This is a genomic window from Pedobacter sp. SYSU D00535, from assembly GCF_017355855.1.
In the GTDB taxonomy this organism is placed as follows: domain Bacteria; phylum Bacteroidota; class Bacteroidia; order Sphingobacteriales; family Sphingobacteriaceae; genus Desertivirga.
On the sequence record NZ_JAFEWD010000016.1, the window covers coordinates 1 to 57,007 of the forward strand.

A 57,007-nucleotide genomic window follows, 5' to 3' on the forward strand; every position below is an offset into this window, starting at 1 on the left:
TAGTTCAAGGGATCCTGAAACCAGTTCAGGATGACGATGAAAGGAGAGGTAGGCGAAGATGAGCAACTTCAGCTTACGGTCTTGGGTGAAAACAGTTGAAAAAGCACCAGGAGCTCTTCGGAATTTGTAATTCCGAAGTTCCTATCGTAGGTTCTAAGAACTGGTAGGAAGTTGCAACGTAGCTGGATTGTAAATCCAGAGATACGGCTTCGAGATTGCAAATCTAGAAGAGCGTGTGTGAAAATGATGACTAGGTGCAAACAGTTGAAAAAGCACTAGCGCTACTTCAGATCGTCATGCTGAATTTAGTTTAGCATCTCTTGAGTAATAAAAAAACGGGATCACGCAGGGCAAAGGTCAATGGAAAATTTTCGTCCCGGGTTCTCTCTCCCCCAACTATATCCCCGAAAAAAAAAATAGCCGGATGAATTGCTTCACCCGGCTATTTCTCTTACCAGTATAAATTACAGTTCTACGCCTTCGGCAAGGACCATGATTTTATTGTCCAGTACTTCTACCACTCCACCCTTGATCAGAAAGCTTTCGGTTTCTTTTCCGTTACGGATGATCACTTGTCCATCTTCTAATGTAGAAATGATAGGAGCGTGGTTGTTCAAAACTTCGAAAGAACCCTGTACACCAGGAACGGTTACAGAAGTAACTTCTCCTTCGTATACTTTTTTATCTGGTGTTAAAATTTCTAAAGTCATATTATGCGTTTGCTTCAGCTAGTAATTTCTTACCTTTTTCAATAGCATCCTCAATAGTACCTACAAGGTTGAATGCAGCTTCAGGATATTCATCCACTTCTCCATCCATGATCATGTTGAAACCTTTGATGGTATCTTTGATGTCAACAAGTACACCTTTTAATCCGGTGAACTGTTCAGCTACGTGGAAAGGCTGCGATAAGAAACGTTGAACACGACGAGCGCGTGAAACGGTTAATTTATCTTCTTCAGAAAGCTCATCCATACCTAAGATAGCGATGATATCCTGAAGCTCTTTGTAGCGCTGAAGAATTTCTTTTACACGTTGAGCTGTATCGTAATGCTCGTTACCTAAAACCATTGGGCTAAGGATACGTGAAGTAGAATCCAATGGATCCACCGCAGGGTAAATACCTAACTCAGCGATTTTACGTGAAAGTACAGTTGTTGCATCTAAGTGAGCGAAGGTAGTAGCCGGAGCAGGGTCAGTCAAGTCATCCGCAGGTACATATACCGCCTGTACAGATGTGATGGAACCACGTTTAGTTGAAGTGATACGCTCTTGCATCAAACCCATCTCTGTTGCAAGTGTTGGTTGGTAACCTACCGCTGATGGCATACGTCCTAAAAGTGCTGATACCTCTGAACCTGCCTGAGTAAAACGGAAGATATTGTCGATGAAGAAAAGGATATCACGTCCTTGTCCCTGACCATCACCATCACGGAAGTACTCAGCGATTGTAAGACCTGATAATGCTACACGTGCACGGGCACCTGGAGGCTCATTCATCTGACCAAATACGAAGGTCGCTTTTGAATCTTTCAGATCTTCAGCGTTGATCTTATCCAGGTTCCATTCACCTTTCTCCATTCCGTGCATAAACTCCTCACCATATTTAATGATGCCTGATTCAAGCATCTCACGAAGAAGGTCATTACCTTCACGGGTACGCTCACCCACGCCGGCAAATACTGAAAGTCCTGAATACGCTTTCGCGATATTGTTGATCAGCTCCTGAATAAGTACTGTTTTACCTACACCCGCACCACCGAACAATCCAATTTTACCACCTTTTGCATAAGGCTCTAAAAGATCGATTACTTTGATACCAGTGAAAAGTACTTCAGTTTCTGTTGATAAATCTTCAAATCTTGGTGGCTGGGCGTGGATAGGACGACCGTTCGCTTTGTCAAGGTCAGCGATACCGTCGATAGCATCTCCAACAACGTTGAATACACGTCCTTTGATACCTTCGCCAATAGGCATTTTAATAGGTGCACCTGTATCTACAACAGGCATACCACGTACTAGACCGTCAGTTGAGTCCATCGCGATGGCACGAACACGGTCTTCTCCAAGGTGCTGCTGCACCTCAAGGACGATCTTTTGTCCGCCAGCCTTAGTGATCTCTAATGCGTCAAAAATCTGAGGCAGCTTAGCATCGTCTGCGAAGCTTACGTCAACTACGGGTCCGATGATCTGCGCTATTTTTCCAATGTTTGGCATATGAATTTTGGTGAAGAATTGTAATTCAATTAAATAAGCATATTTATTTATGCTATTTTTTTGGTTCGCAAAAATACGTTTTATCCAATAAATTCAAATGCCTGTTAAAAAAGATTTTAATTAATTTTTGAAAGCCTGCTCTTTTGCGAAAAACTGGCCCAGAAATGGCTTATATATCCCAGTAATAATCTCAATACTTATGAAAACTTCAATTAATAAAATAGTACAATTTGGAGCGAAGATGACAGTGATCCTGATGCTCCTGTCTATATCCCTTGTTTCGTATGGGCAGAACGAATTTCCTGAGCGAACCACTCATGCCGAGCAGGCCAATACTTATTTGCACAACTGGGAAGTAGACCCTAACGGAGTGCCTAATACCAGTGCCTGGTATGTGCAGCCCTGGATCTGGTCTATCGTAGCCGCGGTGTTAATCCTCGTGGTGGCATTCTTCGCTCGTGGCGGAGGTCGTCAGGATCAGCCCTTCGGATCGGAACGCGGAGTGCGTCAATCTTCTTAGTGGCACACATATTGCATTTAAGTTAACACACTTAGTATCAACTAAAATTTTTAACCATGAAAAACAGTATTAAAAAATTAGCAAAGGTGGATGTATGGGTTTCTGCCTTTGTAATCACCTTAAGCATTCTTTTCGGTTCAACTGCTTTCGCACAATCCTCCGTTCCTGAGCAAGTGGACGTAAATATAAACGCCGACACTGGTGGAGGTGGCGGCTGGTACGCTCAACCATGGGTTTGGGTAGTAGGGGTGGCATTGTTTATCATTATCATTATTGCCATCACCAGAAATGGAAGCAGCCGGGAGGTCTAGTCCGGGCAACCGAAAATAGAAAAGGGCGAACCAGGTGTTCGCCCTTTTTGCTTTGCCGCCCTTTGTTCATATTTGAAATATGAAACGCATCCTGGTAACCGGCAGTAATGGTCTGCTCGGACAAAAGCTAACCGATCTTCTCTTAACCCGATCAGAAATCTCCCTGATCGCCTCCTCTAAAGGTCCGAATCGTCATCCTGTAGCAAGGGGATATATCTATGTTGATCTGGATCTCTCAGACAAAAGCAGGCTCGAAACTGCCATCACTACCCATCGACCTGATGTCATTATCAATACCGCCGCCATCACCAATGTAGATAGCTGTCATAAAGAGCGGGATTTATGCTGGAAAATTAATGTCGAGTCGGTGAGTCATCTTGCCGCACTTTGCCGAGAATACGCTATTCATTTGATTCATCTCTCTACGGATTTCGTTTTTGATGGTGAGGAGGGGCCTTATAGGGAAGAGGACCAGCCCAACCCATTGAGCTTTTACGGAGAAAGCAAACTGGCCGCCGAGCGCTTGGTGCAGGACTCGGGCTGTCGTTATACTATTGTGCGCACTATCCTGGTTTATGGCATCACCGCGCAGATGAGCCGCTCTAATATTGTTCTCTGGGTGAAACAGTCGTTGGAAGCGGGAAAACAAATACAAGTAGTAGATGACCAGTTCCGGATGCCCACCCTGGCCGAGGATCTGGCAGCGGCTTGTTTGGCAATCGCCGAGCAGGAAGCAACTGGCATCTATCATATATCCGGAAAGGATATGTTATCCGTTTTAGAGATCGCCCTTCAGGTGGCCGATTTCTGGAAGCTCGACAAGTCGCTTATTACGTCTGTCTCCTCCGGAACATTGAATCAGGAAGCTAAAAGACCGCTTAAAACAGGATTTGTACTCAATAAAGCTATTCGTGATATCCATTATCAACCTCATTCGTTTCAGGAGGGGCTCGCCCTGTTGGATCAGCAGTTGAAGGAGGGAGGATACTTGTAGAATATTTTGGATTAGAATTTAATTAGTTGATATTTGAGAAGATAGGGAACGGATTGCTGTTCTTTACCTTAATCATTTAGATTCTAATTAAACAACCTAAAAATGGACAATGGCGTTTCTTTATTGCTTACAGTAGTTGGGGCAATAGTAGCTTTATTTCTTTTTCTGTATATCCTACCGATTAACCTTTGGTTTACGGCCCAGCTTTCCGGAGTGCGGATTAGTCTGTTGAACCTGTTCCTGATGCGGCTGCGGAAAGTGCCGCCTTCTTTAGTGGCCAATGCAATGATCACCTCCACCAAGGCGGGACTTAATCTTACCTCGAATGATATCGAAACCCATTACCTGGCAGGAGGTAACGTGAATAACGTGATCAAAGCGCTTATCTCGGCAGACAAAGCCAATATCCCGCTCGATTTTAGACTAGCTACCGCGATTGACCTGGCGGGTCGTGATGTATTTGACGCTGTTCAATTATCCGTAAATCCAAGGGTCATCAATACCCCTCCGGTGGCAGCAGTAGCAAAGGATGGTATCCAGCTGATCGCGAAAGCCCGGGTAACAGTAAGAGCAAACATCAATCAACTAGTGGGTGGTGCCGGAGAAGAAACGATTCTGGCCCGGGTAGGTGAGGGGATTGTAACCACCATTGGTTCAGCAATCAACCATAAAGAAGTATTGGAAAATCCCGACCGGATATCCAAAGTGGTATTGGAAAAAGGATTAGACAGTGGAACGGCGTTTGAGATCCTCTCCATTGATATTGCGGATATCGATATCGGTGATAATATTGGTGCCAAATTGCAAACAGATCAGGCAGAGGCCGATTTGAAGGTGGCAAACGCCAGAGCCGAAGAACGCCGCGCTATGGCAGTAGCCTCAGAGCAGGAAATGCGCTCCAAGGCCCAGGAAGCACGTGCAAAAGTAATCGAAGCAGAAGCGCAAGTACCACTTGCCATGGCTGAAGCATTCCGTTCCGGGAATTTGGGTGTGATGGATTACTACCGCATGCAAAACCTGAAGTCCGACACCGAAATGCGCGACGCAATAGCGAAGCCAAATCCGGGTAAGGGTAAGCAGTCGTAAGTGATCGGACGACTCCAAGTCATCCGACCACTAAAAGAGAGCAAGACCGGGGGAGTTCCCTCATAGCCGGGCAGGCCTAGTGCTGCTGCTATTTTCTTCCAACTTTTTCTTGACAAAAAGTTGGGCAAAACTTAGCGAAGCGATCTCTTTCAGGCCATTAAAAATAAAATTAACCCTGAAAAACTCAAGGACTTCCCAAGGTGCCTTTTGGCTCAAATCATCCGCACAGTTCTGTCAGCAGCGCTCAGGGCTGCGCCTGCTTCGCCCTCTAGCTCATATCCATCGCTTCGCAACCAGCCAATGCCCTTTTCCATCACACAAGGCTTGCTGCTGCCAGAACTTTATCCGGCACTGAGGGAAGTCCGGCCCTCCGGATCAACGTTACTACTAAAATCATGTCGCTTTAACCCTAGTACCTTTTATCAAGTGCACTACCGGTTAGCTTGGTTGAAAACTTGTAGTTCCGTTGTTCAGGGGACCGCCGTCCCGTAAGTTCCGGAAAAATTTGCGCATCGGCTGGCCTGTGTATGGGGATGGGGCCTTGGCTGGTTGTCTGAAGCCAAGGCATGAGCGACTTCAGGGGACAAGCAGACGCAGCCCCGAGCTGATGCGCAAATTTGTGCGGCTGACCTGTGCGGCAAAGGAACATTCGGGAAGGCTTGGGTTTTTTTTCTTTTTGTGTCAAGACAAAAAGAAAAGAAACATTTTTTAGCGAAGCGGTCTCTAAAGGACTTCTCAAAGTACCCAAAAATGCTTCCTAGTTTCTTCTCCAACTTTTTCTTGACAAAAAGTTGGGCAAAAGTCAAGGACTTCCCAAGGTGCCTTTTGGCTCAAATCATCCGCACAATTCTGCCAGCAGCGCTCAGGGCTGGGCTGCTTTGCCCTCTAGCTCATATCCATCGCTTCGCAACCAGCCAATGCCCTTTTTCATCACACAAGGCTTGCTGCTGCCAGAACTTTATCCGGCACTGAGGGAAGTCCGGCCCTCCGGATCAACGTTACTACTAAAATCATGTCGCTTTAACCCTAGTACCTTTTATCAAGGGCACTACCGGTTAGCTTGGTTGAAAACTTGTAGTTCCGTTGTTCAGGGGACCGCCGTCCCGTAAGTTCCGGAAAAATTTGCGCATCGGCTGGCCTGTGTATGGGGATGGGCCCTGGCTGGTTGTCTGAAGCCAAGGCATGAGCGACTTCAGGGGACAAGCAGACGCAGCCCCTAGCTGATGCGCAAATTTGTGCGGTTGACTCGTGCGGCAAAGGAACATTCGGGAAGGATTGAGTTTATTCACAGGTTTATTTGTTTTTTAATGGTGTTCATGGTCTCGCTTCGCTCGGCATTGTTTCTTTTTGTGTCAAGACAAAAGGACTAGGCCCTTCCGCGGCCATGAGCGGAAATACAACGATCCTCGCTCTTCGGAATTTGCAATTCCGAAGTTCCTACCGCAGGATTTGTAATCCGAAACCTGCTGTTTTATTGTTTGCACGGTCGCAGGAACCACTAACGACGAGTTTTTCTTGTCATCCTGGCGGTAGGAGGGAACTGAAGTTTTTTTTGCCCTCATAGCCGGGCAGGCCTAGTCCTTTTCTCTTGAAAGAAAAGGACCCAAAGTTCAAGGACTTCCCAAGGTGCCTTTTCGCTCAAGACAACCGCACAGTTCCTGCATCAGCGCACGAGGGCTGCGCCTGCTTGGCCCCAGTCACACAAGTTCAACGCTTCAGCCAACCAGCCAATGCCCTCTTCCCTGGCTCAAGCCCTGCTGATCCGGGAACTTTATCCGGCACTGAGGGAAGTCCGGCGCTCCGATCCACGCTACTACTAATACCATTGTCCCTTTCACCCTGGTGCATTTTATCAAGGGTAGTACCGGTTAGCTTGGTTGAAAACTTGCAGTTCCGTTGATCAATGGAATCGCCTGCCCGTAAGTTCCGGGAAAAATTTGCGCATCAGCTGGCTAGTGTATTGGGATGGGGCCTTGGCCGGTTGTCTGAGGCCAAGGCATGAGCGACTTCAGGGACAAGCAGACGCAGCCCGGAGCTGATGCGCAAATTTGTGCGGCTGACCTGTGCAGCAAAGGAACATTGGGGGAGGCTTGAGTTTTATTCACAAGTTGATTTGATTGTTATTGGTGTTCATGGTCTCGCTTCGCTCGGCATTGTTTCTTTTTTGTGTCAAGACAAAAAGAAAAGAAATAAAAATTAGCGAAGCGCTATTAAAGTTAGCAGGAACGACTTGCGAACGGTGTTTTTTGTCATCCCAATGATAGGAGGGAACTTAAATTTCTTTGCCCTCATAGCCGGGCAGCCTAGGTACTTTTTTCTTGATAAAAAAGTACCCAAAACTTAGCGAAGCGATCTCTTTCAGGCCATTAAAAATCAAATTAAATCCTGAAAAAATCAAGGACTTCCCAAGGTGCCTTTTGGCTCAAATCAACCGCACAGTTCTGCCAGCCGCCGCTCAGGGCTGCGTCTGCTTTGCCCCCATGCTCATTCCCCTCCCTCCGCAAACCAGCTAATGCCCTTCCATCACACAAGGCCTGCTGCTGCCAGAACTTGTTCCGGCACTGAGGGAAGTCCGGGCCTCCGATCCACGCTACTACTAATACCATTGTCCCTTTCACCCTAGTGCACTTTATCAAGGGTAGTACGGTTAGCTTGGCTGAAAACTTGCGGTTCCGTTGTTCAATGGAACCGCCGTCCCGTAAGTTCCGGGAAAAATTTGCGCATCAGCTGGCTAGTGTATGGGGATGGGGCCTTGGCTGGTTGTCTGAAGCCAAGGCATGAGCGACTTCAGGGGACAAGCAGACGCAGCCCCGAGCTGATGCGCAAATTTGTGCGGCTGGCCTGTGCGGCAAAGGAACATTCGGGAAGGCTTGACTTTTTGGTCCTTTTGTGTCAAGACAAAAGGACTAGGCTCTTCCGCGGCCATGAGCGGAAAAACAACAACTTTTGCTCTTCGGAATTTGTAATTCCGGAGTCTTGCAGTTCATCGATTTACGTCTGCTTTGCCCCCATGCTCATTCCCCTCCCTCCGCAAACCAGCCAATGCCCTTCGCCATTGCACAAGGCCTGCTGCTGTCTGAACTTTTTCCGGCTCTGAGGGAGGTCCGGCCCTCCGGATCAATGTTACTACTAAATACCAGTGTTGCTTCTAAAATCGGAACTGCTGCATGAGCGAGGCAGCTTGCATTATTAAATGATTTGACTAATCCAATTTTATCCTCCTCAAAACCAGCACCCAAACCATTTTTTTCAAAAAAATATTTTATCCTTTAAAAACGATTTCTATCTTTGCAGTCCGTTAACACAGGGACTTGTAGCTTAATTGGATAGAGCATCTGACTACGGATCAGAAGGTTAGGGGTTCGACTCCCTTCAAGTCCACAAACCAAATAGAAAGCCTTTTCGTCCAAATCGGAAAGGCTTTCAAATTTAAAAACAATCTTAATGCTCAATCTAGTTTTGTTTGGCCCTCCGGGAGCCGGTAAGGGAACTCAATCCCAAAAGCTTATTGAAAAGTATCAGCTTGTTCACCTCTCCACCGGAGATATTCTCCGAAATGAAATCGCAAACGGCACTGAACTTGGCCTTGAAGCAAAAAAGCTGATGGATCAGGGTGTGCTTGTTCCGGATGAAGTAGTGATCGGTATGATCAGCAATAAGCTGGATGCCAACAAGGATGCAAGAGGTTTCATTTTTGATGGTTTTCCGAGAACTGTTGCGCAGGCAGAGGCCCTCGACATTCTTTTAGCTTCTAAGCAAACTGCTATTTCCGGGATGATCGCTTTAAACGTGAACGATGCGGAGTTAGAGAAGCGTTTGCTGCTAAGAGGGAAAGATTCAGGCCGTCCTGATGACGCCGATCCGGCAATCATCAGAAGAAGGATTGAAGAGTATAACAATAAAACTGCTCCGGTTGCCAATTACTACAAGTCGCAGGGCAAATACGTAGGTATTAATGGTATTGGTAGCATCGACGAGATCTTTACCGAGATCTGCAACGTAGTAGATAAGTTCTAGTAACATTTCATATAGTATAGAGCGGATACGAAGTGAACCTTCTATCCGCTATTTTTGTATTAAAGGGGGAGTAAGGAAGCACGGAGGTTCTCGTAGCATCTCCCTTTATTTTAATAACAGATCAATTTTCAGCACTATGTCTCAGGGATCCAACTTCGTTGATTATGTCAAAATCTGCTGCCGCTCCGGTCATGGAGGTGCAGGTTCTGCCCATTTACATCGCGATAAGCACACCGCGAAAGGGGGACCTGACGGCGGCGATGGCGGGCGGGGAGGTCATATCATATTAAAGGGAAGTACCCATATCTGGACCTTGCTGCACTTGAAATATCGTAAGCACGTAATTGCCGAAAATGGCGAAAGCGGAGGAAGCGCTCTCCGGACGGGACGGAACGGAACCGACGAAATTTTGGAAGTGCCCCTCGGCACGATTGCGAAAGATGCAGAGACAGGGGAGGTGCTGTTTGAGATTACTAAAGATGGTGAAACCAGGGTGCTAACTGCCGGCGGCAGGGGCGGGCTGGGTAACTGGCACTTCAAATCGCCCACCCAGCAGACACCCCGGTTTGCACAGCCCGGCGAGCCAGGTAAGGAAGAGTGGATGATCCTGGAGTTAAAGGTGCTGGCGGATGTCGGTTTGGTCGGATTCCCGAATGCCGGGAAATCAACACTGCTATCCGTAGTATCGGCGGCCAAGCCGGAAATCGCAGATTACCCGTTCACTACGCTGGTACCTAACCTGGGTATTGTTTCCTATCGGGATAACCGCTCCTTTGTAATGGCTGATATTCCGGGAATTATCGAGGGCGCCTCCAAAGGAAAAGGACTGGGTATCCGCTTTCTGCGACATATCGAGCGGAACTCTGTCTTACTCTTTCTAGTACCTGCCGATACCAGTCGAAGTATAAAAGAAGAATATCAGATTTTACTGAATGAGCTGGAAGACTACAATCCCGAGCTGATGCACAAGCCACGTATCCTGGCCGTAAGCAAATCAGATCTTTTGGATGAAGAGTTGAAAGAAGAGATGAAACAGGACCTTCCTGCTATTCCTTATGTTTTTATCTCCTCCGTGGCGCAGCAGGGAATTCAGGAGCTCAAAGACCAACTTTGGAAGGTGATTAACCAGGGTCAGTGATCGGACGACTCCAGTCATCCGACTATTAAGGTAGAACCAAATCTTCGCCTGCCTTAAGCTTTTTGGGAATAAAAGAGTCGAAAAACAAGAATTTCAGCGTCGTTCGTCAGTTCGTTAGGTCCTAATAACCCTTTGGACGAATTTTAAGCTAGAGAAACTCTAAACGGATCGCTCGTTTTATTAGGAAAATAAAAAGCGAGTCCAAGGCTTCCTTGCACATTTTTGAAAAATTTGCACATTAATAACTTCACAATTTCTTTTTACGTTATTAGTAATAAATAAACGCTCAGGATATATGCTCTTAGAAATTGTGATTATCTTAATTGTACTGGCCTACCTCTGGATCGCTTACGAGCTAACACATCCTTATGTCCCTCATGAAGAGGATTAAGGGTGTATGAGCCGGTGTAGTCGCAACTTGCTCTTTTAGCTTAGCAGGGTGACGAACGCGTAAGCAGCTGAAGCGAGAAGGATCCCTCCCAGAATGAGTTCGCTGTAAATATTGTTTCGTTGTAGTGTGTCTTTGTCTTTCATGTGTTTTTGATAGGATTGAGATATTTGTAGTAAACGTTGACAAATTTAGAAAAAAAACTAATGTTTTCTGGATTTTGTTTGTGTTTTATCTATAAAGCGCTGTTTTTTATTTATTTATCTTTTTTGAGCCCATTGCGTTGAAAAACCTTTAAAATTCGTAGGGACAAGGGCCGTCTTTTTTAATCCTTGCTCTTCGGAATTTGCAATTCCGAAGCTCCTATCGTAGGTTCTGTGAACCGGCAATGAAAACGCCGCTATTGATCCTTCCGACCCGTAATCGGAGAGGGGGGGCGACTGGATTACAAATCCAGGGATATGGCTTCGAGATTGCAAATCTCGAAGAGCAGCGAAATCTGGAAGAGCAGCATTCTACTAAACCTAAAAATAAGGAAACCTAGTGTTGCGCAGCAAGCATTGCCCGCTTTTTGCCGCCCAGGTTTACCCAGATCACTATCAAAAAGAACAGGCAAAGATAGATCACGAAGTTAAAGGCATCGTGGTGGTTGGTAAAGCCGAGAAAGGAGTCTTCTTGGGACAGACACAGGTAAATAAAGCGACCCATATTCAGCAGTTGAATAAAGGCAATTCCAAAGAAAAAAAACAGGATCTTCTCTTTTAATGGCTTCGGATAGGCCACTACAAAGGCCGTAAAGAAGTTCATCACCCCAAAACCAAGGCAGGGATATGCTACTATCACCCCACCCTGACCAGGAATCCTTAGCCAGTCACCATAGACAAAACTTGGATAGCCGATCAGGCTGATCACCATTTTTGTAGCTCCCAGGAGGATATGGGTGAAGCCTCTTAAATAGTTGAAATGATCGTCGATAAAAGGACTGTAATAATTTCTGGGGGTAACGATACCTTCGAAGGCCCAATGCCAGTAATCGAGCACGAAAAAGAGGCCTAAAAATACAAGGAGAAAACGGTAAAGTGGCTGACGCCATACCTGTTCTTTAAACCTTCTCCCAAATTTTCTATACATAGACCTACTTTTTACGAAAGGCGGGCTCAAGGGTTACCGAAAAGACGATCCTAAAAAAAGGCATTAAATTTTTTTCAAAAATTCAAACGATCTGTTTTTCTTTTTGTTAAGAAATGAAAGAAAACGTGATAATATTGTAATTTGAATTAACCTTTACACATGAAAAAAGCACTTTTGACCGGCATTACAGGGCAAGACGGCGCCTACCTGGCCGAATTTTTATTAAAAAAAGGATACGAAGTTCACGGTATCAAACGCAGAAGCTCCCTGTTTAATACCGACCGTATCGATCATCTCTATCAGGATCCTCATGAAGAAGACGTGCGTTTTATCATGCATTACGGTGATTTAACTGACTCCACCAATCTGATTCGCATCATTCAGGATGTGCAACCTGATGAGATTTACAACCTGGGTGCTATGTCTCATGTAAAGGTAAGCTTTGATACACCGGAATACACAGCAAATGCCGACGGCATCGGAACCCTTCGGATTTTAGAAGCGGTTCGCATTTTAGGATTAACACAAAAAACAAAAATATATCAAGCTTCCACTTCTGAACTGTATGGTTTGGTGCAAGCGGTGCCTCAATCGGAAACTACTCCCTTTTATCCCCGTTCTCCCTACGCTGTAGCCAAACTGTATGGATACTGGATCACGGTGAACTACCGCGAGGCCTATGGCATGTATGCCTGCAACGGTATCTTGTTCAATCACGAGAGTCCGCTTCGCGGAGAGACGTTTGTAACGCGTAAGATCACCCGTGCAGCAGCGAAGATCGCCTTAAACCTGCAGCAAAAATTGTATCTGGGAAATCTGGACGCACGCCGCGACTGGGGCCACGCCAAAGATTACGTAGAGGCGATGTACCTCATCCTGCAACAAGAAAAGCCAGAGGATTATGTCATTGCTACCGGTATTACCACTACGGTACGCGACTTTGTGAAAATGTCCTTCGCTGAATTGGGTATTGAACTGGCATTTATAGGAGAGGGTGTGGATGAAAAAGGTATTGTAGTAGCTTGTGCTGACCCGGATTATCAGGTAGAGATCGGTTCGACGGTAGTCGAAGTAGATCCTCGCTACTTCCGTCCGACAGAGGTGGAGCTCCTGATCGGTGATCCGACCAAGGCCATGACCCAATTGAACTGGAAACCGAAATACGATCTTCCCGCCCTCGTAAAAGACATGGTGCAGGCGGATGTGGAGAGCTTCCGCAGAGAAAAGATCTTGCTGGACGCCGGTTATCGCGTCTTGAATCAGTTTGAATAATACGAAACGTAAAGCCGGTTATCCCAGGATCTCCGGCTTTTTTGTACGTTTGTATTGGTTTATTTAAGAAATCTTATCCCTCAGATGATCAACGTAATACTCTCCGGAGGTGTGGGAAGCCGCTTGTGGCCGCTCTCCAGAAAGTCCCGTCCCAAGCAATATATCCCGTTATTTAATCAAAAGTCGCTGTTTCAGCTTTGTGCTGAACGAAACAGCGGGCTAGCTTCGAAAGTGACGGTAGTAGGGAACGTGGAAAATTATTTGCTTTCACAAGCCTGTCTGGATGCTGCAGGCATTCAATCGTATACAGAAATTGTGGAAGCGGCACCCAGGAATACCGCTGCGGCGATCGCTTTTGCTGCTTTTGCTGCCCAGCCGGAAGAGCTCATGCTGGTATGTCCATCAGATCACGTCATAGCCGATCCGGATGGATACCGGAAAGCGGTAGAAGCTGCTGCGGACCTTGCTTCTCAGGGCTACCTCGTTACTTTTGGCGTGGTGCCTACGAAAGCAGAGACAGGCTATGGCTATATCGAGTTCGAAGGAAATAATGTAAAGAGCTTCCGCGAGAAACCTTCCTTCAAGGATGCCCAGGAGTATGTGTCCAGCGGAGCTTTCCTTTGGAATAGCGGGATGTTCTGCTTTCAGGCGGGCGTGTATCTGGAAGAACTGAAGAAATACGAGCCGGCCCTGTACGAAGCAGCGGTACGCGCCTGGGAGAAACGAAACGGAGCCGAACTTCCTGCGGAAGAAACGATGCAAATTCCTTCACAGAGTATAGACTATGCGGTGATGGAGCGCTCCGATAAGATCAAGGTGGTTCCCGCCTCTTTTGGTTGGTCTGACCTCGGTTCTTTCGAGTCGATCTGGGAGTATTTTGAGAAGGAAAACGAGAAAGGAAATTTCTTTAATAATAACATGGTGCTCGGGATGGATAAGCACGTCGAGTTCCTCGGTGTGGAGAACCTTATCCTGGTAAACACAGAAGATGCGCTGCTGGTATTGCCGAAAAGCGTATCTCAGGATGTGAAGAAAATCTACGAACGCCTGGAGCAGGAAAAACCGGGACTGCTAGCCTAGTGCTCAGTCCTGCGATCGGACGACTTTAAGACCGAAGAATCGATCCTTGCAAGGCTTTTCTTTCTTGTCATCCCGACAAAGAAGGGATTTAATGCAAGTCGTTACTTTCTTGTCATCACGACCCTGGGAAGGGTCTCAAGCAGTCAATATCTAAAACAAACAAAGGGCAAAACCCTTAAAAATATTCAATAACCGTCATGGAAAAAAACGCTAAAATATACATTGCTGGTCACCGGGGCATGGTAGGCTCAGCGATCTATAGAAAATTGGAGCGGGAAGGGTACAGCAATATCATTACCCGCGGCTCCAAAGAACTGGACCTGCGTGATCAGGTAGCAGTAGCCAGCTTCTTTGCCGAAGAAAAGCCGGATTATGTATTTCTGGCTGCGGCAAAAGTAGGAGGTATTGTTGCTAACAATACGTATCGTGCGGAGTTTCTTTACGATAACCTGATGATCCAGAGCAACATCATCCACAACGCTTATCTTAATGGAGTGAAGAAACTGATGTTCCTGGGTTCCAGCTGTATTTATCCCAAAATGGCACCTCAACCTTTGAAGGAAGAATACTTGCTGACAGGCACCCTAGAGTCGACCAATGAGCCGTACGCTATCGCTAAAATAGCCGGAATCAAGATGTGTGATGCTTACCGGGATCAGTACGGTTGTAACTATATCTCGGTAATGCCGACCAACCTTTACGGTTACAACGATAACTACCACCCGGAGAACTCTCACGTGTTACCGGCGCTGATCCGGAAATTCCACGAGGCCAAGGTGCAGGGAAAGGATAAAGTGGTGATCTGGGGAACAGGCAGTCCGAAGCGGGAATTTTTGTTTGCAGATGATCTGGCAGAAGCCTGTTATTACCTGATGGAGAACTATAACGAAGCCGGACTGGTGAACGTCGGAACAGGTGAGGACATCAGCATCAAAGACCTCGCACTGCTGGTGAAAAAGATCATCGGCTTTGAAGGAGAACTTGATTTTGATACGACCAAACCAGACGGTACACCCCGCAAGCTAATGGACGTAAGCAAACTCCACGCGACCGGCTGGAAACACACCATCGAACTCGAAGAAGGAATCAACCTCGCTTATCAGGACTTCCTAAAGAAAGAACAAGCCGCGGAAGCGGAAATGGCATAAACAAGAAAGGCGGCTTCGGTCGCCTTTCTTGTTTTAAGACTTTCAAGGGAGTTTTATCAAAGCACCACCTCCTAATCCAGCTCGCCATTTGCAGGATAGGATTCTTGCGTCACTCTACTGCCTCCTGTACTCCCTTTAAAGTGGAAAGCGACGAAACTGTCCTCCGCTGGCGACCCTGTCCCGAATGTAAATTTCGGGAAGGTGCCGCAGGTGGAAGTGGTTTTCAATCCCGCCGATATACGGTTCATCAAGGTTCCTCAAATCTAATCAAGAGCGTCATCCCGACCTTAGGAGGGATCTCCCGGAACAGTGGTAGTACGCTTGCATTCTACTTTCACCCCCGGGGATGGTTACCTAACGTCGGCACGAGCCCCACCCTTCGTTCCTCACCATGACGTCGGTGGGAGAGTGGCTGCTACTCTCAATGAGCCGGTACATCAGCCATCCGTCGTTCTAGTTAACGCCGCAGCCAAGATTCCGCCCGATTTCCGTACATCCCCTCTTTCTTCGTCATCCTGAACTTGTTTCAGGATCTCTTGAGTTTTCACATCCACGTTACCTTCGCTGGTAGGAAGGCCCGGAACAGTGGTAGTACGCTTGCATTCTACTTTCACCCCCGGGGATGGTCACGTCACCCCACCCGCAGTCCCTAAGCTTCGTTCCTCACCATGACGGCGTGGGAGAGTAGCTGCTACTTTCAATGAGCCGGTACATCAGCGATCTGTCGTTCTTATCCAGAGCGTCATCCCGACCGTAGGAGGGATCCTCCAGAACAGCGGTAGTACTTACATTCAGCTTTTCATTTTTTTTTGTCACTGCCTCCGGATTAATTGTATTTTTAACAAAGCATCTCCTAATACCGTCTTTCCTCTATTTTTCCCAAAAGTTTACACTGACCTTATAGCGACCTTACAGCGACTTTATAGCGACCTTATAGCGATGTTTCTCCAGTATTCGCTCAGGATTGGTTCAGCTCTCCTTCAGTAAAAGCACCCGCTAGCTGGAAGATAACTGAGCAAGGTATCTTGCAGAAGAGGCCTCTACCAATTAAGGAATTATAAAAATGAAGAAGCACTTGTATAGCTTAACTACAATTAGCACATTGCCCTGTATAGCTCAATTACTATTAATCCCCTAACCTGTATAGCTTATTTAGGACGAGACATAGGACGAGACAGGACGAGACAAACCGGGGGCTAGTCCGCACCTTCTCCGCACCAGCTCCGCAGAAAAGTATATTTCGGCGGAGGAAGTGCGGGGAAGATCAGCTGCTACTCCGGTTCCGGCGACTACTTTTATAAAAATTCTTTATTATCTTTACGTTAACTTAATTACTTATCACAATGGCACGTTATTCGAAAGGAGTTTATGGGCCTATTACAGGTAAAATAGGCAACGTTATCGGGAGCAGCTGGCGGGGAATACCTTATTTCAGGAGCCGGCCGAGGAAATCCACGAAACCAGTTACGGAAAAGCAACAAGGAACCCGCACCTCTTTTACTTTCATGCAGAACTGGTTGAGTCCACTGCATAAATTGTTGATGATCGGCTTCGAATCGTATGCACCTCCGGCCACCGGCAGGCAATCCGCCCATTCTTATAATGCAAAGAACGCCCTGATCCAAACCGAAGGCGGCTATGAGATCGATTTTAGCAAATTTCTCCTCAGCTGGGGCGACTTACCCGGAACTGGCCAACTGGATATATCGATGAAGGATTCTACGACGCTGCTGATCACCTGGGACACCAGCATTCAGGGGGAGGCCGAGGGTGGAGACGCAGTGCTTTACATGGTCCATTTCCCCGACCCCGGTCTCTTTATGACAGGTATTGGTTTGCAATGCAGGCAGGACGGTAGGGCGGAGGTTAGCCTGGCGGAGGCGCTGGTTAATAGGCCGGGCTTCAGAATAGAAGCATTTGTTGCGTTTAAATCGCTAAAAACCAATAAAGTTTCTACCAGCCAGTATGCAGGAGGACTAACACTTAACGAAATGCAGGCAGAATTACCTGGCACAGCCGGGGCGGAAGGTCCAGCCTATTGTGAGCCTCAAAGCGTACCTTCAGGCCTTTTCAGCAAGTTCGTGCTTGCACCAGTTCTTCCTTCGTCCTCCTGAAATTTGCGCTGAACTTGTTTCAAGGTTTAATTTCAGGATCTCTTAAGCTTCAATTGTCCGCTAATCCTAACGCGGGAGTTGTTGGATGCCCCCGCTTCCTTCGTCATCCTGAATTTATTTCAGGATCTCTTGAGTTTCCACGCCTTTGTGCCGCAGGGTAGGAGGCCTCTATCAAATGATGCATCCTTACTGCAATTACCCTCGTTCAATCCCCCTTTCTCCACTTCCTTGTCCTCCCGACGCAGGCCGGTTCCGGAGTTCCAACTTGCCTTGCCGTCATGACTCCGGGGAATCTATCCGCTACCACATGACTTCTCAAACCACTATCCACCGTAACATTTTCCCATCATCCCTCGTATTTAGGAAGCCGGCAGAACGAACGCTACGATTAATTTTATGAAAATTTTAAGTAAAGCGATCGGTCATTTGCGTTTTCTGTTGTGTAATTGTTTTTTTTTTATGATTTTTAGCAAATAAATATAAAAGAGATAATTATTTTCTCTTCTGTATTTCAAAATCACATTTCTCGATGAAAAAGACTTTACTACTAGTACTTCTGTCTATAACCTCTACGCTGGGATTTGCTCAGTATAACTTTTATAAGTTCAGCGCGACGGCAGGAGTGGGGGGCACAAGCTTTTATGGGGATATGGCCACCAAACCGAGCTACGCCGGCAATGTAAATCTCGATTTTAACATCACGCCTTTTTCTACCCTTGGAGTAGAAGTGGTAAAAGGGCAGTTCGATAGTAATCCGGACGTGCACCTCCGCCAGTTTACCAATTCCTTCCTGGCTTATAACATCAATGGGAAGTTGACCCTCGGACAAGTGGTGGATTTTGAATCAAGTAATTTTTTGTATGCGATCAGAAATCTGTACCTGGGTGTAGGTGTCGGCATGATTAAGAATAAGCATACATCTATCGTACGTACCAAGACTAATCCCGATGGAAATCCGTACACGTTTCCTGGGGAATCAGACGGATCGAGCATGTATGTGCCAGTCAACCTGGGTTATAAATTCATGATCCAGGATCGCTTTGGCTTCAATAGATACCAGGTGCAACTGAATTATCAATTCAACACTGCTATGAAAGATAATCTGGATGGTTATCAGGATCCCCTTTACTTAGGAAATAAGTTCAAGGATTTCTATTCGGTATTTACGCTTGGACTTGGAATTTCTTTCGGACCGGAGGGTTTGTATTAGTTGTTTTCGTCCTTACCTTAAGAGTTTTCGCTCTTCAACCTGGACGAAATCTTCTAGTTATTTAGCAGCTATTAATGATTACCTATACATTAAAAGTAGTTGAGATCAGGAGAGAAACCTCGGATACGATTACGATTTCTTTCAAGCAGCCGGGATTAAAGAAAGTCAAATATAAGGCAGGACAATATCTATCTCTGATATTTAGGATAAACGGAAGAAAGCACGTCAGACCCTATTCTTTCTCCTCTGCACCCGGTGTTGATTCTTTGCTGGAAGTGACTGTTAAATTAATACCAGGGGGAATCGTCTCTACCTACTTGCATACCTCAGTAGTGGTGGGCGATGTAATTGAAGTAATCGAGCCGCTAGGTGATTTTGTAGTTCCCCAAAACTTGAATATAAAGCACCTAATGTTGTGGGGCGCCGGAAGTGGGATTACGCCACTCTATTCTATTTTGAAATCCGTTCTTCATTCTCATCCTCTCATTCATGTCACTTTGGCTTACTGTAATAAAACAAAGGCGGATACGATTTTCTATACGTCCTTAAATAGCCTCGAAAAAGAATATTCAGAGCGTTTCACCTGGTATCAGTTCCTGACAAGGGAGACACTCGGCGATTGCTCTCATAGGATACAGAATTGCCGAATATCTGGTGAAAGTGTGAAGGGGATAGTGCAACGTATAAAGCACCTCGAAAGCAGTATTCACTATATATGCGGACCGGTTGAGTTAAAGCAGACGGTAAAAAGCGGGCTGGTAGAATCGGGGGTGGCTCCACATCAAATACATTCTGAGGATTTTGAGCACGTTGTTAATGAAGAGGAGCTCGGGGATATTACAGACCGGTTGGTTAGAGTAAACTTGGCTCAGGAAGAAAAGGAGTTTAAGGTTCAGCGGGGGAAAAGCATACTCGAGGCAGCTCTGGATGCAGACTTAGAGATACCCTATTCCTGTCAGACCGGGTCTTGCGGCCAATGTAAAGGAATTTTAAAAACCGGCTCAATAAGAACAATAGGTCAAGAGCACCCAGCCGACAGGCTCGCCGAGGGAGAACACCTATTATGTTGTTCCTATCCACTCAGTGATGATATAGAAATTTTAGTTTAAATATCAGAAAATGAAAGTAGTACTATTAGCCGGGGGATTGGGGACCAGGCTGTCAGAAGAAACCTCTTTACGTCCGAAGCCAATGGTTGAAATCGGCGGCATGCCTATGTTATGGCATATCATGAAGATTTATTCGGCCCACGGATTCAATGATTTTATTATTTGTCTCGGCTATAAGGGCTATTATATCAAAGAGTATTTTTCCAACTACTTCCTCCATAAATCCGATGTAACTATAGATCTTAAGTCGAACTCGGTAAAGGTGCATGATTCCCAAGCTGAGCCCTGGACGATCACGCTCGTCGATACGGGAAATGAAACGATGACGGGCGGCCGGATCAAAAGAATAAAGCCGCATATAGGCAACGAGCCATTCCTGCTTACCTATGGAGATGGTGTTAGCAATGTCGATATAAAAGGCCTGGTAGAATACCACAAATCACAGGGGAAGTACTGTACGGTGACCGCTGTCCAACCTTCAGGGCGTTTTGGTGCGCTCAATCTTTCTGAAGAAAATCAGGTAGACTCCTTCCTAGAGAAGCCGAAAGGAGACGGCGCCTGGATTAATGGAGGATTTTTTGTGTGCGAGCCTGCAGTTTTTAACTTCATTGACGGGGATAGTACCATTTGGGAAAGAGACCCGATGGAGCGAATAGCTGCGGAGAAGCAAATGACTGCCTTCAAACATACAGGTTTCTGGAAGCCTATGGATACCTTGAGGGATAAACATGAGCTGGAAGAGGATTGGTCTAAAGGGAAGGCACAATGGAAGATTTGGTAATTTTTAGAACAAGACAATAGATGCAGTTCTGGGACATTTATAAAGGAAAGAAAGTACTATTAACCGGCCATACCGGATTCAAAGGGTCCTGGATGGCTATTTGGTTGAAGATGTTAGGCGCCGAAGTGTATGGCTATGCGCTCGCACCTTCTGGTCCGGAGGACAATTTTGTCACCTGTGGACTTGCTTCCGAGATCAATCATCTTGAGGGCGATGTAAGGGACGGCAACAAATTGAGAGCCTATTTCCAGGAGCTGCAACCAGATATTGCATTTCACCTGGCTGCTCAACCACTCGTACTTCTTTCCTATGACGATCCCGTTGGTACCTTTGAATCGAACCTGATGGGTGTTGTCAACTTTTTTGAAGCGGTTCGCGCAACACCTTCGGTAAAGGCAGCGATAAATGTAACAAGCGACAAATGCTACGACAATAAAGAGTGGGTATGGGGCTACAGAGAAAATGACCCTATGGGGGGAAAAGATCCTTATAGTGCCAGTAAAGGCTGTGCCGAACTTATTACCTCCTCGTACCTTCATTCCTATTTTAGTGCGGAGGGGACAGCTGCAATTGCATCCGCCAGAGCTGGTAATGTGATAGGAGGGGGCGACTGGGCCAAGGACAGAATTATTGCAGATTACTTTCGTGCTTATCGAAAGGATGAGAAGCTGCTGGTTCGAAATCCTTATGCAACCAGGCCCTGGCAACATGTGTTGGAGCCACTGAGTGGCTACTTGAATCTGGGTGCGAAGCTTTTGCAGGAGGGGAAGAAATATAGTGGCGGTTGGAACTTTGGTCCCGAGGATACGGCTAATTATTCGGTAAAGGATCTTATTGAAAAACTGCTTGTATTAGATAAAAGAGGCGGCTATACGACTCCTAATAATCTAAATAAACCTCACGAAGCCACTTTTCTAAAGCTGGATATTTCAAAAGCTGTCAATTTCCTTCAATGGCGGCCTGTATTAAATTTCGATGAGACGGTACAGTTTACGTATACGGGATACAAAGACGAATTGAGTACCAGAGATGTTTTGAAACACCGGAGGATACAAATTGGTGAATATGTGGCTAAAGCCCATGAAAAAGGTATAGCATGGAGCCATTAAGGAAGATATTGGTTACGGGAGCCTCCGGGTTTGTCGGGAAACATCTGGTGAGGGGCTTATGTGAAGCAGGCTACCAGGTGGTGGGGCTAGTCAGAGAAAATTCAGACACAAGGGCGTTACCGCAACTGCCAGATTGCCATCTTTATTATCTTGAGGGCGGGCTCGAAAAGCTATTTTTTGATTTTGAAATTCAGGGCATAATACATACTGCAACCTCCTATGGTAAATCAGGGTTACTGTCAGAAGTGTTAGAGACCAACCTCGTGTTACCGGTGAAATTGATCGAAGCAGGGATATCAAGGGGACTTCAATTTTTCATAAACACAGACACCTTTTTTACCAAATCTTCCGGAACTTATCAGTACCTGAACCAGTATACGCAGTCGAAGCAATTCTTCATGAAAGCATTGGAGGGGTATAGGGGAAAGATAAAGTGTATCAACTTTAAGTTGGAGCATGTATACGGCGAAGGTGATGGAGATTCGAAATTTGTGACGCAGATACTGAGACGTCTTCTTGCAAACGAACCGGCTATCGATTTAACCGATGGTTTACAAAGGAGAGATTTTATTTATGTAAAGGACGTGGTATCGGCCTATAGAACTATACTTGAGAAGCTACCTGTATTAGATGATTATACGGAGTTGGAAGTAGGAACAGGTGAGTCGGTAAGTATCCGGCAGTTCACCGAAACTGCGAAGAAGCTGACAACATCAACCTCCGTTCTTAATTTTGGTGCCCTGGCTACTCGTCCGGGCGAATTTAGCGAGTCAAAAGCCGATAACGAAAGGCTGAGGATTTTGGGCTGGAGGCCCACTTTTAACCTAACTCAGGGCTTAACAAAGATTATTACACACGAAAAATCGATAAGAAATGATACAAATTAATGGAAGAGAAATTTCATTAAAAACTTCAAATCCGGTAATTGCGGGAGAGTCATATATTCCGGTAACCGGTAAAATAATTGAGGAAGATGACCTGCTGTTGGCATTAGAAGCAGTGGCCGATGGATGGCTAACAGCCGGCCGCTTCGCCAACGAGTTTGAAAGCTCCTTTGCTTCTTATTTTGGTGCTGCTAAATCTTTATTGGTTAATTCAGGATCATCAGCGAATCTGGTGGCGTTTTATGCCCTAACCTCCCCGAAGCTGGGAGACAGAGCGATCAAGCCGGGCGATGAGGTGATTACCGTTGCAGCCGGTTTTCCAACAACAGTAAACCCGATCATTCAGTTTGGAGCAATTCCAGTATTCATTGATGTGGACATTGCAACACACAATGTAAAACCGGAAATGATAGAGGCTGCTGTATCTCCGAAAACAAAAGCGATCATGATTGCGCATTCCCTGGGAAATCCCTTTGATTTGGATGAAGTGATGCGGGTGGCAAAAAAGTATAATCTTTGGGTGGTGGAAGATGACTGCGATTCCTTGGGGGCTACTTATAACGGTAAAAAAACCGGTACTTTCGGAGATATTTCAACCTTCTCATTCTATCCTGCTCATCATATTACGATGGGAGAAGGTGGAGCTGTTTTAATTAACAATCCTGAATTGGCAAAGGTCGCAGAAAGCTTCCGCGATTGGGGTAGAGATTGTTACTGTGAACCCGGGAAGGACAATACCTGCGGGTGCAGATTCGGGCAACAACTGGGCTCCCTTCCTTATGGATATGATCATAAGTACACCTACTCACACATTGGCTTCAACCTGAAAGTGACTGATATGCAGGCGGCGCTCGGAGTATCTCAACTAAAAAAAGTAGATCGTTTCGTTGAAAAGAGAAGACAGAATTACCGGGCCCTGTACGAGCGAATGAAGGAGTTTGAGGAAATATTCATTCTTCCGGAACCAACTCCCAATTCTGATCCATCCTGGTTCGGGTTCCTGATGACTTTGCGGGAAGGAGATGCGGCAGACAGACACATGTTAGTGCAGCATTTGGAAGCTAACAAGATAGGCACGCGTCTGCTTTTTGCAGGCAACCTACTTCGTCAGCCTGCTTATGCAAACATAAATCATAGGGTTGTGGGCGACTTAACCAATACCGATATTATAATGAATCAGTCGTTTTGGTTAGGAGTTTGGCCGGGGCTTAATGAAAGTCATTATGATTACATGGCGCAAGTTATAAGAAATTATATAGGATAAAGTGTTCGCTTAGAAAAGATTAGGCTTCGAGTTTTCGATATGAATTTAACAATTGCAATTCCCACATATAACAGATATTCCAAGTTAAAACAGCAACTGGACCTTTTGGAAATTGCGAGGAATGAATTTGGGGCGAAGTTTTCTTTGCTTGTGTGTGACAACTGTAGTACTGATGAAACGTCCAGGATTAAGGAGCATCCTGTTTTTTTGACCGCAGATAGATACGTTAGAAATACTTCCAATCTGGGATTGGTTGGTAATCTAAGAAAGTGTGTAACGGAAGCCGAGGGAGATTTTTTATGGATGTTGGGAGACGATGACCCTATTGTTCCCTCCGAACTCGCTCGTGCTACCAAACGGCTTTCACATCTGGAGTCAGCGGAACTTAATTTGATCTTCCTCGATCCGCGTCCATTAAAAGACAACTGCGAAGTGATTGAAGAAGAGGCTTCTTATATAGGTAACAAGATACACGATGACACTATTGGAACTTTGTCATTGTACAAACAGGTAAGAGACACTAACAGTTTGATGCCCTTTTGGATTTCTGCCTTCTGGATACGAGTGGATACCGCGAAAGCTACCGTTTCAAGTTCAGAGATTGGCAGTAAGAATCTGATGTTACCATTGTACCTTTCGGGAAGGGCAGCAAGCCACGGACAAGTAGCTTATTGGAGATTCTATGCAGTCCAACATCGGTGTGATTCCGACTCGTGGAGTGATAAATATAAAAAATTAGTTTACTGGGTTGACTATCCAGAAGTTATTATGAGACTAGTTGGACAGGGTGTTCCAGCGACGGTATTTGAGGACTTCATTGCCGAAAATTCATTTTCAATAAAAAAAGTACTCTCCCTCCTGTTAAAATATACTTCAGACTGGAAGCGTATTTTGACAATAAGTTGGGATTGGTTTTTATTTCGAAGGAGAAGTGACTTAAAAGGATTGCAGGAAGCCTCGGCACCAATAGCTAGGGAATACTAAAAACGACGAGTTAAGACATTTTTTATTGCGGTAGAAGAGAACAGCGATCATGCGGACAGGGGCAGCCAATATTATAAAAACTTCACAGGATAGCAGGTTTAGAGAATGGCTAAAGCTTCTCACTATAACTGGCTTTGCCCAAGGTTTGGTTCAAGCTGTCGGTTTAGTAAGCGGAATCTTAATCATTCGCCTTCTTCCAACTGAAGAATATGCGCTTTATACCTTGGCAAATACAATGCTAGGGACAATGACGGTATTAGCGGATGGTGGAATATCAACAGGAGTGATGTCTCAAGGCGGCAAGGTTTGGAACGATCGGAAAAAATTGGGCGCCGTCCTTGCCACTGGGCTAGAGCTGCGAAGAAAGTTTGCCATTGCCAGTTTTGCAATAGCATTGCCGATCTTAGTCTACCTACTTCGACATCATCATGCGTCATGGCTTACAACTATTTTAATAGTAGTCTCTTTAATCCCCGCATTTTTTGCAGCCCTTTCTGATTCCTTATTGGAAATAGTTCCTAAGCTTCATCAGGAAATCGTACCACTACAGCGGAACCAGGTAGAAGTAGGCATAGGAAGATTGTTTCTTTCTGCTTTGCTATTGTTTATATTTCCCTGGACCTTTGTCGCGATTCTTGCCGCTGGAATTCCCAGAATTTACGGAAATATTAAACTTAGGAAGATAGCGCGTAAATTCCATGAGGATTCGGACTCTAATAGCAAAGTGCGTCAGGAGATCCTAACCGTGGTTAAAAAGTCTCTTCCTATGTGCATTTACTATGTACTGTCGGGACAAATATCTCTTTGGGTAATCTCTTTTTTTGGTGAAGTTAATACCATCGCTGAGTTAGGAGCATTGTCCAGGCTTGCAGCCGTCTTTACTCTAGTTTCAGTAATGGCCAATACCTTGATCGTACCCCGATTTTCTAGGATGGAGGATAATAAGAATAAGTTATTGAAACTGTTTTTGGCTATTCTCCTAGCAGTTGGTCTTCTTTCGGCCTTTTTGCTGCTGATTACATCATTGTTTCCTCAAGAAATTCTTTGGATTTTAGGCGATGAATATAAGAATCTAGGATTTGAACTTGTATTAAATGTCCTGGTAAGCTGTATTGGTCTTTTAGCCGTTATTGGTTCAGGCTTAATTCAAAGCAGAGGATGGGTGTTGAATTCCACCTATATGGTAGCAATGAATATCGTAACCTTGGCTTTTGGTGCAATTGTGTTTGACTTGTCAACTTTGACCGGGGTGCTATACTATAATATCTTGGCAGTATCGGGCCATTTTATCATGGTTTTTTTATATGGGTTATATTCAATTCTAAAAAGTAAACAAGTATGAAGCTTTCTATAATAACCATTAATTACAATGATGCAGACGGGTTAAAAAAGACCTTTGACTCGGTGTTCAAACAAACTTTTAAGGATTATGAATACATTGTAATTGATGGTGGATCAACCGACGAAAGTGTAACTCTTATTAGATCTAAAGAAAGTTTGCTTAGCTATTGGGTAAGTGAGCCTGACAACGGAGTCTTCAATGCTATGAATAAGGGCTTATTGAAGGCACGGGGAGAATATGTCTATATGCTGAATTCTGGAGATTATTTGTATTCGAGTGATGCGTTGGAGAAGGTGTTCGGAGAGGACTTGTATAATGAAGATATTCTGACCGGGGATGTGTACCGTGAGGCAGATGGAAAAATATTTGCTGAAAGTAAATTCCCTGATAAGATTAATTTCAATCTTTTTAGGACGGGCTCGATTAGCCATCAAAGCACCTTTATAAGAAGGAGGGTTCATGACATCGTCGGCTTGTACGACGAAAGTTTGAAGTATAGCGCAGACGCTAAGTTTTTCATGTTAGCGCTCTGTCGCCATAATGTATCTTACAAACGGATTCCCCATTTTTTAGCAGTTTGTGATTGCGGGGGCCTTACCTGTAATCCATCTAATTTCGATGAAATGAAACTCGAGGGTGACAGGGTACTGAGAGAACATTTTCCTGCTTTTATAGAGGATTATCAAGAGTTAGACAAGCTAAAAGGAAGGCGAAGTAGTCGAAGCATTTCTTGGATAAAAAGGTTATTTTTTAAATAAGTTCGGATCTCGGCTAGGAATTATAGCGGGTCACAAAAGGTAGTAAGAAAATTTAGACACTAATCATTTATTGTATTGGTCAGGCCACGATACTTAGCTAAAATATTATACAAAGATTGAATGAAAAAAGAAGGAAATATACTTACTGAAAGTTCATGGGCAATATTAGCGATAGTTAGAATGATTCTCGCTTCTATCGTTTGCATTGGACACTTAGAATATTTCACTATCCTACCGAAGGGTTTTACAGGAATTTTGCTTTTAGGGGGCAAAGCGGCGGTTTTAGGCTTTCTGTTAATTTCGGGTTTCTCTATCGGAAACTCGTATGTTAAGTCTGCGAGGGGGTATTTTAAAAGGAGGTTCTTACGTATTTACCCTCTCTATTTTTTTTCAGTCTTGTTTGCAGTTTTTTTACAAAGTTATCTTGGGTCTCCTTATCGTCTTCCTTACACTACCATGGTATCGGCCGGTGGTCTTACAAGCTTAGTTAACTTCTTTTTCCTCCAAGGTTTTGCTTCAATCACTATTCCGTATAATGGTCCCCTTTGGTCTTTAGCTGTTGAAGTTTTCTTTTATTTACTTGTTCCTTTACTACTGAGATTTCCAAGATGGCTGATATATCTTATAATAGTGTCATCAATGATCTCCTTTAATGTGGTTCAAAAGCAATTCCTTTTTGGTCATTTAGCATTTATCTACTGCTGGGCATGGCTTATCGGCTTTTTAATTGGAGCTTATAGGAAATACGGAGAAGCTTCCTTGTTTTTTGTATTTGGAATCGCTATTGTGTATACTAACAGGACGATAACGACAGAACCTCTAAGCTGGTTAACGTATTTCGCTGTTGGTATAATAATTTTCTATGTATCACTCTCTAATATTGCCATTTCAAAGGCCACTGTCAAGGTTTTTAATTATCTAGGTGAGCTTTCTTACCCCCTCTACCTTTTTCACATGCCTTTATATTTACTTCTATATCACCTTGGTGTACGGCAGGCCGAGATTTTCTGCTTATTACTGATAATTTTGACCATACCTCTAAATTATGTCCTTGACCGCAAATTAAGGACAGCTTTTTGGATACCTTTTACCGAATTCCTAGCAGACAGGGGCAGGATAGCCTTGCAGCTTTTAAAAAACAAAAAAAAAGTTGAAAGCGAGTCCAAAGACGCCTTTCGTGCTAGTTCACCCGTTGCAAATTATCGACAACTAACGAAATGAGAAAAGTTAAATATCAGGGAGCCATTACCAAGATTGTGGCGTCTAGAATAGGAGCTGAAAACAAGGATAAATTCAGTCGGTTAGTAGAAGATAATTTGGAGTCTTTACTTCGTGGAATGACAAAAATTCAAGTTCCAATACAAGTGGTTAGCTTTTCTTCGCAAAAAGACTTTAACGAGCAAATATTATCTATTTTTTCTTTTTTGAAGTATGTAGGAGAACCGAATCTCTGGATTATTTATTCTGATGGTACTCACACTGAGAGACAAAAAGCTTTACTTAATACCTTCCCATTCCTACAACTTAGATGCACGGATTTTGGAAGCCTAAGCTGTGTACATAAAGATAGTTTGAAAGATTATAAGGAGCAGTTGATTGACTACGCTAAGAAACAGCCCTTGGGGAAGAAACTACTATGTTATTTGAATCATAGCATAGAGATGCCTACGCTATTTTTAGATTCTGATATTTTATTCTATTCTCAAGCTACCATTCTACATACTATTATAAAAGAAAGTTGTAATGGCTGGTATTTGCCTGACGACACTTGGGGATGCTTGGATAGCAGATATAAGGAGAAAACCCAAAGGCAACTTTATCAAGCGAACTCCGGTTTTTTTCTAATTAATAGGGAAATAGAAAATTTAAAAGAGGGGCTAGATTTTTTGAAAAGCTTAAATTTTACCTACGAGTATTTCAGCGAACAAACAACTTTTCATATTCTTTTTCGAAGTAATAATTTTCTTCCCCTCGACCCTCGAATCTTTATTCTAAACTCGGGTGACCAGTTTGATTTCTCTTACTTGAAAACAAGGGAGGAAATGGCTATGAGACACTATACTGGGCCTGTTCGGCATAAGATGTGGCAAAAAAATTGGAAGTGGCAGCTTTCATTAATATAGGTGTATGAGAAGAGGGATTTATTTGGTTGCGAATCGAAAAAGTCAGGAAATGTGTGAGAATCTTATTTATTCTATTCGCGAAAGTGGTTGTGCCTTACCTATTCGACTCATACATTTTGGTGGTGATACCATAAAATCTGATTTTATTTCGTCGCAGGTGGAATTGCTATCCTACGAGGACTTTTCGACAGAAGCAAAAAGTTTTATCGCGAATTTACGCACTGTTTTAACTGACTGCCCCCTTGGCTTTCTATACAGGTTTCTTGCCTTATTCGGGGATTGGGACGAATTTATTTATTCCGACAACGACGTTGTCGCCCTTCGGAATTGGGAAGAGATGCTTGAGTACCTGAGTGATTCAGATATTGTTCACGCAGATAATGAATATTTAACCGGGGGGATTTTTAATTATAATCAACCGGAGGAGGTTAAGAAACTATTTGGCAACGAAGCACTTACATCTGCTTTTACCGCCGGGCACATGGCTATTAGGAAAAGTGGGAAGTTGATTTCCGATATAAATGAGGCAATAGAGTGGTTTAAGAAGTATCCTTCCATACCTAAAAAGCACGATCAGGCGCTGCTACACGTGGCTTCATTATTAGGGAATTGGCGAGTTTTGAATCTTTGTAAGCCCTCTTTGGGTTGGTTAAGTTCCTGGGCTGGTGACTATAAGAATAGCTTAATGCTCATTCACTCGCTTCAAAAGGGGAACAAGATTAGTCATTTGCATTATTCAGGAAGCACGCCGCTCGGAAACCTTCCTGTTGAGGAATTATTGCTCTCCAATAAAAGCGCGAAGAAGAGGCTTGGATCTCTATTAGCAGTGAGCCTAAAAGAGTTTTCGGGTTTTTTTAAGTTTCAGTTTTACAGAAACAAGGGAAAGCGGAAGCTAATAGAATTAAAGGGTGAATTTTTAAACCCTAGAGCATCAACTGATCTGAACAATACCTAATGACTTCAATAATTTGCACTCTAGTAGAAGGGAAGTATCACTACGGATTGGCCGCCCTTATTAATTCTCTTGAATTTAATGGATTTGAAGGAGAAGTTTTCGTTGGATATCGAGGTGAGATTCCGGGGTGGGCTGAGAGAGCCGCCTCCCCAATTGACAAAGGTTCGAATGAACTTAGGATCTTGAGAATAGGACAAAAAATTAAAATAAATTTTCTGTCAATCGATACGGCTTACCATTTTACGAACTATAAACCTGACTTTTTGTTACGGGTGATAGAGATTGCGCAGCCCGAAGCGATTTACTATTTTGACCCAGACATCGTGGTAACGGCGCCATGGACCTTTTACCAGGAGTGGGTGAAAGCGGGCATCGCAGTTTCAGAGGATGTTAATTCACCAGTTAGCAAATTTCACCCTAAACGGGTTTTTTGGCGGAAATATTTTCAGCAACACGGTTTTTCCTTGACTTTCAAAGATCAGATATATGTGAATGGTGGATTTTTAGGTCTTTGCAGCAAAAACTTCCCTTTCCTAGATGATTGGAAAAGAATTCAAGAGGCGATGGCTCCTGTAATAGGAGGATTAAGTAAATCTATTTTTGGGGGTAATAATTTGCCAGCAGAGGCGAAGGGCGATTTCGCGCCTTTTGGAAAAACTGATCAGGATGCACTCAATGCCGCTTTAGAGGCATGGCACTCGCAGGAAATAAGTTATTTAGGAAAGGAGGGGATGGGATTTACAGTGGGACCTACGGTGATGGCACATGCGCTTGGCGGGCCTAAACCCTGGAGTAAAAAATTTATTAAAGCTGCATTTATGGGGGTTCCCCCAAGCACCGCAGAAAAAGAATTTTGGAAGAATGCTTCAGGCACTATTTCTCCTTTCCCTCCAGGTAAATTGAGGAGGAAAAAAATAGGGATTAGTCTCGCGGCACTAATAGGTCGCTTTTATCGCCGTAATTGAGGAGAAAAGCAGTGGAGAATGTCTTGAGTAGCTTATTGCTTATATGTGGATCGCTGGAACCAGGGAAGGATGGAGTGGGCGATTACAGTCGCCGTTTGGCTGCGGAACTACAGCGTAGAGGTCAGCGGGTATATATGGTGTCGCTAGCAGACAAAACCGTTTTAGAGGTGGTAACAGGGTCTCAGGTAGAACAAGGTCAGAGAATAGGAGTCACCCGTATTCCCGAATCTTTAGCCGACGAAAATAGAATTAAATTATTAGCTGCCTTGTTAACAAAGATTCAACCTTCTTTGGTAAGTCTTCAATTCGTGCCCTTTTCTTTCCATCCTAAAGGCCTGCCTTTTTGTCTTTTTTATCTGTTAAGTAAAACTTTGAAGCCCTATTCCTGCCATGTGATGTTTCATGAACTGTGGGTTGGGATGGAGATAGGAGCCACGGTCAAAATGAAACTTTGGGGGAGAGTACAAAGGTTGCTGATAGGCGGATTCATAAAGAGGCTGCAGCCGGGCTTGATTCATAGCCACAGCACGCTTTATCTTCAACAATTAGAATTGCTAGGCTTCCATGCAAAGCGCCTACCCCTTTTTGGTAATATTCCTGTCTGCCCGGATAACAAACGAAATAGCGATGAGCCGAAGCTGACCTTTGTACTCTTTGGAATGATTCATTATGGTGCTCCTGTTTATGACTTCACGGCGGAATTGCATAATTTGCAGGCAGAGTTCGAAAAAAAAATTAGACTTGTATTTGTAGGAAAATGTGGAAGCGAGCTCTCTAAGTGGCAGAAGGTAGCTACTGAAGCTGGGTTAGTAATAGAAATATTTGGAGAGCAAAGCCCTGAAAGAGTTTCACGAATCCTCAGCACTGCGAATATGGGGATCTCCACAACTCCTCTTTGGTTAAGCGAAAAGAGTGGTACGGTGGCAGCGATGCGAGAACATGGGTTACCTGTATTGTGTGTTGCCCGTGACTGGAAGCCCAGCGGTGACTTTGAATTTGTTTTGCCGGCGGGCTTGTATAACTATGAGAAAGGAGAGTTAGTACAGTCCCTTCAAGCAATTGAAAATGGATCCGTTGGTTGTACCACGGTTAAATCAGTTGCTGATGTGTTTATTTCTGATGTTCTTAATTATTATCATGGCAACTCTTAGCTACTTGTGGAAGAACAGAAAAAGAGAAAAATTCGGTAGTTTCTCCTTCTTCAAACTCTGGGCGAAACGGATTCTTACCTTTGGTGAATTGATGCGACGAAACAATCGACGAGCGGCGCTTGTCAAGCGCGGCGCAACTATTCACGCGTGTGCAGAAATAGGCGAACTAAGGGCTGAAGGCAGTAAAAAGAATTTAATGGTTGGCGCGTTTTCGTTCATTGGAAAGGCTCATTTAGCATTGCACGACATAATAGAAATAGGAGAAAATGTGTGTATTAACGATGGTGTGCAGCTACTGACCGGCTCGCATAACGTGATGGATACAGAATGGAAACATGTGAGGTCTCCAATAATAATTGATGATTATGCCTGGATTTGTACCGGTGCAATTATTTTACCAGGCGTGACAATAGGACGGGGAGCTGTAGTTGGGGCGGGAGCGGTAGTATCGCGAAATGTACGGGAGTACGAAATAGTAGTTGGAAATCCGGCTATGCCTATTAAGAAAAAGAGGGTTGATCATTTAAACTATAACCCATGTGAGTTCCTGGCGGCTAATCAAGCCTGGCTTAAAAGTTAATACCAGTATGAAGATTACTTTATCCCATCCGACAGGGAACGCGAATGTTAGGGCGGCTGCGGTAGGCTTGGCAGAAGCTCAATTATTGAATCTCTTTTATTCAACTATAGCCTGTACTCCAGGCAGCCTTCTTCATACGATAGCAGGTTTCCCTCCATTTGGTGAATTGCGAAGGAGAACTTTTGAGGGGGTACCTGAGGAGAAACTGAAAACTTGGCCTTGGAGGGAGACTGGAAGGTTGCTAGCTGGCAGAGTTGGATTTTCGCAACTTACGGCACATGAAGCAGGAATATTTAGTGTAGATGCAGTTTATCGAGATCTTGATTTATATGTCTCAAAAAGGATAGAAAAGGAACTAGTTAAATCGACTGGTATCTACGCATATGAAGACGGAGCTGAATACTCTTTTATAAAAGCAAAGAAGTTGGGGTTAACTTGCCTTTACGATTTACCCATAGGTCACTGGCGTTCCATGAGGAAATTGTTAGGTGAGGAGAGAGAGCACCGTCCTGAATGGGCTTCAACCTTAACCGGATTTCGAGACTCTGAAGAAAAGTTAGCTAGAAAAGATAAAGAGCTCGAACTAGCAGACGCTATATTTGTGGCTAGCACTTTTACAGCCCGGACATTAAAGGACTTTCCAAGAAATCTTGCTCCGGTTCAGGTTATACCTTACGGCTTCCCAGCAGTAGCAAACAATAAAACCTACAGCTCAAGTGCTAGCAGGAAGCTTAAGCTCCTTTTTGTAGGGGGACTTTCGCAAAGAAAAGGTATCGCTAATTTGTTTGAGGCTGTGACCTCGCTCTCCGGTCATGTAGAACTGACTGTAATTGGAAGTAAGGCAGTAGATGATTGCGAAGCCCTTAATAAGGAATTGTCAAGACACAGGTGGATACAGTCATTACCTCATTCAGAAATTTTAGACCAGATGCGAATGCATGATGTTCTTGTGTTTCCATCCTTATTTGAAGGTTTCGGACTTGTGATAACTGAAGCAATGTCTCAGGGAACGCCCGTAATCACGACTGACAGGACGTGCGGATTTGATTTGATAATAGATGGAGAAAATGGGTGGCTGGTTGAGGCTGGCAGCACCCTATCCTTAAAAAATAAAATCGAGTCAATATTAAACAATAGAGGGGTGGTTGAAATGTGTGGAAAGGCTGCAATGGAGACTGCAAAGGCCAGACCGTGGTCGGTATACGGAGAAGAGTTAGCTCGAGCGATTGAACTAGTTTTGGGATAGTGACAAAAAGAGAGAGGAGTATGCAGATAGGACAAATTAATAGAGCGGACGCACGACAACTTTTGTTTTTAAAGCGAGGGGTTTGGCTTTATTTTTTTCTTTTAATATTCGAGGGTGCCCTTCGGAAATGGATACTTCCCGGTCTCGCAACTCCACTTTTAATTGTTCGTGATCCTCTAGCATTGTGGCTATTAGTTAAATCAGCTGAGCTGGGTGTTTTTGTCCCTAATTTTTCGGTCAAAACAGTTTGGGTTACCTCTGTTGTCGCTTTCTTTGCGGCCCTGTTTTTCGGGCATGGTAATCTTACTGTCGCTCTATATGGGCTACGAATACTAATTTTGCACTTCCCATTAATGTTTGTGATCGGCCAAGTGTTTAATAGGGAAGATGCGATAGAACTTGGGGTTGTGCTCCTTTGGATTAATATAGGGATGACCCTACTTGTAGCAGTTCAATTCTTCAGCCCGCAAACAGCTTGGGTAAATCGAGGAGTAGGGGGGGACGCTGAAGGTTCTGGTTTTTTTGGAACAAGTGATTACTACCGGGTTCCGGGTACTTTCTCATTTACAAACGGCCTTTCCATATTTTATGGACTTGTAGCGAGCTATGTTTTTTATTTTTGGATGGACTTAAAAAACGAGAAACTCAAGAAATGGGTGCTAATTGCTTCTACCATTAGTCTATTGGCTGCTATTCCTTTAAGCATTAGCCGAACTGTACTTTTTGAAATTTTATTGTCGTTTGCTTTTCTCTGTGCAATTGTTGTGACAAAGCCACAAATTTTAGGGCGGATTGTTTTGGCATTAGCTGGCATTTTCCTAATACTCGCAGTCTTGAGTAATTTTGACTTCTTCAGAACTTCTTCATCTGCTTTTACTGAACGCTTCACGAACGCTAACGAGTCAGAAGGAGGCGTAGAGGGAGTATTCGTTGACCGATTTTTGGGGGGGATGCTTGCTGCTCTTTCTAATGATGCTGCTCCATCTTTTTGGGGGTATGGACTTGGTATGGGTACTAACGCAGGAGCTAAACTGATGACTGGAACTAGAACTTTTTTGATTTCTGAAGGGGAATGGGGGCGGTTGATTGGCGAAATGGGGCTGTACTTGGGCTTGATTATTATTTTAGTCCGGCTTTTTTTTATTACTGAAGTATTTAGTAAGAGCTGGAGGGCTGTCCGAGTGAGGAATTATCTCCCCTGGCTCCTGTTGAGTTTTGGGTTAATTCTCATTCTACAGGGCCAGTGGGCTCAACCGACAGCCCTTGGCTTCAGTACTTTGGCGGGTGGACTTATTCTCGCCTCTTTAAATTACCGCGATAAAAAAAGCGAATGAAGATTATTTTTTTTACTCATCCTACTTTTATTGAGTCCCAAAGCATGCCCCGATATGCCAGTTGGCTAGCAAGGGGCATGAGGGAGAAGGGGCATCAGGTCGAATTGTGGGCTCCTCAGCCTCAATTCTTTCGTACTTCGTTACCGCAGAAGCTGAAAAAGTGGGCGGGTTATTTAGACCAATATATTATTTTTCCTAACGTAGTTAGAGCTCGGTTAAAAGAACTTGAAGAGGATACACTCTTTGTTTTTACTGATCACGCATTAGGCCCCTGGGTGCCTCTTGTCAGTTCGAGAAAACACGTTATCCATTGTCACGATTTTTTGGCGCAAAGGAGCGCATTGGGAGAAATTCTAGAGAATAAAACCAAATTTACAGGTCAACTCTATCAAAAATATATCCGAAAGGGATATCAACAGGGTAAGAACTTTATTTCCATTTCTAATCAAACTCGACAAGACCTGCACAGCTTTCTGGAGCGGATTCCGGAATTATCGGAAGTGATTTATAACGGACTTACCGGCACTTTTATGCCTTCTCAGGATGTCTGCGCTGACCGAAGAGATTTATCTGCTTCTTTCGGATTAGATGTGAATAGTGGTTTTTTACTTCACGTGGGAGGTAATCAATGGTATAAAAACCGGGTAGGGGTAGTTCGATTGTATAACCAATGGCGCAATGCTATCTCCAATCCAATCCCACTTCTACTTGTCGGTTCCACCCCTGATAGCCGTCTGCGTGCCGCAATTGAAAATAGCCCCTATAGAAAGGATATTGGCACTTTGGAAGGAGTAGATGATGCGGTAGTGAAAAAGCTATACAGAAGTGCCACTGTTTTTTTATTTCCGTCGCTGGCAGAAGGGTTCGGATGGCCAATAATCGAGGCAATGAGTTCAGGCGTTCCCGTCCTTACAACTGGGGAGGCCCCCATGACAGAAGTGGGCGGAGATGCTGCAACTTATATCAGGCGAATGCCTGCTTCGGAGCAGGAGATCAATCATTGGGCCAGTGAGGGGGCAAAGGTGCTAAACGACCTTATTGAAAGATCTGTTGAGGAAAGAGGAAAGCTAGTCGAGAAGGGCTTTCGCCAAGCGGCGAAATTTAGGTCAGAAATTGCACTGGATAGAATCGAAGAGATTTATCGACAAATAGTGAAGAAGCCTTGAAGGAGTAAGAATAACTAATCTTCGGTTAGTCCGTATAAGTCGTTATGAAAGTTTTGCATATAGTTCCATCTTACAAGCCCGCCTATGTCTATGGCGGGCCTATAGAGTCTATCGCTAAACTTTGTGAGGGTTTGGCAGCAATGGGGAACGAAATTCATGTACTTACCACAACTGCAAACGGTGAAAAGGAATTAAATATTGAACCAGGAACGACGAAGGAGGTAGACGGGGTTAAAGTCACTTATTTTAGGCGGGTCACGAAAGATCCAACTCATGCTTCTCCGGCTTTGTGGATTCATCTTTTTAAGAATGTGAAGCACTACGATCTTGTTCATATCCATTCCTGGTGGAACCTCTTGGTAATAGTTTCTGCGCTCATCTGCCACCTGCAGTCGGTGAAATTGGTGGTGGCTCCGAGAGGAATGCTGAGTAAATATATCTTTAACTCTTCTTTTTCTATTCTTAAAAAGCTAATTCATTATACGATAGGTTCAAAAATTCTCTCCAAGAGCTATTATCATGCGACATCAGAAGCGGAAAAGGAGGAGTGTGAGCGGTTGATTGGAGGTTGGAAAGGCTTTGTGGTCCCTAATATTCTGGATCTACCCGATGAGCCTATTGAGAAAAGTACTGAGCCTCAACTGCGTCTTCTTTTTCTTTCCAGGCTTCATCCAAAGAAAGGCCTTGAATTGTTGATCGAATCACTCAGTACGATTAGGTTTCCCTTCTCCTTGACTATTGCGGGCTCCGGCGAGGAGCAATACGTTGATGAATTAAAAGCACTTGCTCAGTATCATCATGTTGAGGACCGGATAACCTGGAAGGGATGGATCAGCCGAGAAGATAAATACGGAGAATTACAGAAGGCAGATGTATTCGTATTGGTGTCACACAACGAGAATTTCGCAAATTCAGTTATTGAAGCCTTGCATATGGGTACCGCTGTCCTGGTGTCTGAAGGAGTTGCTTTAGCTGGTTTTGTGAGGGAGCATGATTTGGGATGGGTTTGCCCACGAGACCTAAACAGTATAGCAGCAGCCGTTCAGGATGCGTACTTAAATAAAGAAAAGAATATGAGGATATGTCGCACATCGCGGGAGATAGTTCAGCAGGTATTTTCAGAGGAACGAGTATTGAATAGCTATATTCAGGAGTATCAATCGTTGTTACTTACATAGAAAAAATGATTCCTTATTTGCTGAAAGATAAACAAGAAAAACTAGGGATGACCAAACTTTACTTTATCGGTTAATGAAAATCTTATTTATAGTTCCTTCCTATAAGCCCGCTTATATATATGGAGGACCCGTCGTCGTAATAGCGATGTTGGCCGAGAATCTTGTGAAGTTGGGACATTCGGTTACCGTATATACTACCACCGCAAACGGAAAGGCGGAGCTTAATGTTGAGCCGGGAAGGGAGTTGACGGTTGAGGGCGTATCGGTAACGTATTTTAAGCGCTTAACTGGGGACCATACTCATCTTTCTTTTGATCTTTGGATGAAGCTTCGCTCCTCTGCTGCACAATTTGATGTGGTTCATATTCATTCCTGGTGGAACGTGCTCGCTATCGGCGCGGCCCTTGTTTGCTATACCAAGGGCATAAGGCCGATCCTATCCCCGCATGGTATGTTTAGCGATTATATCCTGAAAACAAATAACTCTATCCTAAAGAAGTTGGTGCATGGACTAATCGGTAAAAAGCTCCTGAACAATTCTTATTTACACGTGTCCACTGACATGGAGTTGGAGGAGTCTCGTAAAATCATAGCTGACTGGGAGGCAACTATTATTGCAAACCCTGTAAAACTTTCTGCAACCGGTTATCAGAAAGCCACGAATACAGATTTTACTATCGGTTTTTTATCTAGGATAGACCCGAAAAAGGGATTGGATATCTTGTTAGACGCGCTCGCAGAGGTAAGTTTCAACTTTAAATTATTAGTGGCGGGAGATGGAGAGCCTGAGTATATTCAATCGCTGAAAAACCAGGCGACCCAATTAGGAATACAGAATCAAATTGAATGGGTAGGATGGATGTCGGGAGAGGAAAAGTTTAGTTTTTTATCAGGACTCGATCTTTTTGCCCTTACTTCTCATAGTGAGAATTTTGCTATTGTCGTCATTGAGGCACTCTCAGTAGGGACTTCTGTTATGATTACAGATAGAGTCGGCCTTTGTAAATTTGTTCAGGATAATGACTTTGGCTGGGTTACCGGATTAGACGCTTTTACTGTATCGCAAGCTCTTGAAAGTGCTTTCCTCGACATCACCAAGCGTCTAAGGATTGCAGAAGATGTACCTCAAAAGATTGCGTTGGAGTACGATGAGTTGAACCTGGCTAAAAAATATGTGGAGATGTACGAGAAAGCCTCGCTCAAAGATTAAAATATGAGTAGTTCTGCCAGAAATACTACAGTAGACTTCTTTCGGGTACTGGCATGTGTAGGCGTAATTGCAATTCACGTTCCTTTCGATACTTGGGGTGCAGAGGCCTATAACAAACTTTTCTGGCCCCTTTGCGTGCCCTATTTTTATCTTACCTCTCTCACTTATTTCTCAGAAGCGGCGAAACGCAAGCGAGATAGCAGGTTGATTACGCGTGTAGCTCAGCGTATTTTGCTGCCTTATTTATCCTGGAGTGTTATTTATCTGTTACTGGTTTTGCTGAATTATAAGGTTACCGGAAAGGACTTGGATTTAAATGTGCTGAAGCTGCTTTTTTACGGTGAAAGCGCAGTGCATCTCTATTTTCTGCCCTTACTGTTTATTATGCAAATTACCTTAATCGGAATCTTCCTGCTATTCAATAATCCACGAAGTATTGTCACAGGACTCTATTGTATACTGCTTGTCGCAGCTTATCTGGGGCTCGGAAATAGCATCGGTACTTTTGCTGTAAACTATAGTACAGGTATCGGGATTTTAATTTTTGTTGGTGCGTCGTTGATTTTCGACAAACTAAAGCTAGTAAGGAAAATTGGGCCAGATTTGAAACTGGTATTTCTGGGAATGGCAATGGTTGTTGCTGCGGTCTCCGCGAACGTTTATAGCTATAGTTTAACTCTGATGAATTACCCAATGATACTGCCCCTCGGAGGGATTGGTTTATTTTTTACTGCATCTGGTTACCCCACGTTTAGCTCTTCCGTGATTATTAGAACGCTTGCTGATGCTTCCTACGGGATTTATTTAATTCATATTGTATTTCTCGAGGGTTTTCAGGTACTGGAGAGTCGACTGCTACCTTTTACTCCCCAGTATACTTTTTTTTACAAAGCCCTTTATATAATTGTGGTATTTTTTTGCTCTCTAATAACCGTGCAGGTTCTTAGGAAAAATGCGATTTCTCGCATTGCTCTACTGGGGGAAGGAAAAAAATAGTAATATTTGTGGTTCTACAAACAATGAATAACTCAGATACGTCAACTGGTCCTTCTTTTTCTTTAGGTAATCGTTTACTCCGGCTTATATGGAATGTGGCATATATATTACTATTTCGATTTAGTCCCAGGCCCCTTCACCCTTGGCGTGCCGTTCTATTGAGGATGTTTGGCGCCAAAGTTGGGAGAGGAGTGCACGTATACCCCGCTGTAAAGGTCTGGGCTCCATGGAATGTAGATCTGGGTGATCAGTGTGGGATAGGAGATGGCGTAACCCTATATTCCCAGGGTAAAATCACTATTGGGAAGTTGGCCGTCGTGTCGCAAGGTACTCATCTATGCGCCGGTACTCATGATTACACAAAGGCAGGCTTCCCGCTTTTAACAGCTCCAATTTCTATCGGCGAGCGGGCATGGCTGGCGGCAGAGGTATTTGTTCATCCTGGCATTAGCATAGGTGAGGGTTGTGTGGTAGGTGCAAGATCTGTGGTAACAAAGGATATGCCCGCCTGGCAGGTATGTGCCGGACATCCTTGCAAACCATTGAAAGAACGAAAGTATGAGTAGTAGCTTTAATATAACATTACTAATTAGAACGGATGTCAGGTAAGTTAGATCTTACGATCGTAATTCCGGTAAAAAACGAAGAGAAAAATCTGGCAGGGTGCCTGGAAGCTATTGGTAGCGGCCTGGCGGCGAGAATAGACGTAGTCGATTCAGGAAGCACTGACCGGACCAAAGAAATTGCTGTACAATTTGGTGCAAACGTAATCGATTTTTCCTGGAACGGCCAATTTCCAAAAAAGAGGAACTGGTACCTGCGTAATCATACCCCTTCCACCAAATGGGTGTTGTTTTTGGATGCGGATGAGTATCTGACGGAGGAGTTTAAAGAAGAATTGCGACGAGCGCTGCAGGAAGAGCGTATAGTGGGGTATTGGTTAAAGTATACGATCTATTTCCTGGGGGAAAAGTTGAAGGGCGGCTATCCTTTGGATAAACTGGCGCTTTTTCGCGTGGGGGCTGGTGAATATGAACGCATAGACGAGGAGGCCTGGAGCAAGTTGGATATGGAGGTCCACGAGCATCCGGTGTTAGAGGGAGAGATTGGTCGATTGCAAGCCAAGATTGATCATCTGGACTTTCGCGGGGTGGCGCACTATGTAAACAAGCATGTCGAATACGCCAACTGGGAGGCGGCGCGTTTTCTAAAGAAACTGGACGAAGGCAATCAGGGGGAGCAGCTAACCTGGAAACAAAAGATCAAATACGCCCTGATGCAAAGTGTCTTCATCGGCCCGGTTTATTTCCTGGGGAGTTTCTTCCTTCTGGGAGGCTTTCGAGATGGTGCACGCGGCTTTGCTTTTGCAATCCTAAAAATGGCTTATTTTACCCAGGTATATTGCAGGATCCGTGAGCTGAAAGCGGAGCGAAAAAGAAATAATAAGTAGTAGGTGTAAGTGCATAGCATGTCTTCAGTAGATAGATCGAAAAAACGATACCTGGTCATTGGCATTAACTGTTTACCCGAGTTGACGGGAATCGGCCGCTATACGGGGGAGATGGTCAACTGGTTCGAAGACCAGAACGCTCACTGTACAGTAGTAACTACTTTTCCCTATTATCCCTACTGGAAGGTGCAGAAACCCTACCGTGGGAAGTTTTATCGAAAGGAGAAACTGAAAGAGGGTGATCTAACGCTTTATCGTTGTCCCTTCTACGTACCCGCTCATCCCACCGGTTTAAAGAGGGTGATCCACGAAGCAAGTTTCTTTCTGTCCGCCTTTTTCGTGATTATCAATTTGCTTTTTCTGCCTAAGCACGACGAGATTATTTGTATTGCTCCCCCTTTCCATTTGGGTTTTCTGGCGCTGTTATACCGCTTTTTCAAAGGTGGAAAGTTGACCTATCATATTCAGGACCTGCAGATTGAAGCAGCCCGGGACCTGGAAGTATTGAAGCCGCTATGGATTTTTGATATCTTTTTTGCGATGGAGCGTTTCATACTAAATCGTGCTGATCAGGTAAGTACCATATCAGAGGGTATGCAGAAAAAGGTAGCAGCAAAGACCAGGAATCCGGTAGTTCTGTTTCCGAACTGGTCGGACACCCGCGCATTTTATCCCCTTCCGGACCGGGATCAGCTCAAGTTACTTTGGAACTACCAGCAGGAAGACAAGGTCGTGCTCTATTCAGGTAGTATCGGGGAAAAGCAAGGCCTGGAGGTATTACTGGAGATTGCCCGGGAGCTGAAGGGGCTGGAGCATATCAAGCTGCTGATTTGCGGAACGGGTCCCTATAAAGAGAAGTTGAAGCAGCGGGTAGCTGGCATGGACCTGAAGAATGTTTTGTTTTTGCCGCTGCAGGAGAATGAGGTTTTCAATAAGTTCCTGAACATGGCGGATGTGCACCTGGTATTACAAAAAGCAGATGCGAGCGATCTGGTCATGCCTTCCAAATTGACGAATATCCTTTCGGCCGGTGCCCTTGCGCTGGTCACTGCGAATCCAGGTACTACCCTGCACGAGGTGGTGACGGAGCATCAGATGGGCGTGGTGATCCCACCCGAGGATAAGGAGGCATTAAAGCAGGCCATTGTTGCATGCTGTTCAGGCGACTATTCGCAAGAGCGCCGCAATGCACGGAAGTACGCGGAGGAGTTCCTCGATCAGGATACGATTTTGCACCGGATGTTTGGATAAGGAAGGCGAGTGCCGCCAGCTGGTACATCAGCGATCTGCCGTTCTAATCAACCTCGTCATCCCGACGTTAGGAGGGATCCCCCGGAACAACGGTAGTATGCGGGCGCTCTACTTTCACCCCTGGAGATGGTCACGTCACGCCAGGCGCTGGTCCACGGCTTCGTTCCTCACCATGACGGTGGTGGGAGCGGTGATGCTACTTTCAAACTCGGTTCATTAACCTTCCTCAAATCTTATTAAGAGCGTCATCCCGACGATAGGAGGGATCCCCCAGAACAGCGGTAGTACGCTTACATTCTACTTCCACTCGTCGGGATGGTTACGTCACTCCGAGGGCGGTCCAGGCTTCGTTCCTCACCATGACGGTGGCGGGAGCGGCGATGCTACTTTCAAACTCGGTTCATTAACCTTCCTCAAATCTTATTAAGAGCGTCATCCCGACGATAGGAGGGATCCCCCCGGAACAACGGTAGTATGCGGGCGCTCTACTTTCACCCCTGGAGATGGTCACGTCACGCCAGGCGCTGGTCCGCGGCTTCGTTCCTCACCATGACGGTGGCGGGAGCGGTGATGCTACTTTCAAACTCGGTTCATTAACCTTCCCCAAATCTTATTAAGAGCGTCATCCCGACGATAGGAGGGATCCCCGGGAACAACGGTAGTACGCGGGCGTTCTACTTTCATCCCTGGGGACACGCTTGCGCACGAGGCTTTGCTTCGTTCCTCTCCATGACGGGGTTGGAGGAGGTGAGTACTTTCAAATTCGGCTCATCAAGGTTCCTCAAATCTTATTAAGAGGGTCATCCCGACGATAGGAGGGATCCCCCTAAACAATGGTAGTACGCTTACATTCTACTTTCACCCCTGGGGATGGTCACGTCACTCCTGGCGCAGGTCCGCGGCTTCGTTCCTCACCATGACGGCGGTGGGAGAGGCGATGCTACTTTCAATGACCCTTTTTACTGTCGGTGCATCGAAAATCCGTCATTCTAATCAACGCCATCATCCTGACGATAGGAGGTATCCCCGGGAACAGCGGTAGTACGCGGGCGTTCTACTTTCATCCTTGGGGATGGTCACGTCACGCTTGCGCTCAAGTCCGCGGCTTCGTTCCTCACCATGACGGTAGCGGGAGCGGCGATGCTCCTTTCAATGACCCTTTTTACTGTCGGTATATCGAAGAGCCGTCATTCTAATCAACCTCGTCATCCCGACGATAGGAGGGATCCCCCGGAACGACGGTAGTACGCGGCGCTCTACTTTCACCCCGGAGGATGGTCACGTCACTCCATGCACAGTTCCCAGGCTTCGTTCCTCACCATGACGGAGGTGGAGCGGCGATGCTACTTTCAATGAAGCCTACCATTTCTTGATTTCATCCCATAAATTCTCCCATTCCGGATTCTGAGACTTAATAAGGGCATTTTTCTTCTTCCTGCTCCATTTTTTTAGTTCCTTTTCCCGTTCAATTGCCTCTTCTATGCGAGGGTAGTATTCATAATAGACGCAAATGTGGAGATTGTATTTAGCGGTAAAGCTATTTTTGTACTTCTTGCTCATGTGATCCCGAATTCGGGAGACCAGGTCAGAAGTGACCCCTATATACAGGGTGGTTTTGTGTGTATTCGTCATCATGTAGACACAGCCACCTTTCTCCATACAAGCTTTTTGCAATTAAGATAGAAAAAATAATATTTGAGGAAGTAAAGCACCGTTTTACTTCCACCCATGGGGATGGTCACGTCACTCTATGCTCAGGCCTCACGCTTCGTTCCTCACCATGACGTTGGTGGCGCGGGGCGGCTACTTTCAATTGATCTTTTCTTTGCTCCTGGCTTTCAAAACTTCCATAACCCTTTCCAACACCAACACCAAAAAGAGGAAAGGAAAGGGTGAAATGAAGAAAAAGTAAATACCCAGAAAGGAATTGGTGATTAAATCCGGTAAAGTGACCAGGTAATGAAGTGAATAGATAAGTTTCAGTGCAAAAGCAAAACCATATCCTGCGATCCAGATCGTGCGTATCCAGGAAAAAGCGGAGAAACGAAGTCCCCAATAACCACAAATGCCAATCAGAATGATGGGAAGGGTATTAAGCGCTCCACGGAGATAGGCAGAGGCTCCGAAATAATTCATGCCATTCAGGTAGTAGCTAAGCAGCTGAACCAGGCAGATCAGAAGAGCTGGAATCAACCAGGGGCGTTTATTAAGCATTTTTTGAAGGGTTCGTAGCTGCCTGCGGCTTTCTTCGGTCGCCACCCATGAACTTCATCCAGAGGACGAAGATCAGCGAGTAGATCAGGAAGGTAAAGATATAGGTATGTGCGGCGTAGAATAAGGGACTCTTTGTTTTGGCTAGCCACAACAGAAGCAGACAGCGACTGATATTAGCCAAGAAAATAAGAAGCAATCCTGTGAGGATAAAGCCTGCGCGTCTTTTTAAAGCACCTCCGATACAAAGGATAAAGCCGGTATATAAAACAAAAAGCTCCAGCGCATTACAGGGGTCGCCAATAATCAAAACTGGTTTTCCGCTGACACTGATCTGGGCGAAGTTTTCGGAAAGCATCAGGGAGAGTTTCTCCGCCGAAAAGAGATCGTAGATCACCCAGGTACTTAGAGCAGTGATCCGGGTAAATAGCTGGTCAAGGGAAGCAGATAGAAAATAGACATAGCCCAATTTCCAAACAATAAACAGAACGAGTGCTTTGGAGAAAAAATGAATCAGTTCTTTCGGCACCTTCGCAAGCAAGGTTGAAGAGGGCTTAGTCATGCGCCTGGCCGTTCGCCTTTTTACGTCGTTGATAGAGTTGTTTACCTCCATAGCCCAGCCCGGCAGCGAGTAGAAAACCAATTCCACCATCTATAGGAACACCGGCAGGATCACCTGAGCCACCAGGATTGGTGTTATTACTTTCAGCAACGACGTCATGAGGATAACTGTTATGAATAGTAGGCTGGCGACCATCAGTATAGTGGACCACGTAATAGGTATAGGTAACGCCAGGCATAATTTCGATTTCCTTCTCCTCCACACGATCAACATGAGCCGCCTTGCTCGCGGCCGGAAACATAAGGAGAAGGATGACTACCGCACAAACGTAGGAAAACGTTTTCATCAATTTTTAATGTAAATCACACAATAATCTTTCCAATCGTTTTTATTTTTTAAAAATTTGATCGGGAAAGAAAAACAATTTAAATATAGAGCTGTTGTAGCGGGTTGACAATACCCAGAATAGGGTATTTTTTTGTTACTCAGGCGTTTCTGGGCGTAGATTTAGATACTCGTTGTGGAGCAGAGATGGGTAAGATTTGCCACGGGGTTAGTCAATGTCCGGCGGTGGGAGATGCAATGCTACCTTGAAACTCGGTTCATCAAGGCTCCTCAAATTTTAATAAGAGCGTCATCCCGACGATAGGAGGGATCCCATGGAACAGCGGTAGTACGCTTACATTCTACTTTCACCCATGGGGATGGTCACGTCACTCCAGGGACAGTCCAGCGCTTCGTTCCTCACCATGACGGCGGTGGGAGATGCGATGCTACTTTCAATGACCCCTTTTTACTGTCGGAACATCGAAGATCCGTCATTCTAATCAACGTCGTCATCCCGACGATAGGAGGGATCCCCCGGAGCAGCGGTAGTACGCTTACATTCTACTTTCACCCCTGGGGATGTCACGTCACTCTATGCACAGGTCCAGGCCTTCGTTCCTCAACATGACGGTCGTGGGAGAGGCTGGCTACTTTGAATAACGGTTCATCAAGGTTCCTCAAATCGTATTAAGAGCGTCATCCCGACGTGAGGAGGGATCCCCCGGAACAGCGGTACTACGCTTACATTCTACTTTCACCCCTGGGGATGGTCACGTCACTCCAGGCACAGTCCAGCGCTTCGTTCCTCACCATGACGGCGGTGGGAGATGCGATGCTACTTTCAATGACCCCTTTTTACTGTCGGAACATCGAAGATCCTTCATTCTAATCAACGTCGTCATCCCGACGATAGGAGGGATCCCCCCGACCAGCGGTAGCACGCAATTCTACTTCCACCCATGGGGATGGTCACGTCACTCCATGCGCAGTTCCCAGCCTTCGTTCCTCAACATGACGGTCGTGGGAGATGCGATGCTACTTTCAAACTCGGTTCATCAAGGTGCAGCAAAGCTAATAAGAGCGTCATCCCGACGATAGGAGGGATCCCATGGAGCAGCGGTAGTACGCTTACATTCTACTTTCACCCCTGGGGATGGTCACGTCACTCCAGGCACAGTCCAGCGCTTCGTTCCTCACCATGACGGCGGTGGGAGATGCGATGCTACTTTCAATGACCCCTTTTTACTGTCGGAACATCGAAGATCCGTCATTCTACCAACGTCGTCATCCCGACGATAGGAGGGATCCCCCGGAGCAGCGGTAGTACGCTTACATTCTACTTCCACCCCTGGGGATGGTCACGTCACTCCACGCACAGTACCCAGGCTTCGTTCCTCACCATGACGCTGGTGGGAGAGACGATGCTAATTCAATAGTGGCCCATCCCCTCCTTATTCCCATTTTCCTGCTTTCTCCCTTCGAAAATTAATTAACTCTCATCTTTTAGTAATAAATCTTAAAAAAACCTGTTCTTTTTCTCTAAAATTTTAGCAAATTTGCTAATGATGTTTAGAAGGGATAATGGCAACATTTAGAAAGAAAGTTCACTGGTCCATATTTTGGGCAGACATCTTGGTAATCTCAGTTTCCCTTCTGGTTACCATGATGTACACCAAGTCGCTTTTTAATCAAGACTTCAATCTGATCGATTTGGGACTCTGGGCCTTTTTAGCTGCTGGTTGGTATTTCTCCAGCAAAGTGAATATGCTCTACGACGAAGCCGTTAGTGGAGGCAACTTCGTGATCATTATGCTGAAGATCATGAACAATGTCTTCCTGCAGGCGATTTTGCTGGTGATCTTTCTCTTTGTTATCAAATATCCCTATTATGAACGCCAGTTTGCGTTGATTTACATTACGCTGCTCAGTGCCTTGATGCCGGTGGAGAAATATCTCTACAAGAAGTTGATGGAGCGCTTCAGTCACCGGGGCTGGACTACGAAAAAGGTGCTGATTGTGGGAGCGGGTCAGGTAGGCATGAACTTCTACAATTTTTTGAAAAGCAATCCCCATTATGGCTATACCGTAGTAGGTTTCCTGGACGATCAGATCAAACCTTATCTGAACGGACAATATCGCGGCAATATCGCGCAACTCAAGGAAATCCTGCAGGGAGAGGAATACATCGATGAAGTCGTCGTGGCTTTGCCTAATCGCGCTTCCGAAAAGATTTCCCAGGTGGTAGAGACCGTCAATAACGAAGCCGTGCGTTTACGGATCATTCCGGATTACTTCCAGTTCCTTTCTACCAAATACGGACTCGATATGTTTGGGGGATTCCCCATCATCACGGTGCGGCACGAGCCTTTGGAGGAAATGCATTGGAAATTTGTGAAACGGGCCTTCGATCTGGTTTTTTCGATATTCGTTTTGCTGTTTGTTTGCTCCTGGTTGTTTCCAATTATGGCCCTGTTGATCAAGCTGGACTCGAAAGGCCCGGTTTTTTTCAGTCAGCTTAGGTCAGGAATCAATAATAAACCATTTTATTGTATCAAATTCCGGAGCATGACCGTAAACAACGCGGATCCGGCTAAACAGGCCTCCAAGAACGATAGCAGGGTAACGAAGATGGGTAAGTTTATGCGAAAAACGAATCTGGACGAATTCCCTCAGTTTATCAATGTTCTGATCGGAAATATGTCGGTAGTGGGGCCGCGACCACATATGGTGCAGCATACGGATCAGTATTCAAAAATCGTACGACAGTATATGGTACGTCAGTTGCTGAAGCCGGGTATCACTGGCTGGGCACAGGTGAACGGGTACAGGGGGGAAACCAAAAAAATAGAGGAAATGCAGAAAAGGGTGGAAATGGATTTGTTTTACCTCGAGAACTGGACCTTGCTAATGGACATCAAAATTATATTCTTGACCTTTTGGAACACTTTAAGGGGCGACGATAAAGCCTTTTAACTAACTTAAAATTACTTGTGAAATTAATTAATATAGTTTATAGCTTTTTCCTACTGCTCCTGTTATCATCTTGTTCATATAAAAATCGAGATGTTCTGTTTAGGTCAGCTACCCCGCCTCCCCTAAATAACATAAGCCCTCTTTATGTTGTAAATGACCAAGGAATTAACGATAAGGGCCATATCATTTCGCTTGATGATATTCTCACAGTTACAAACCTTCAAAATCCTGACCTAATTTCAGGAAAAATTACAGGAACTGCTAGTCCGGTAACTCAGGAAAGAACTTACAGGGTGGAAGCCGACGGGAGCGTTCGTCTTCCGGTGTTAGGGAAGGTGAAATTGGTGGGATTATCAATACTGGATGCCGAGAGAGCGCTGGACAGTCTTTACCATCGTGAGTTTTTGAAGGACCCTATTATTGATATTTCAGTAGTAAATTTGAATGTGACGATTCTTGGAGAAGTAGCGCAACCGGGAACTTATCTGCTTCAAAAAGAGAAAACGTCGCTTGTGGAGATTCTTGGGCAGGCAGGAGGGATAAACGCACGGGCAAATAAAGGAAGCGTGAAAATTGTTCGCAAGACGGGAGATCCTGGAAATCCTGAAATAATCTATGTAGACCTAAAAAGTATAAGTTCAATAACAAATCCGAAACTGAACTTGCGTAAAAACGACCTTATTTACGTGGAACCTAGAACTTCAGCTCGAATAGGTGATAGACTTACTGCTATCAGTCCGATCATACAATCTGGTCTATTAGTTCTTAACACTGCTTTGATTATTCTTACCCTCTCTAGATGAGTATTACTACTAGTCCCAAAACTACCGGGAAAGATTCTGTAGCATTTGAAAATGCTACGCACATGCCTGAAAAAAAAATATCGTACGCGAAAGTAGCTAGGGTGTTCCTGGCCGGATGGTACTGGATCATTGGAAGTCTGGTGTTAGCTGTAGGGGTCGCGTATTTCTATTTGCGGACTGCTCCCAGAATATATTCGACTTCTTCAGTTATCCGAATCGAAAGTGATAAGCCTGGTTTTAACCTTGACCCCAATAATGCTCCAGTCTCCCTATTTAGGCCGAAGAATGATTTGGAGTCGGAAACTTTTGTGATCAGGTCCAGGGCTGTAATGGAGAACGCTATAAAGCGCCTCAACTATCAGGTTAGTTATTTTATTAAGGGGAGGGTGCGCAATAGTGATATTTATCCGGAAGTTCCTTTTTCTGTCGTTCCACAGGATACGACTAGCATGGAGGGAAGTAGCGACCTCTTCGAGTTTGAACACAAGACCCAGACAACTTACCTTTTAAGCCTGAACAATAAGAGCGCCTCCTTCAAGTACGGAGAGCTCGTGGAGTTAGGAGGCTACAAATTCAAGATCTTACAAGGAGTGGAGCCTGTTCAGGGTACCTATCTTTTTAGAATTAATACTCCAGCGTCAGTAGCCCGGTCTGTAATGCCATACTTGACGATACAGCCTTACTCGAAGAATGCTGATATTATTAGTTTGAGTTTATCCGGGCTAAATCCTCAATTCGCCTCCGACATGCTCAATGCTATTATGGAGGAGTATATCAATCACAGTCGAAAAAGTAAGCAGCAAGCAGCCACACAGACTATCGAGTTTATCAATGAACAGCTTGCCCTATTATCCGGTCAGGTTGAAAAGTCAGAGTCTGCATTGGAAAGTTACAAGAGAGGAAACAATATTGTCGATCTTAGTACAAGTACCGGTACTCTAGTATCACGATTATCAGAGTTGGAATCAAGGAAAAATGAGATTCAGATTCAGTCGCTCGCTATTGATCAGTTGGAGTCGGAGATAAAGCAGAACAGACAGCGAGTGACGTTAAACTTGGGTTTGGAAGGCGAAACCGGACCCCTACTTACGGGGCTAGTTAGTCAGTTTAATGGATTGATCACGGAGCGCAACGCTTTGTTAAATCAGTATAACGAGAATTCTAACCAAATTAAACAAATAGATAATCAAATTGCTGCCATCCAACAGGCGGCTGTAAATAGTATTAGGCTTTTACGCGAACGAAGTAACAAAACTTTGGGGTACGTTAATCAACAACTCGCCGAGCTTAACCAAGAGTTGAAGGAGATTCCCCGTGCTGAGCGGCAATTGTTTTCCCTCACTGCAAATAATGAGGTGAATCAGAAGGTTTTGACCTTTTTGAATGAAAAGAAATTAGCGGCGCAAATTAACCGAGCCAGCACTGTTGCAGACGCGTCAATAATAGAAACGGCTAAAGCGAACTTGGCCCCAATCAGCCCAAAGTCTGCAGATATTTATAGGAATTCTCTTGTTTTTGGTCTTGCCTTGGGAATTGGTATCATCCTTTTATTAAGAATGATAAACCCGTATATCAATGACAGGGCTTTTGTTGAGGCTCATACCAACGTACCGATCCTAGGCGTAATTCGCAAATTTCCTGATACCATTGACGAGAACAATAGTCAGGTTTTAAATAATGTTCTTCCTAAATCAGTCTTTGCAGAGTCAGTTAGATCTGTTCGAACAAATTTGAGTTTTCTGGCCGCGGAAAAAGGCAATAAGGTGATTTGTGTGACATCGGAACTTGCAGGGGAAGGAAAATCCTTTACTTCCCTAAACCTAGCAAGCACCCTGGCTCTGATAGAAAAGCGGGTGGTACTAATCGCTGCCGATTTACGACGATCGAAACTACATAAGGCATTTAATGTCGAGAAGGGCCTAGGCCTGGCAGACTTTCTGGCGAGAAAGACGGATTTAGAGCATATTATTACAAAGACCTCCTTACCGGAACTCGATTTCATTTCTTCGGGCACTTTTCCACCCAATCCTTCTGAATTATTGCATAGCGATCGGATGCAGGATTTGATCAAAAGGCTTTCAGAGACTTACGATTATGTGATTGTCGATACGGCTCCTGTCGGTATCATCTCGGATGCTATTCCAATTATTACCGCCGCAGATATCAACATTTTCGTGGTAAGAGCAGGGGTATCTAAGACCACCGCTGCGACCTTGCCTACCCGTATTTCTTATGAGTTGGGCCTCAACAATGCGGTGATTATCCTTAATGAGTTTGAGGAAAAACCAATGTATGCCAGCTTCTATTCTACCGATTTCGGAGAAACCGGCTACTATGGTTATTACTACTATAGTGACTACTCGGCTTACTCTTCTTACCTGGATGTAGAGAAAAAGCCCTGGTGGAAGCGGATATTTAAAGTATAACAGTATTACAGGAAGGCCGGCATTTGCTGGCCTTCGTTTTTTAATTATCTTTTATTTCGCGGCGATGGTTGGTGATCGGATGATTTGGGCCTCTGTGATCGGATGACTATGAGGCGCTTGCAGTTGTCATCCGACCAGTTGTATTGGTTGCGCTGGAGAGGTGGCTGCTGTTAGTGATGGGATGAATGGAGTCGTTCGATCACATCTTTCTGCCGTTGGTTATGCGAAGCGGTATTTATAATATTGACAAGAGATAGTTCAAGGGATCTTGAAATGAATTCAGGATGACGAGGGAAGGGATGTGGGTAGAAGATTGCAGCGTTTAAGCAATTGCTGGGCTGTTAGTGATCGGATGACTATAAGGCGTTTTGCAGCTGTCATCCGACCACTAGTATTGGTTGCGCTGGAGAGGTGGCTGCTGTTAGTGATCGGATGAATGGAGTCGTCCGATCACATGTATTCTGCTGGTTCTGTGAACGGATATTTGCGATGTCGACAAGAGATAGTTCAAGGGATCCTGAAATAAATTCAGGATGACGAGGGAAGGGATTTGGGTAGGAGATTTACAAGGTTTAAGGCCTTGATGGGCTGTCTGTGATCGGATGACTATGAGGCGCTTTGCAGGTGTCATCCGACCACTTGTATTGGTTGCGCTGGAGAGGTGGCTGCTGTTAGTGATCGGATGAATGGAGTCGACCGATCACATCTTTCTGCCGTTGGTTATGCGAATGGTATTTGTAATATTGACAAGAGAAAGTTCAAGGGATCCTGAACTAAATTCAGGATGACGAAGGAAGGATTTTGGGTAGGAGATTTACAAGGTTTAAGGCCTTGATGGGCTGTCTGTGATCGGATGACTATGAGGCGCTTGCAGGTGTCATCCGACCACTTGTATTGGTTGCGCTGGAGAGGTGGCTGCTGTTAGTGATCGGATGAATGGAGTCGTCCAATCACATCTTTCTGCCGTTGGTTATGCGAAGCGGTATTTATAATATTGACAACAGATAGTTCAAGGGATTCTGAAATAAATTCAGGATGACGAGGGAAGGGATTTGGGTAGAAGATTGCAGCGTTTAAGCAATTGCTGGGCTTTAGTGATACGATGACTATAGGCCGCTTTGCAGTTGTCATCCGACCACTTGTATTGGTTGCGCTGGAGAGGTCGCTGCTGTTAGTGATCGGATGAATGTATTCGTCCGATCACATCTTTCTGCCATTGGTTACGCGAATCGGTATTTGTAATATAAATAAGAGATAGTTCAAGGGATCCTGAAATGAATTCAGGATGACGAAGGAAGGGATTTGGGTGGTAGATCTGCAACGTTTAGTCCATTGAAGAGCTGTTAGTGGTCGGATGACTTGGAGTCGTCCGATCACGATGGTACATTAAAAAAACGGCCAGGTATTGACCCGGCCGTTTACATCTACCTATGAAAACCAATTCCAATTCCATGGAACGAGTTAGGTCTTTTTGGGGGGATCCTTCACCGGATCCAGGGGCTGTTCACCCCGCTCTTTGGTAGTAGAAGGGTCCTTGAAATCCGCCTCTTCTTCTGTATAATCCAGATCTTCTAGTTTCAATACAGCTTCCTGATCGTCCTCGGGATGTCTGATGTCTTTACGCTCTGAATCTTTAGGCTCGAATTTCTCAGGTTTATCGCTTTGGTTATTGATCATGGTTTTATTGTTATAACATTTAATTAATAAATTGGTTTTTTCTCCTGCCATTCAAGAGCCTGCTGAATGAGGAGGAAAAAAAGGCTTGCCTGGTTTTAAAAATTAATATTGGAATAGCAGAAGATACCTTATCTTTAAGTCCTGAGGCACGTGCCTTTTAACTAGAACCTTTTCCCTATGAACGAGGAAATTTATTCCTACATCGATTCGTCTGCCGCTATCGTTGACCATGGCACGTATCTGGAAAGTCCGATCAAAAATCCGGGTGAGGGCTTAGCTGCCAATATCTATTATTTCAACCAGCCGGAATGGGCGGAAGAATACCTGACTTATTGCCACCGTTCTCCTTCATTCAAATCCAGATGGGAAGCGGCCCTGGGTGATCTGGAAGGTAAAGTGGTGGTCGATATTGGCTGCGGTCCGGGCAATGTCTTTGCGACGGTAACTAGTAAGCCTCGCCTCTTAATAGGCGTAGATGTGGCTCCGGTGTCTTTGAGGTTTGCCGCCAAATACGGCTATACGCCGGTGCTTGCGGATGCGTCCAAACTTCCCTTTGTTTCTGGCTTTGCCGATGTGGTGGTGCTGAATGCCGCCCTTCATCATTGCGAGGACATGGCTGCCATTTTACGAGAAGCAGCCCGCATCCTGAAACCGGGAGGTTTGATCGTGACGGATCACGATCCGCAGCTGAGCGCCTGGGATTATAAAGGGATCGCCAAGCTACTTTGGAACGGCCGTCTGCTTTACTACCGGATTGTTAAACATGGCTTTCACAAGACCGACGACCAGCAAACCTGGGGCCTTGCCTGCGAAATTCACCATAAACCCGGCCATGGGGTAACAGAGCAATTCTTCCGGGGAACACTTGAGCCACTCGGCTTTGACTTGCAGGTCTATCCGCATAACCATGAGGTGGGCGAACAGGTGCTGAAGGGGGAACGAGGAAAGGCAGCGCTGAAGTACCGCATGGGAAATATTCTATCGGGACGAAACCCGAAGAAGCCCGGTAGTGCACTCTCCTTGATGTGTCTTGCCAGGAAGAGGATGACTGTTACGGTTTAATGCATTTTGTTATATATGGATAAACCAGCGCCACTAATACCGCTGGTTTAGTCTTTTAGTCGTTCTGGCCGAACTCTTATAGATAGGCTTCCACCCATTTGGTTCTGCCGCAGCGTTCGCAGGGCACCTGGTTACCGGGTTGATTCCGCTTCACGTTGCCGCATTCGTTGCAGGCGCAGAAGCCGGGGGCTAGTTTTTTTTCCTTCCGGAAGTCGGTGTCGTATTGAGGCAGGGTTGATAAACCGGGAGAGGGCTGATCATTTTGAATAAAGCTGAAGGCGCCTCCCGACTCCAGGTAAAGACGTTTAATTTTACCCAGATTATCGATGCCGCAGGACCGGGCTTCGGCGAACAGACGCTCGGGGGAAATCCGGCTTTTTTTCATCTCGTCCAGCTGCAATTTTCCGTCGCTCACCAATATGGAGAGGTCATCTTCTGCAAGCTGCTCAAATTTCTGGCTTTTAAAGGCCAATGTCGAGATGATTCGCTGCACGATCACCACTACAATGGCAATGACGAATGCCGGCAAAATCCCACGACTCGGGTCCATCATCGGTACCCCAATTGCTGCGGCAAGAGAGACCATCGCAATCAACTCATTCCTGCTCAGGTGCGAAGCCATCCGTTTTCCCATAATCCTCATCGAAACCATCAGCAAGAGGTATACAAAAAATGCCCGGATGATCACTTCAATTATGAAACTGACTGGAGCCTCGCCAAAAAGCATCCGGCTCCAATCCATGATATAAATCTCAAACTCTTTCATTGTCTTTCTTATTCAATTGCTTTGGTCCAACGCTTGCTTCCGCAATTATGGCATTCTTCCTGTGTTTCTATGGCCACATAGCCGCAGCTGCAGCAGGCCTGTGATCCCGCTGCCGCGCTCATTCCGTCAAGCTGTTCATCATCCTGGTCGGGTAAAAGGGAAAGGCCCCTACGTCCTTCGTTGGTGAAAATACTCAATAGGCCGCAGCCCTCCAGGTAGGCCCGTTTGACATTGCCCAGGTTCAGAATATTTTTATGCCGTAGCATGGCAAACAACTCCTGCCGGGAAATGCGTACTTTTTTCATCTCCTCCAGATCCAGCACACCATCCTTCACCAATACACTGGAGTGGCCCTGGCTCAGTTTCTCAAACTTCGAGCTGTTAAATCCCCAGAGGTTAATGCCGCGCTGGAATAGCAGTGCACACAGAAGCAGAATGATGCCGAAAATGACGCCCCGGTCGGGAAGCTGCATAGCTGGGGCGACAATTGCACCGAGCGTAATCATAACAGCGGTTTCCGTCAAGGTTAACTGCCCGCCCATCCGTTTTCCCAAAAGTCGCGCAATCACAATAAGTGCGATGTAAATGATCAGGGTCCGGATGAATACCTCCAGGAGGAATTCAGGTGGCGCATCTCCAAACAAGATGCGCTGCCAGTCAGACAACTTTATCTCTTCTTTTTTCATAGGTACTGCCTGTTGCTATTAGATATGAGGGGGATTGGTTTGAGGAATGACAAACCGATCTCCCCGCGAGAGAAGGTCCACCTGCAAACCCCGGATGGAAATAGAGGCTCCCGTCCCGAAATCAAGGACATTGCTTTTAGAAATGCGATGACCGTCGATGATGATCACGATGCCGCTACCGCAAACCTGGCCTTCAATCCCGTTTTTGATGACGATAGCTGTGTCTTCTTCGATGCCAATCCCGATACATGTGGGGTTGGTCGCAATCACTTGCGCCATCCGTACAAATCGCCCCCGGTCTACGAAGTGCGTATCAATACACACATCTTTCAAAAACTCTAAGCCTGTGGTGATCTTAATCTCTCCGCTGATCTGCTGCACGTCTTTATTGCCCGCGTAAATCATCGGTGTGGACATGGCCATTGCACCGGCACTAGTCCCTCCAATGACAAAATGCTCGCGGATATAGCGCTGCTTAATCTCCATCAGGAAGAGCGTTCCGCCATAGATAGTAGTCAGCCGAAGTTGATCTCCGCCAGTGAAAAACACTGCATCTGCCTCCCGGATTCGATCCACCAGTGCGGCTTCGTCTTTTAAAACATCTTCCCGCTGCTCGTGGTGGATCCGGCCGATCTGAGTCACGTTAAGCGTTGAAAAAGCATTTACATACTCTTCGAACAGCGCATCGCCTTCGCTGCTAGCGGTGGTCACCACCTCCAATTTGGGATTTTCCTTTTTTATTGCCGAAATAAATGTTCCCAGCACTTCCAGGGGCTGCAGATTGTCCTGCTGTACTTCTTTTTCCGGCGTTTCTCCCCGGTTTTCTTTACCTCCGATAGCTACTAAGATCCCATTCGGAACGGGACATTCATTAACTGGTTTCGTTCGCATAAATTCTGATACATTTGCTTTGAATCAACTTGGTCAATTAACGATTTGTTTGTTCCGTGCGTTAATACGGGTACTTTTTACACGCTCAGGGTTTCTACCTGCTAGCGAATGGTTTAGTCCTATAATTCCTTAAAATGGCGTTCTATTTCCTGAGTAATGGC

60 protein-coding genes and 1 tRNA gene (1 of these 61 cut by a window edge) are annotated in these 57,007 nt (G+C 45.1%); 44 read left to right on the top strand and 17 right to left on the bottom strand.

Annotation, left to right across the window (positions count from 1 at the left end):
* Window positions 1-464: 464 nt before the first annotated feature.
* Both atpC and atpD read right to left on the bottom strand, forming a co-directional pair.
* Window positions 465-710, bottom strand: coding sequence for an ATP synthase F1 subunit epsilon (atpC, locus tag J4N23_RS19830; RefSeq protein WP_207429590.1), 246 nt, complete (start codon window positions 708-710; stop codon window positions 465-467).
* A 1-nt stretch (window position 711) separates the two neighbouring features.
* Entirely contained in the window at window positions 712-2,217 is a 1,506-nt protein-coding gene (atpD, locus tag J4N23_RS19835; protein ID WP_207429591.1) for a F0F1 ATP synthase subunit beta, read from the bottom strand.
* Window positions 2,218-2,416: 199 nt separating this feature from the next.
* Here atpD and J4N23_RS19840 point away from each other — a divergent pair, with 199 nt between their 5' ends.
* The 4 genes from J4N23_RS19840 to floA all read left to right on the top strand — a co-directional run bounded on the left by J4N23_RS19840 (window position 2,417) and on the right by floA (window position 5,128).
* A complete protein-coding gene (locus tag J4N23_RS19840; protein WP_207429592.1) occupies window positions 2,417-2,737 on the top strand; it encodes a hypothetical protein in 321 nt (106 codons plus the stop codon).
* Window positions 2,738-2,793: 56 nt separating this feature from the next.
* A complete protein-coding gene (locus tag J4N23_RS19845) occupies window positions 2,794-3,048 on the top strand; it encodes a hypothetical protein (RefSeq protein WP_207429593.1) in 255 nt (84 codons plus the stop codon).
* Between the two features lie 79 nt (window positions 3,049-3,127).
* On the top strand, window positions 3,128-4,042 hold the full coding sequence (gene rfbD / locus J4N23_RS19850; RefSeq protein ID WP_207429594.1) for a dTDP-4-dehydrorhamnose reductase: 915 nt from the start codon (window positions 3,128-3,130) through the stop codon (window positions 4,040-4,042).
* 102 nt (window positions 4,043-4,144) lie between these two features.
* Window positions 4,145-5,128, top strand: coding sequence for a flotillin-like protein FloA (gene floA / locus J4N23_RS19855; RefSeq protein ID WP_207429595.1), 984 nt, complete (start codon window positions 4,145-4,147; stop codon window positions 5,126-5,128).
* Window positions 5,129-7,506: 2,378 nt separating this feature from the next.
* On the opposite strand, the gene J4N23_RS19860 is transcribed toward floA, so the two are convergent.
* Window positions 7,507-7,734: a hypothetical protein gene (locus J4N23_RS19860; RefSeq protein ID WP_207429596.1), complete on the bottom strand. Its 228-nt coding sequence runs from the start codon at window positions 7,732-7,734 to the stop codon at window positions 7,507-7,509.
* Window positions 7,735-8,142: 408 nt separating this feature from the next.
* A complete protein-coding gene (locus J4N23_RS19865) occupies window positions 8,143-8,367 on the bottom strand; it encodes a hypothetical protein (protein WP_207429597.1) in 225 nt (74 codons plus the stop codon).
* Between the two features lie 68 nt (window positions 8,368-8,435).
* On the opposite strand from J4N23_RS19865, the gene J4N23_RS19870 reads away from it, so the two are divergent.
* The 4 genes from J4N23_RS19870 to J4N23_RS19885 all read left to right on the top strand — a co-directional run bounded on the left by J4N23_RS19870 (window position 8,436) and on the right by J4N23_RS19885 (window position 11,215).
* Window positions 8,436-8,509: transfer RNA gene (locus J4N23_RS19870), tRNA-Arg, on the top strand.
* A gap of 63 nt (window positions 8,510-8,572) precedes the next feature.
* Window positions 8,573-9,145, top strand: coding sequence for an adenylate kinase (locus tag J4N23_RS19875; protein WP_207429598.1), 573 nt, complete (start codon window positions 8,573-8,575; stop codon window positions 9,143-9,145).
* A gap of 136 nt (window positions 9,146-9,281) precedes the next feature.
* A complete protein-coding gene (gene obgE, locus J4N23_RS19880) occupies window positions 9,282-10,283 on the top strand; it encodes a GTPase ObgE (RefSeq protein ID WP_207429599.1) in 1,002 nt (333 codons plus the stop codon).
* 776 nt (window positions 10,284-11,059) lie between these two features.
* Entirely contained in the window at window positions 11,060-11,215 is a 156-nt protein-coding gene (locus tag J4N23_RS19885) for a hypothetical protein (protein ID WP_207429600.1), read from the top strand.
* Here J4N23_RS19885 and J4N23_RS19890 read toward each other — a convergent pair.
* On the bottom strand, window positions 11,212-11,802 hold the full coding sequence (locus J4N23_RS19890; RefSeq protein ID WP_207429601.1) for an archaeosortase/exosortase family protein: 591 nt from the start codon (window positions 11,800-11,802) through the stop codon (window positions 11,212-11,214). The two genes, J4N23_RS19885 and J4N23_RS19890, sit on opposite strands and share 4 nt — an antisense overlap.
* Before the next feature lie 159 nt (window positions 11,803-11,961).
* Between J4N23_RS19890 and gmd the strand changes: the two genes are divergently transcribed.
* From gmd to J4N23_RS19905, 3 genes are all read left to right on the top strand, one after another.
* Complete coding sequence (gmd, locus tag J4N23_RS19895; protein WP_207429602.1) at window positions 11,962-13,074, top strand: GDP-mannose 4,6-dehydratase; 1,113 nt, start codon at window positions 11,962-11,964, stop codon at window positions 13,072-13,074.
* 84 nt (window positions 13,075-13,158) lie between these two features.
* Window positions 13,159-14,154, top strand: a complete 996-nt coding sequence (locus J4N23_RS19900; protein WP_242689304.1) for a mannose-1-phosphate guanylyltransferase — start codon at window positions 13,159-13,161, stop codon at window positions 14,152-14,154.
* A 197-nt stretch (window positions 14,155-14,351) separates the two neighbouring features.
* The gene (locus tag J4N23_RS19905) at window positions 14,352-15,302 is read left to right on the top strand and encodes a GDP-L-fucose synthase (protein ID WP_207429603.1); all 951 of its coding nucleotides are present in this window, start codon (window positions 14,352-14,354) and stop codon (window positions 15,300-15,302) included.
* A 71-nt stretch (window positions 15,303-15,373) separates the two neighbouring features.
* Here J4N23_RS19905 and J4N23_RS19910 read toward each other — a convergent pair whose 3' ends face one another.
* The 3 genes from J4N23_RS19910 to J4N23_RS19920 form a co-directional block, all read right to left on the bottom strand.
* Window positions 15,374-15,550, bottom strand: coding sequence for a hypothetical protein (locus tag J4N23_RS19910; protein ID WP_207429604.1), 177 nt, complete (start codon window positions 15,548-15,550; stop codon window positions 15,374-15,376).
* Window positions 15,551-15,739: 189 nt separating this feature from the next.
* Entirely contained in the window at window positions 15,740-15,916 is a 177-nt protein-coding gene (locus J4N23_RS19915) for a hypothetical protein (RefSeq protein WP_207429605.1), read from the bottom strand.
* A gap of 49 nt (window positions 15,917-15,965) precedes the next feature.
* Window positions 15,966-16,118, bottom strand: a complete 153-nt coding sequence (locus J4N23_RS19920) for a hypothetical protein (protein WP_207429606.1) — start codon at window positions 16,116-16,118, stop codon at window positions 15,966-15,968.
* 527 nt (window positions 16,119-16,645) lie between these two features.
* On the opposite strand from J4N23_RS19920, the gene J4N23_RS19925 reads away from it, so the two are divergent.
* The 26 genes from J4N23_RS19925 (at window position 16,646) to J4N23_RS20050 (ending at window position 43,658) form a co-directional block, all read left to right on the top strand.
* Window positions 16,646-17,416, top strand: coding sequence for a DUF6266 family protein (locus J4N23_RS19925; RefSeq protein ID WP_207429607.1), 771 nt, complete (start codon window positions 16,646-16,648; stop codon window positions 17,414-17,416).
* 529 nt (window positions 17,417-17,945) lie between these two features.
* Window positions 17,946-18,626, top strand: coding sequence for a hypothetical protein (locus J4N23_RS19930; protein WP_207429608.1), 681 nt, complete (start codon window positions 17,946-17,948; stop codon window positions 18,624-18,626).
* Between the two features lie 74 nt (window positions 18,627-18,700).
* Window positions 18,701-19,735: a ferredoxin--NADP reductase gene (locus J4N23_RS19935; protein WP_207429609.1), complete on the top strand. Its 1,035-nt coding sequence runs from the start codon at window positions 18,701-18,703 to the stop codon at window positions 19,733-19,735.
* A 10-nt stretch (window positions 19,736-19,745) separates the two neighbouring features.
* Window positions 19,746-20,516, top strand: coding sequence for a glucose-1-phosphate cytidylyltransferase (rfbF, locus tag J4N23_RS19940; RefSeq protein WP_207429610.1), 771 nt, complete (start codon window positions 19,746-19,748; stop codon window positions 20,514-20,516).
* Between the two features lie 20 nt (window positions 20,517-20,536).
* Window positions 20,537-21,625, top strand: a complete 1,089-nt coding sequence (gene rfbG / locus J4N23_RS19945; protein WP_207429611.1) for a CDP-glucose 4,6-dehydratase — start codon at window positions 20,537-20,539, stop codon at window positions 21,623-21,625.
* A complete protein-coding gene (locus J4N23_RS19950) occupies window positions 21,613-22,512 on the top strand; it encodes an NAD(P)-dependent oxidoreductase (RefSeq protein WP_207429612.1) in 900 nt (299 codons plus the stop codon). The genes rfbG and J4N23_RS19950 overlap by 13 nt, the downstream gene beginning before the upstream one ends.
* Complete coding sequence (gene rfbH, locus J4N23_RS19955) at window positions 22,499-23,773, top strand: lipopolysaccharide biosynthesis protein RfbH (protein ID WP_207429613.1); 1,275 nt, start codon at window positions 22,499-22,501, stop codon at window positions 23,771-23,773. The genes J4N23_RS19950 and rfbH overlap by 14 nt, the downstream gene beginning before the upstream one ends.
* Before the next feature lie 39 nt (window positions 23,774-23,812).
* Window positions 23,813-24,757 carry a glycosyltransferase family 2 protein gene (locus tag J4N23_RS19960; protein WP_207429614.1) on the top strand — a complete coding sequence of 315 codons (945 nt, stop codon included), beginning with the start codon at window positions 23,813-23,815 and terminating at the stop codon, window positions 24,755-24,757.
* A 49-nt stretch (window positions 24,758-24,806) separates the two neighbouring features.
* Complete coding sequence (locus J4N23_RS19965; protein WP_207429615.1) at window positions 24,807-26,099, top strand: polysaccharide biosynthesis protein; 1,293 nt, start codon at window positions 24,807-24,809, stop codon at window positions 26,097-26,099.
* Complete coding sequence (locus J4N23_RS19970; protein WP_207429616.1) at window positions 26,096-26,857, top strand: glycosyltransferase family 2 protein; 762 nt, start codon at window positions 26,096-26,098, stop codon at window positions 26,855-26,857. The genes J4N23_RS19965 and J4N23_RS19970 overlap by 4 nt, the downstream gene beginning before the upstream one ends.
* Window positions 26,858-26,977: 120 nt before the next feature.
* Window positions 26,978-28,078 (top strand): acyltransferase, encoded by a 1,101-nt coding sequence (locus J4N23_RS19975; protein WP_207429617.1) that lies wholly within the window; start codon window positions 26,978-26,980, stop codon window positions 28,076-28,078.
* The gene (locus tag J4N23_RS19980) at window positions 28,075-28,980 is read left to right on the top strand and encodes a hypothetical protein (protein ID WP_207429618.1); all 906 of its coding nucleotides are present in this window, start codon (window positions 28,075-28,077) and stop codon (window positions 28,978-28,980) included. Before J4N23_RS19975 ends, J4N23_RS19980 begins: the two co-directional genes overlap by 4 nt.
* A 4-nt stretch (window positions 28,981-28,984) precedes the next feature.
* Window positions 28,985-29,935, top strand: a complete 951-nt coding sequence (locus tag J4N23_RS19985) for a hypothetical protein (protein WP_207429619.1) — start codon at window positions 28,985-28,987, stop codon at window positions 29,933-29,935.
* Complete coding sequence (locus tag J4N23_RS19990; RefSeq protein ID WP_207429620.1) at window positions 29,935-30,900, top strand: hypothetical protein; 966 nt, start codon at window positions 29,935-29,937, stop codon at window positions 30,898-30,900. The genes J4N23_RS19985 and J4N23_RS19990 overlap by 1 nt, the downstream gene beginning before the upstream one ends.
* Complete coding sequence (locus J4N23_RS19995; protein ID WP_207429621.1) at window positions 30,897-32,051, top strand: hypothetical protein; 1,155 nt, start codon at window positions 30,897-30,899, stop codon at window positions 32,049-32,051. The genes J4N23_RS19990 and J4N23_RS19995 overlap by 4 nt, the downstream gene beginning before the upstream one ends.
* The gene (locus J4N23_RS20000; RefSeq protein WP_207429622.1) at window positions 32,038-32,631 is read left to right on the top strand and encodes an acyltransferase; all 594 of its coding nucleotides are present in this window, start codon (window positions 32,038-32,040) and stop codon (window positions 32,629-32,631) included. The genes J4N23_RS19995 and J4N23_RS20000 overlap by 14 nt, the downstream gene beginning before the upstream one ends.
* A 7-nt stretch (window positions 32,632-32,638) precedes the next feature.
* A complete protein-coding gene (locus J4N23_RS20005) occupies window positions 32,639-33,877 on the top strand; it encodes a glycosyltransferase family 4 protein (RefSeq protein ID WP_207429623.1) in 1,239 nt (412 codons plus the stop codon).
* A gap of 20 nt (window positions 33,878-33,897) precedes the next feature.
* Window positions 33,898-35,211, top strand: a complete 1,314-nt coding sequence (locus J4N23_RS20010) for a hypothetical protein (RefSeq protein WP_207429624.1) — start codon at window positions 33,898-33,900, stop codon at window positions 35,209-35,211.
* Entirely contained in the window at window positions 35,208-36,377 is a 1,170-nt protein-coding gene (locus J4N23_RS20015) for a glycosyltransferase (RefSeq protein ID WP_207429625.1), read from the top strand. The genes J4N23_RS20010 and J4N23_RS20015 overlap by 4 nt, the downstream gene beginning before the upstream one ends.
* Window positions 36,378-36,421: 44 nt before the next feature.
* Window positions 36,422-37,555: an XrtY-associated glycosyltransferase XYAG1 gene (locus J4N23_RS20020; protein WP_207429626.1), complete on the top strand. Its 1,134-nt coding sequence runs from the start codon at window positions 36,422-36,424 to the stop codon at window positions 37,553-37,555.
* A gap of 73 nt (window positions 37,556-37,628) precedes the next feature.
* Complete coding sequence (locus J4N23_RS20025; RefSeq protein ID WP_207429627.1) at window positions 37,629-38,765, top strand: XrtY-associated glycosyltransferase XYAG1; 1,137 nt, start codon at window positions 37,629-37,631, stop codon at window positions 38,763-38,765.
* A gap of 3 nt (window positions 38,766-38,768) precedes the next feature.
* Window positions 38,769-39,761 (top strand): acyltransferase, encoded by a 993-nt coding sequence (locus J4N23_RS20030; RefSeq protein ID WP_207429628.1) that lies wholly within the window; start codon window positions 38,769-38,771, stop codon window positions 39,759-39,761.
* Between the two features lie 23 nt (window positions 39,762-39,784).
* Window positions 39,785-40,327: a WcaF family extracellular polysaccharide biosynthesis acetyltransferase gene (locus J4N23_RS20035; RefSeq protein WP_207429629.1), complete on the top strand. Its 543-nt coding sequence runs from the start codon at window positions 39,785-39,787 to the stop codon at window positions 40,325-40,327.
* Between the two features lie 32 nt (window positions 40,328-40,359).
* Complete coding sequence (locus J4N23_RS20040) at window positions 40,360-41,211, top strand: glycosyltransferase family 2 protein (RefSeq protein WP_207429630.1); 852 nt, start codon at window positions 40,360-40,362, stop codon at window positions 41,209-41,211.
* Window positions 41,212-41,229: 18 nt separating this feature from the next.
* A complete protein-coding gene (locus J4N23_RS20045; RefSeq protein WP_207429631.1) occupies window positions 41,230-42,462 on the top strand; it encodes a WcaI family glycosyltransferase in 1,233 nt (410 codons plus the stop codon).
* A gap of 968 nt (window positions 42,463-43,430) precedes the next feature.
* Entirely contained in the window at window positions 43,431-43,658 is a 228-nt protein-coding gene (locus J4N23_RS20050) for a hypothetical protein (RefSeq protein ID WP_207429632.1), read from the top strand.
* Between the two features lie 163 nt (window positions 43,659-43,821).
* Here the strand turns inward: J4N23_RS20050 and J4N23_RS20055 are convergent, their stop codons facing one another.
* The 4 genes from J4N23_RS20055 to J4N23_RS20070 form a co-directional block, all read right to left on the bottom strand.
* Entirely contained in the window at window positions 43,822-44,121 is a 300-nt protein-coding gene (locus tag J4N23_RS20055) for a GIY-YIG nuclease family protein (RefSeq protein WP_207429633.1), read from the bottom strand.
* Window positions 44,122-44,271: 150 nt separating this feature from the next.
* A complete protein-coding gene (locus tag J4N23_RS20060) occupies window positions 44,272-44,676 on the bottom strand; it encodes a hypothetical protein (protein ID WP_207429634.1) in 405 nt (134 codons plus the stop codon).
* A complete protein-coding gene (locus J4N23_RS20065; RefSeq protein ID WP_207429635.1) occupies window positions 44,669-45,286 on the bottom strand; it encodes a hypothetical protein in 618 nt (205 codons plus the stop codon). Before J4N23_RS20065 ends, J4N23_RS20060 begins: the two co-directional genes overlap by 8 nt.
* Window positions 45,228-45,581, bottom strand: a complete 354-nt coding sequence (locus tag J4N23_RS20070; RefSeq protein WP_207429636.1) for a PID-CTERM protein-sorting domain-containing protein — start codon at window positions 45,579-45,581, stop codon at window positions 45,228-45,230. The genes J4N23_RS20065 and J4N23_RS20070 overlap by 59 nt, the downstream gene beginning before the upstream one ends.
* A 358-nt stretch (window positions 45,582-45,939) precedes the next feature.
* On the opposite strand from J4N23_RS20070, the gene J4N23_RS21140 reads away from it, so the two are divergent.
* The 6 genes from J4N23_RS21140 to J4N23_RS20085 all read left to right on the top strand — a co-directional run bounded on the left by J4N23_RS21140 (window position 45,940) and on the right by J4N23_RS20085 (window position 51,764).
* Window positions 45,940-46,062 carry a hypothetical protein gene (locus tag J4N23_RS21140; protein ID WP_255534861.1) on the top strand — a complete coding sequence of 41 codons (123 nt, stop codon included), beginning with the start codon at window positions 45,940-45,942 and terminating at the stop codon, window positions 46,060-46,062.
* A gap of 266 nt (window positions 46,063-46,328) precedes the next feature.
* A complete protein-coding gene (locus J4N23_RS21145; RefSeq protein ID WP_255534862.1) occupies window positions 46,329-46,451 on the top strand; it encodes a hypothetical protein in 123 nt (40 codons plus the stop codon).
* 465 nt (window positions 46,452-46,916) lie between these two features.
* Window positions 46,917-47,051, top strand: coding sequence for a hypothetical protein (locus J4N23_RS21150; protein WP_255534863.1), 135 nt, complete (start codon window positions 46,917-46,919; stop codon window positions 47,049-47,051).
* A 92-nt stretch (window positions 47,052-47,143) separates the two neighbouring features.
* Entirely contained in the window at window positions 47,144-48,535 is a 1,392-nt protein-coding gene (locus J4N23_RS20075; protein WP_207429637.1) for an undecaprenyl-phosphate glucose phosphotransferase, read from the top strand.
* Between the two features lie 17 nt (window positions 48,536-48,552).
* Window positions 48,553-49,338, top strand: coding sequence for a polysaccharide biosynthesis/export family protein (locus J4N23_RS20080; protein WP_207429638.1), 786 nt, complete (start codon window positions 48,553-48,555; stop codon window positions 49,336-49,338).
* Window positions 49,335-51,764, top strand: a complete 2,430-nt coding sequence (locus tag J4N23_RS20085) for a tyrosine-protein kinase (protein ID WP_207429639.1) — start codon at window positions 49,335-49,337, stop codon at window positions 51,762-51,764. The genes J4N23_RS20080 and J4N23_RS20085 overlap by 4 nt, the downstream gene beginning before the upstream one ends.
* A 1,461-nt stretch (window positions 51,765-53,225) precedes the next feature.
* Here J4N23_RS20085 and J4N23_RS20090 read toward each other — a convergent pair.
* Window positions 53,226-53,441 (bottom strand): hypothetical protein, encoded by a 216-nt coding sequence (locus J4N23_RS20090; protein ID WP_207429640.1) that lies wholly within the window; start codon window positions 53,439-53,441, stop codon window positions 53,226-53,228.
* A 177-nt stretch (window positions 53,442-53,618) separates the two neighbouring features.
* On the opposite strand from J4N23_RS20090, the gene J4N23_RS20095 reads away from it, so the two are divergent.
* A complete protein-coding gene (locus J4N23_RS20095) occupies window positions 53,619-54,503 on the top strand; it encodes a class I SAM-dependent methyltransferase (RefSeq protein WP_207429641.1) in 885 nt (294 codons plus the stop codon).
* A 76-nt stretch (window positions 54,504-54,579) separates the two neighbouring features.
* Here J4N23_RS20095 and J4N23_RS20100 read toward each other — a convergent pair whose 3' ends face one another.
* The 4 genes from J4N23_RS20100 to J4N23_RS20115 form a co-directional block, all read right to left on the bottom strand.
* On the bottom strand, window positions 54,580-55,269 hold the full coding sequence (locus J4N23_RS20100; RefSeq protein WP_207429642.1) for a DUF421 domain-containing protein: 690 nt from the start codon (window positions 55,267-55,269) through the stop codon (window positions 54,580-54,582).
* Between the two features lie 8 nt (window positions 55,270-55,277).
* Window positions 55,278-55,955: a DUF421 domain-containing protein gene (locus tag J4N23_RS20105; RefSeq protein WP_207429643.1), complete on the bottom strand. Its 678-nt coding sequence runs from the start codon at window positions 55,953-55,955 to the stop codon at window positions 55,278-55,280.
* Between the two features lie 18 nt (window positions 55,956-55,973).
* On the bottom strand, window positions 55,974-56,846 hold the full coding sequence (locus J4N23_RS20110) for a cyanophycinase (RefSeq protein ID WP_207429644.1): 873 nt from the start codon (window positions 56,844-56,846) through the stop codon (window positions 55,974-55,976).
* Window positions 56,847-56,965: 119 nt separating this feature from the next.
* A protein-coding gene (locus tag J4N23_RS20115; RefSeq protein WP_207429645.1) for a hypothetical protein crosses the window boundary here: on the bottom strand, window positions 56,966-57,007 show its 3' portion. It continues 192 nt past the right edge of the window; the window shows 42 of its 234 coding nt (coding positions 193-234); its start codon lies off the right edge, out of view — the gene reads right to left on this strand; its stop codon occupies window positions 56,966-56,968.

Excerpts from the sequence above, each read along its gene's own strand:
- J4N23_RS19925 (WP_207429607.1), top strand. The coding sequence starts at position 16,646 with ATGGCACGTTATTCGAAAGGAGTTTATGGGCCTATTACAGGTAAAATA.
- J4N23_RS19975 (WP_207429617.1), top strand. The coding sequence starts at position 26,978 with ATGAAAAAAGAAGGAAATATACTTACTGAAAGTTCATGGGCAATATTA.
- J4N23_RS19860 (WP_207429596.1), bottom strand. The coding sequence starts at position 7,734 with ATGGTATTAGTAGTAGCGTGGATCGGAGGCCCGGACTTCCCTCAGTGC.
- J4N23_RS19950 (WP_207429612.1), top strand. The coding sequence starts at position 21,613 with ATGGAGCCATTAAGGAAGATATTGGTTACGGGAGCCTCCGGGTTTGTC.
- J4N23_RS20015 (WP_207429625.1), top strand. The coding sequence starts at position 35,208 with ATGAAGATTATTTTTTTTACTCATCCTACTTTTATTGAGTCCCAAAGC.
- J4N23_RS20010 (WP_207429624.1), top strand. The coding sequence starts at position 33,898 with ATGCAGATAGGACAAATTAATAGAGCGGACGCACGACAACTTTTGTTT.
- J4N23_RS19935 (WP_207429609.1), top strand. The coding sequence starts at position 18,701 with ATGATTACCTATACATTAAAAGTAGTTGAGATCAGGAGAGAAACCTCG.
- J4N23_RS19890 (WP_207429601.1), bottom strand. The coding sequence starts at position 11,802 with ATGTATAGAAAATTTGGGAGAAGGTTTAAAGAACAGGTATGGCGTCAG.
- J4N23_RS20100 (WP_207429642.1), bottom strand. The coding sequence starts at position 55,269 with ATGAAAGAGTTTGAGATTTATATCATGGATTGGAGCCGGATGCTTTTT.
- J4N23_RS21145 (WP_255534862.1), top strand. The coding sequence starts at position 46,329 with ATGGTCACGTCACTCCAGGCACAGTCCAGCGCTTCGTTCCTCACCATG.
- J4N23_RS20085 (WP_207429639.1), top strand. The coding sequence starts at position 49,335 with ATGAGTATTACTACTAGTCCCAAAACTACCGGGAAAGATTCTGTAGCA.
- J4N23_RS19840 (WP_207429592.1), top strand. The coding sequence starts at position 2,417 with ATGAAAACTTCAATTAATAAAATAGTACAATTTGGAGCGAAGATGACA.
- J4N23_RS20075 (WP_207429637.1), top strand. The coding sequence starts at position 47,144 with ATGGCAACATTTAGAAAGAAAGTTCACTGGTCCATATTTTGGGCAGAC.
- J4N23_RS19845 (WP_207429593.1), top strand. The coding sequence starts at position 2,794 with ATGAAAAACAGTATTAAAAAATTAGCAAAGGTGGATGTATGGGTTTCT.
- J4N23_RS20005 (WP_207429623.1), top strand. The coding sequence starts at position 32,639 with ATGAAGATTACTTTATCCCATCCGACAGGGAACGCGAATGTTAGGGCG.
- gmd (WP_207429602.1), top strand. The coding sequence starts at position 11,962 with ATGAAAAAAGCACTTTTGACCGGCATTACAGGGCAAGACGGCGCCTAC.
- J4N23_RS19970 (WP_207429616.1), top strand. The coding sequence starts at position 26,096 with ATGAAGCTTTCTATAATAACCATTAATTACAATGATGCAGACGGGTTA.
- J4N23_RS20020 (WP_207429626.1), top strand. The coding sequence starts at position 36,422 with ATGAAAGTTTTGCATATAGTTCCATCTTACAAGCCCGCCTATGTCTAT.
- J4N23_RS20110 (WP_207429644.1), bottom strand. The coding sequence starts at position 56,846 with ATGCGAACGAAACCAGTTAATGAATGTCCCGTTCCGAATGGGATCTTA.
- J4N23_RS19980 (WP_207429618.1), top strand. The coding sequence starts at position 28,075 with ATGAGAAAAGTTAAATATCAGGGAGCCATTACCAAGATTGTGGCGTCT.
- J4N23_RS20055 (WP_207429633.1), bottom strand. The coding sequence starts at position 44,121 with ATGGAGAAAGGTGGCTGTGTCTACATGATGACGAATACACACAAAACC.
- J4N23_RS19985 (WP_207429619.1), top strand. The coding sequence starts at position 28,985 with ATGAGAAGAGGGATTTATTTGGTTGCGAATCGAAAAAGTCAGGAAATG.
- J4N23_RS20060 (WP_207429634.1), bottom strand. The coding sequence starts at position 44,676 with ATGCTTAATAAACGCCCCTGGTTGATTCCAGCTCTTCTGATCTGCCTG.
- J4N23_RS19960 (WP_207429614.1), top strand. The coding sequence starts at position 23,813 with ATGAATTTAACAATTGCAATTCCCACATATAACAGATATTCCAAGTTA.
- J4N23_RS20105 (WP_207429643.1), bottom strand. The coding sequence starts at position 55,955 with ATGAAAAAAGAAGAGATAAAGTTGTCTGACTGGCAGCGCATCTTGTTT.
- J4N23_RS20025 (WP_207429627.1), top strand. The coding sequence starts at position 37,629 with ATGAAAATCTTATTTATAGTTCCTTCCTATAAGCCCGCTTATATATAT.
- J4N23_RS19900 (WP_242689304.1), top strand. The coding sequence starts at position 13,159 with ATGATCAACGTAATACTCTCCGGAGGTGTGGGAAGCCGCTTGTGGCCG.
- J4N23_RS19930 (WP_207429608.1), top strand. The coding sequence starts at position 17,946 with ATGAAAAAGACTTTACTACTAGTACTTCTGTCTATAACCTCTACGCTG.
- rfbG (WP_207429611.1), top strand. The coding sequence starts at position 20,537 with ATGCAGTTCTGGGACATTTATAAAGGAAAGAAAGTACTATTAACCGGC.
- J4N23_RS20065 (WP_207429635.1), bottom strand. The coding sequence starts at position 45,286 with ATGGAGGTAAACAACTCTATCAACGACGTAAAAAGGCGAACGGCCAGG.
- J4N23_RS20090 (WP_207429640.1), bottom strand. The coding sequence starts at position 53,441 with ATGATCAATAACCAAAGCGATAAACCTGAGAAATTCGAGCCTAAAGAT.
- J4N23_RS21150 (WP_255534863.1), top strand. The coding sequence starts at position 46,917 with ATGGTCACGTCACTCCACGCACAGTACCCAGGCTTCGTTCCTCACCAT.
- J4N23_RS19875 (WP_207429598.1), top strand. The coding sequence starts at position 8,573 with ATGCTCAATCTAGTTTTGTTTGGCCCTCCGGGAGCCGGTAAGGGAACT.
- J4N23_RS19910 (WP_207429604.1), bottom strand. The coding sequence starts at position 15,550 with ATGAACCGTATATCGGCGGGATTGAAAACCACTTCCACCTGCGGCACC.
- atpC (WP_207429590.1), bottom strand. The coding sequence starts at position 710 with ATGACTTTAGAAATTTTAACACCAGATAAAAAAGTATACGAAGGAGAA.
- J4N23_RS20095 (WP_207429641.1), top strand. The coding sequence starts at position 53,619 with ATGAACGAGGAAATTTATTCCTACATCGATTCGTCTGCCGCTATCGTT.
- J4N23_RS19990 (WP_207429620.1), top strand. The coding sequence starts at position 29,935 with ATGACTTCAATAATTTGCACTCTAGTAGAAGGGAAGTATCACTACGGA.
- J4N23_RS21140 (WP_255534861.1), top strand. The coding sequence starts at position 45,940 with ATGGTCACGTCACTCCAGGGACAGTCCAGCGCTTCGTTCCTCACCATG.
- obgE (WP_207429599.1), top strand. The coding sequence starts at position 9,282 with ATGTCTCAGGGATCCAACTTCGTTGATTATGTCAAAATCTGCTGCCGC.
- J4N23_RS20030 (WP_207429628.1), top strand. The coding sequence starts at position 38,769 with ATGAGTAGTTCTGCCAGAAATACTACAGTAGACTTCTTTCGGGTACTG.
- J4N23_RS20040 (WP_207429630.1), top strand. The coding sequence starts at position 40,360 with ATGTCAGGTAAGTTAGATCTTACGATCGTAATTCCGGTAAAAAACGAA.
- rfbF (WP_207429610.1), top strand. The coding sequence starts at position 19,746 with ATGAAAGTAGTACTATTAGCCGGGGGATTGGGGACCAGGCTGTCAGAA.
- J4N23_RS19965 (WP_207429615.1), top strand. The coding sequence starts at position 24,807 with ATGCGGACAGGGGCAGCCAATATTATAAAAACTTCACAGGATAGCAGG.
- rfbH (WP_207429613.1), top strand. The coding sequence starts at position 22,499 with ATGATACAAATTAATGGAAGAGAAATTTCATTAAAAACTTCAAATCCG.
- J4N23_RS19905 (WP_207429603.1), top strand. The coding sequence starts at position 14,352 with ATGGAAAAAAACGCTAAAATATACATTGCTGGTCACCGGGGCATGGTA.
- J4N23_RS20035 (WP_207429629.1), top strand. The coding sequence starts at position 39,785 with ATGAATAACTCAGATACGTCAACTGGTCCTTCTTTTTCTTTAGGTAAT.
- J4N23_RS19885 (WP_207429600.1), top strand. The coding sequence starts at position 11,060 with ATGAAAACGCCGCTATTGATCCTTCCGACCCGTAATCGGAGAGGGGGG.
- J4N23_RS20045 (WP_207429631.1), top strand. The coding sequence starts at position 41,230 with ATGTCTTCAGTAGATAGATCGAAAAAACGATACCTGGTCATTGGCATT.
- floA (WP_207429595.1), top strand. The coding sequence starts at position 4,145 with ATGGACAATGGCGTTTCTTTATTGCTTACAGTAGTTGGGGCAATAGTA.
- atpD (WP_207429591.1), bottom strand. The coding sequence starts at position 2,217 with ATGCCAAACATTGGAAAAATAGCGCAGATCATCGGACCCGTAGTTGAC.
- J4N23_RS20070 (WP_207429636.1), bottom strand. The coding sequence starts at position 45,581 with ATGAAAACGTTTTCCTACGTTTGTGCGGTAGTCATCCTTCTCCTTATG.
- rfbD (WP_207429594.1), top strand. The coding sequence starts at position 3,128 with ATGAAACGCATCCTGGTAACCGGCAGTAATGGTCTGCTCGGACAAAAG.
- J4N23_RS20000 (WP_207429622.1), top strand. The coding sequence starts at position 32,038 with ATGGCAACTCTTAGCTACTTGTGGAAGAACAGAAAAAGAGAAAAATTC.